Below are 57,671 nucleotides of genomic sequence, written 5' to 3'. Positions count from 1 at the left end.
GCTGGGTCTATGACGTGCAGTACAAGCCCATCCACATCGCCGACTATCTCATCCTCAACGGCCGCATGCCGCGTTCCCTGCGCTTCGCCTGCGGCCGCGTGGTCACCAGCCTGCAGCACCTGGCCGACGACTACGGCCTCACGCACGCTTGTCATGAAACGGCTGCCAGGATCCAGCGCACGCTGGCCGACAGCACCGTCGAACGGATCTTCAAGAGCGGCCTGCATGAATTCCTGACGGACTTCATCCACCGCAACAACAGCCTCGGCATCGAGATCGCCAACGCGTACAACTTCGACTGAGATCCCATCATGCGCCTTGCCATCCGCCATATCTCGCGCTTCCAGCTCGACGACCACGCAGCCTACGCGCTGCAACGCCTGCACCTGCGGCCGCAGAGCGGCCCGGGCCAGACGGTGCGAGCGTGGCAGGTCACCATCGACGGCATCGAGCCGATGCTGACCTATGCGGACGGGCTGGGCAACCAGACCGACCTGGTGCGGCACGAAGGCGACAAGCCCGAGGTCGTGATCGTCGCCGCCGGCGTGGTCGAGACCCACGACTGCGCCGGCGTGCTGGGGCAGGGCGATTCCTATGCCCCGCCCTGGCTGTTCGAGCGCGAGACCGAGCTGACCCGTGCCGGCGACGCGGTCGCCGCGCTGGCCGCCGAGGTGCCGGGCGAAACGCCGGGCCTCGAAGTGCTGCACTGGCTGATGACGGCCATCCACGGCCGCGTTGCCTACACGCCGGAGCGTGCCGCCGAGGCGCCGGCCGATGCCGAGGCGGCGCTGGCCAGCGGCGAAGGCTCGAGCCGCGACTACGCGCACGTGTTCATCGCCGCGGCGCGCGCGCTCAAGATCCCGGCCCGTTTCATCTCGGGCTACCTGATGACCGACAGCCCGGCGCGCCGCCTGGCGGAATCCCTGCGGCTGCCCGCCGGTGCGCTGGAAGCAGCCGCCGAGGCCGGCCGGCGGCAGCCGGCGGAGCAGGACGGCGAGGTCGCGGTCGAGGATGAGGACGAGGCGGAAACGGGCGGCACGCCGCCCGCCACGCGGGATGCCGCCGGCGAGGCGCCCGCACGGCAGCGGCCGGCGGCGGCGGTGGCGCAGCCGCCCTCGGCCCACGCCTGGGCGGAAGCCTTTGTCGAAGGACTGGGCTGGGTCGGCTTCGACCCCTTCCTGAACCGTTGTCCCGACGAGCGCTATGTGCGCATCGCGGCCGGGCTCGACTACCGCGATGCCATGCCGGTGATGGGGCCGGGCGCGCGGGCGGTCGGTGTCGAGATCAGTGTGATCCCGGCGCCCGAACTGGTCTGAGCCGCCGGCGCTCCGCTGCCCGCTCCGGCGGACGGCGGAGGGACCGGCCCCTTGCCTGGCCGCTTGCCCCCAACGACCCTTTACCTGCGTACCCGCTTACCTGTTTGCCAGTTTGAACGTTTGACCGTCCGCCTTTCCGATCTTCCGTAACGCACGGCCACGCTATGCCCATTCACGTCGCGCTCCACCACGTCACCCGCTACCGCTACGACCGCTCCGTCCGCCTCGGGCCTCAGGTCGTGCGCCTGCGGCCCGCCCCGCACTGCCGCACGCCGATCCTGTCGTACTCGCTGCGCGTCGAGCCGGCGCAGCATTTCGTCAACTGGCAGCAGGACCCCTTCGCCAACTACATGGCCCGGCTGGTGTTCCCGGAGCCGACACGCAGCCTGGAGATCACCGTCGACCTGGTGGCGGAGATGTCCGTCTACAACCCCTTCGACTTCTTCCTCGAAGAGAGCGCGCAGACCTTCCCGTTCCGCTACGACGAGGCCCAGCGGCAGGAGCTGGCACCGTACCTGGCCTGCGATTCCGCGACGGGGGGGGCGCCAGCGTTCCGTGCCTACCTCGACAGCATCGACCGCGAGCCCGCCCGCACCATCGATTTCCTGGTGGCGCTGAACCAGCGGCTGCAGCACGACATCCGCTACCTGGTGCGGATGGAGCCGGGCGTGCAGACGCCGGAGCAGACGCTGCAGCTCGCCTCCGGCTCCTGCCGGGACAGCGGCTGGCTGCTGGTGCAGTTGTGCCGCCACCTCGGGCTGGCGGCCCGCTTCGTCTCCGGCTACCTGATCCAGCTCACGCCGGACGTGAAGTCGCTCGACGGTCCCAGCGGCACCGAGGTCGACTTCACCGACCTGCATGCCTGGTGCGAGGTCTACCTGCCGGGCGCCGGCTGGATCGGGCTCGACCCCACCTCGGGCCTGCTGGCGGGCGAGGGGCATATTCCGCTTGCCTGTACGCCGCATCCCAGCAGCGCGGCGCCGGTGGACGGGCTGATCGATGAATGCGAGGTGGAGTTCGAGCACGAGATGCGCGTCACCCGCATCTACGAGTCGCCGCGCGTCACCAAGCCCTATACCGAGGAACAATGGCAGCAGGTGCTGGAGCTCGGTGGCCAGGTCGACGAGGCGCTGGTGAGCGGCGACGTGCGCCTGACCCAGGGCGGCGAGCCGACCTTCGTCTCGATCGACGACCGCGAAGGCGCCGAGTGGAACACCGACGCCCTCGGGCCCACCAAGCGCGGCTATGCCACCGCGCTGGTGCAGAAGCTGCGCGCCGAGTACGGCGACGGCGGCTTCCTGCATTTCGGCCAGGGCAAGTGGTATCCGGGTGAACAGCTGCCACGCTGGGCGCTGTCGGTGTTCTGGCGTGCCGACGGCGAGCCGGCCTGGCTCGACCCCGCGCGCTTCGCCGACGAGCGCGAGCCGGGCACCTGCACCAGCGCCGACGGCGAGCGCTTCCTGCGCGCGCTGGCGCAGCGCCTCGGCCTGGCCACCGATTACATCCAGGCCGGCTACGAGGATGTCTGGTACTACCTGTGGCGGGAACGCCGCCTGCCGGTCAATGTCGACCCGTTCGACGCGCGCCTCGACGACGAAATGGAGCGCGCGCGGCTGCGCAAGGTGTTCGGGCAGAAGCTCGACACGGTGGTCGGGCACGTGCTGCCGATCAAGGTCAGCGAGGGGGGCGCGGCGCTGGCCGGCAGCCGCTGGGAGACCGGGCCCTGGTTCTTCCGCGACGAGCGCATGTACCTGATGCCGGGCGACTCGCCGATGGGCTACCGCCTGCCGCTCGACTCGCTGCCGTGGGTCAGCCGGGCCGACTACCCCTACCTGGTCGAGCGCGATCCCTTTGCGCCGGCGGAGCCGCTGCCGAGCGCGGCCGCGCTGCGTGCACGCCATGCCGGTGCCGGCGTGGCCGCGCAGGCCGGCTATCCATTCCCCGCCTATGCCTTTGCGGCGGCGGCCGGTGGTCCGGCGCCGCTGGCGCTGCAGCCGCCGCGGCTGCGCGCGGCCCCCGGCCGCGACGGCAGCGGCGGGGCGGGCGCCTCGGCGCCGCCGTCGCACGCGGCCGCCGACCGCTTCCCCGACCGCTTCGAGTCGGCCGCCTGGATCACCCGCACAGCCTTGTGCGTGGAGGCGCGCCAAGGCGTGCTCTATGTCTTCATGCCGCCGCTGGCGCTGCTGGACGACTACCTCGACCTGCTCTGCGCGATCGAGCAGACCGCCGCGGCGCAGGGTGTCAAGCTGGTGCTGGAAGGTTACCCGCCGCCGCGCGACGCGCGCCTGAAGATGCTGCAGGTCACCCCCGACCCGGGCGTGATCGAGGTCAACATCCATCCGGCGCACGACTTCGCCGAGCTGGTGCAGCACACCGAGTTCCTCTACGACGCCGCCTGGCTGTCGCGCCTGTCGAGCGAGAAGTTCATGGTCGACGGCCGCCATGTCGGCACCGGCGGCGGCAACCACTTCGTGCTGGGCGGCGCCACGCCGGCCGACAGCCCCTTCCTGCGCCGGCCCGACCTGCTGGCCAGCCTGATCGGCTACTGGCACAACCATCCCTCGCTGTCCTACCTGTTCTCCGGGCTCTTCATCGGCCCGACCAGCCAGGCGCCGCGGGTGGACGAGGCGCGCAACGACCAGGTCTACGAGCTCGACGTGGCCTTCGCCGAAATCCACCGCAACAAGCTGCTGTACGGCCAGGACATGCCACCGTGGCTGGTCGACCGGGTACTGCGCAACATCCTGATCGACGTCACCGGCAACACCCACCGCAGCGAGTTCTGCATCGACAAGCTCTACTCGCCGGATTCCGCCACCGGCCGCCTGGGGCTGCTGGAACTGCGGGCCTTCGAGATGCCCCCGCATGCGCGCATGAGCATCGTGCAGCAGTTGCTGCTGCGCGCGCTGGTGGCGCGTTTCTGGCACGCCCCCTACACCACGCCGCTGACGCGCTGGGGCACGGAGCTGCATGACCGCTTCATGCTGCCCACCTTCCTGCGCATGGATTTCGACGACGTGCTGGAGGAAATGGGCGAGGCCGGCTTCGCTTTCGACCCGGCCTGGTTCGGCCCGCATTTCGAGTTCCGCTTCCCGCGCTATGGCGAGGTGTCGGCACGCGGCATGCAACTGACCCTGCGCGGCGCGCTGGAGCCGTGGCACGTGATGGGCGAGGAGGGGGCGGCCGGCGGCACGGTGCGCTATGTCGATTCCTCGCTGGAGCGGCTGGAGGTCCACGTCACCGGTCTCAACGACAACCGCCACGTGGTCACGGTGAACGGCGCGCCGCTGCCGCTGCAGCCGACCGGCACGGTCGGCGAATACGTGGCCGGGGTGCGCTACAAGGCATGGTCGCCGGCCTCGGCGCTGCATCCGACCATCGGCGTGCATGCCCCGCTGACCTTCGACATCGTCGATACCTGGATGGAGCGCTCGCTGGCCGGCTGCCGCTACTACGTCGCGCATCCGGGCGGGCGCAACTACGACACCTTCCCGGTCAATGCCTATGAAGCGGAGAGCCGCCGGCTGGCGCGCTTCGCCGCGCTCGGGCACACGCCGGGCCGGATGCGCGTGGCGCGCGCCCAGCCGAGCCGGGAGTTCCCCTTCACCCTGGACCTGCGGCGGACCTGATGGCGGCCACCACCGGCACCGCGGCGTGGGCGGGCGCACCCGGCGCGGCGCCGGTGCGGCCGCCCGATGATAGGATGCGCGAGGGGCGGCGCGGGCCGGGCGCAGATCCGCGCGCCTGCCGGCCGCCCCGGGCAGAAGCGATATCGTGATTCCTATTTCCCAAGACTCCCCGGCCATGGGTGACGCCGCACAGACGCCGCCTTCGCCACAGACACCGCCGACGCTGTTCGACAGCGGTGCCGACGCCGCCGAACTGGGCGCCGCGCTGGCGGCGCCCGCGGTGGCGGGCCGCTACGACGAGATGCGCGGCGCCGCCGCCGTGCTGCAATCGGCCGCGCTCGCGCCTGCCTGGCGCGAGTTCTTCAACTGGCTGGGCAGTGTCGGCTTCGCCGACCTCGACCGCCGCGCCGACGCGCTGCAGCGGCGCATGCGCGAGAACGCGCTGGCCTACCAGCTCCATGACACGCAGAAGCAGGGCGCGGCCACGCCGCCGTGGTCGCTCGACCTGCTGCCGCTGATCCTCGGCGCGCAGGACTGGAGCGTGATCGAGCGCGGCGTGCTGCAGCGCATGCGCCTGCTCAACGCCGTCCTGCGTGACGTCTACGGCCCGCAGGAGGTGCTGCGCCGCGGCCTGCTGCCGCCGGCGCTGGTCACCGGCCATCCGGGCTACCTGCGGCCCATGTGCGGCGCCCGCGTCGCCGGCGACACCTGGCTGCACGTGGCGGCCTTCGACCTGGCGCGCGGCCCCGACGGCCAGTGGTGCCTGCTGGCCCAGCACACCCAGGGCCCGTCCGGCCTCGGCTACCTGCTCGAGAACCGCGTGATCGTCTCGCGGCTGTTCCCGCGCGCCTTCCGCGGCCTGCGCGTGCAGCGCCTTGCCGCCAGCTACCGCGCGCTGCTGGAAAGCCTGCAGGAGATGTCCCCGGCGGGGCGCAACGCGCGCATCGTGCTGCTCACGCCCGGCCCCTACGCCGCCACCTATTTCGAGCATGCCTACCTGGCGCGCTACCTGGGCCTGACGCTGGTCGAGGGCGGCGACCTGACCGCGCGCGACAACCACGTCTACCTGAAGACGCTGCGCGGCCTGGAGCCGGTGCACGGCATCCTGCGCCGCGTCGACGACGACTGGCTGGATCCGCTCGAGCTGCGCTCCGATTCCGTGCTGGGCGTGCCCGGCCTGCTGCAGGCGGTGCGCGCCGGCAATGTACTGCTGGCCAACGTGCCCGGTTCCGGCTTCCTGGAGTCGCCCGGCGTGCTGGGCTTCCTGCCCGGACTGGCGCAGGCGCTGCTGGGCGAGACGCTGGCGCTGCCGGCGGTGCATTCCTGGTGGTGCGGCGAGCAGGCCGCCTGCAACGAGGCGCTGCCCCTGCTCGGGCGCAGCATCATCCGGCCGACCTATCCGGCCAGCGTGCAGGCCGGTGGCAGCTTCGACCCGGTCATCGGCGCGCGGTTGACGCCACAGCAGCTCGCCGACTGGCGCGCCCGCATCGCCGCGCAGCCGGCGCACTACACCATCCAGGCCGACCTGCCGCTGTCGCAGGCGCCGACCTGGGCCGGCCGCGCCCAGGGCGGGGACGGCGGCGCGCGCATCGTGCCGCGCCCGCTGCTGCTGCGCGTGTTCGCCCTGGTCGACGGCGCCGGCTCCTGGCGCGTGCTGCCGGGCGGGCTGGCCCGCGTCGGCAGCCGCGAGGCGCTGTTCAACGCGCCGATGCCGCGCGGCGGCAGCACCGTCGACGCCTGGGTCATGACCGACGGCGTGGTCGATCCGACCACGCTGCTGCAGACCCATCTGGGCCCCGAGGACCTGGTCGAGCGGCAGCGCACGATTTCCAGCCGCGCCGCCGAGAACCTGTTCTGGCTGGGCCGCTACACCGAACGCGCGGCCAACCTGACGCGCCTGGGGCTGGCCGCGCTCGAGCGGCTGCGTGGCGAGGACGACGTCGAAAGCCCGGCCCACCTGCACCTGATCGACGCGCTGTGCCGCGACAGCGGCCTGGTGCCGCCCGAGACTCCGCATGCCGCCGAGGCGCCGAACGCCTTCGAGCAGGCCATGTCCGACGCGCTGACGCTGGGCACCGGCAGCGGCGTCGGCATCGCCACCTGCCTGTCCGGCATGCGCAGCGCGGCGGCGGCGATCCGCGAGCGGCTCTCACGCGAACAGTGGCGCCTGATCGACGACGCCGCGCAACTGCTGGAAGCCCACGCCACCGCCGGGGAATCCGCCGAGGAGCGCGACGCCGATGCGCTGCAGATGCTGGAGCGGCTCAACCTGCTGCTGTCTTCCATCACCGGCGCGCAGGTCGACAACATGACGCGCGACGACGGCTGGCGGCTGCTGTCGATCGGGCGGCAGATCGACCGCATCGAGTTCCTCAGCCGCGTGCTGCTGTTCGCCTTCGAGGACGGCGCCATCGAAAAGCCGGATGCCTTCGAACTGGTGCTGGAGCTGTTCGACAGCGCGATCACCTTCCGCTCGCGCTTCCAGCGCTGTTTCGACGTCGCGCCGCTGCTGTCGCTGGTGCTGCTGGACAAGGACAACCCGCGTTCGCTGGCCTGGGTCGAGCAGACCCTGCGCGGGCGCCTGTCGAAGGTCGACCGCAACGAGCGCGACGCGCTGTCGGAACTGGCCGACGGCATTCCGGAAATCGGCGGCTGGCCGCTGCAGGCGCTGTGCGAGACCGACGCGCAGGGACGCCACGCCTTCCTGCTGGCGCGCCTGCGCGAAAGCAGCGAGGCGGCCTGGGAGCTGTCGAACCGGATCGGGGAGCGCTATTTCAGTCATGTCAGGGAGGCGGGCAGGGCACTATGGGGGTGAACGGCAGCACGGCGGGCAAGACGCCACGGCGGGGCAGACGGCAAGGGGGAGCGCGCACGCAGGGGGTGGCGCCAGCGCAGGAGCCGGCGGGCGCGGCGGCGCCGCGCCTGCTGCGCGTGACTCACGACACCCGCTACCAATACGCCGCCCGCGTCGAATCGGCCCAGCACCAGGCGCGCCTGCAGCCGCTGGACACGGCGCGCCAGCACACCGAATCGTTCTCGCTGGAGGTCGAGCCGAAGCCGGAGGGACTGCGCACGGAACGTGACGGCTTCGGCAACCAGCGCATCTCGTTCGCGCTCAACCAGCCGCACGACGTGCTGTTCGTGCGCAGCCGCAGCGTGGTGCGTGTGACCCCGTCGCGGCTGGCGGCCGGCAAGCGCGGCGCGCCGCCGCCGGCCGTGGCGGCGCCGGCGGCCGGGCAGGCGAGCACCTGGGAGCAGGTGCGCGAGCGCTTCCGCTATCGCGCCGGGCAGCCCTACGACCCGGCCAGCGAGTTCGTCTTCGCCTCGCCCCATGTGGCTTGCCATGCGGAACTGGCGCGCTATGCGGCGGCGAGCTTCAGCCCGGGGCGGCCGCTGGTGCAGGCGGCATGGGAACTGATGCGGCGTATCCACGCCGACTTCGCCTACAAACCCGACAGCACCAACGTCAACACGACGGCGCTCGATGCCCTCGCGCTGCGCCAGGGGGTATGCCAGGACTTCGCCCATGTGATGATCGGCGCGATGCGCTCGCTGGGCCTGGCCGCACGCTATGTCAGCGGCTACCTGCTGACCCAGCCGCCGCCCGGCCAGCCGCGCCTGATCGGCGCCGACGCCTCGCATGCCTGGGTCGAGGTCTACGACCCGGCCTGGCCCGAAGACGGCGGATGGCTGCAGCTCGATCCCACCAACGACCGCGCCCCCGGCGACGACTACGTGATGCTGTCGGTGGGCCGCGACTATGCCGACGTCGCTCCGCTGCGGGGGGTGGTGCTGGGCGGCGGCGCGGACCAGCAACTGACGGTGGGGGTCACGGTGGAACCGGTCGATGCGGCAGCGGGCGGGGAAACAACGGCCGGCGCGGCCGGTGCAGCGCCGTCCACGGGCGGCACCCCGGAGCCGGGCGAAGCAATGAGAATGAACGAAAAAGCCGTCTGAACCATTTAATTTCAGAGAAATTGACTGAAGATGACGGCGCCGACTCCGGGGCGGCGCCCGCCCGGCCAGGCATCTGGCACGGCGTGCCTCCGGCTGTCACATTGCCGGCGTAGGGTATCGGCGGCCGGATTGCGCTGCCATTGCGGCAGAACCGGCATCTGCCGTGTTAGGCTGCTGGCGTCCGTAATTCAGACAAGTCCTCGTCAGATGTCAGCCATTTGCCGCGAACGCGCGTTGTCAGGTTCCGGATGCTTTTGCCGTTACCCTGGGTGTCCCTCCCGCCGAGCGCGCAGCGGCAATGAAGCGCCAGAACTCAAAGCGAACTCTCTCCGATGAAGAAGATCCTGGTCGCCAGGCTCGATTTCCTGGGCGACATGGTGTGCACCACGCCTCTGCTGCGCGCCCTCAAGCAGAAATGGCCGCAGGCCGAGATCCACGTGCTGGCCAACCGCTACAACCGCCAGGTCCTGGACCGCAATCCGGACATCAGCCGTGTCCACACCTATGTCTTCAGCCGCCAGCGCAGCCAGAACGAGCGCAGCGGCCGCTTCGCCTCCATCGTCGACCGGCTGGCGCTGATCCATCGCCTCCGGCGCCAGCGCTTCGACCTGGCCATCGTGCCGAACGGCGCCCAGCACACCAGCACCATCAAGTTCATCCGGCTGCTGGGCATCCGCGACTGCCGCTGGCACACCAAGGAAACGGGCTTCGATGACCGCCGCCCCGGCGACCTGGCCAAGGTCCGCCTGCAGCACGAAGCCCTGTCCGGCTTCGCCCTGCTGCCGGAACTGGGACCGGTGGCGGCTGGTGAACTGCGGCCCGTGGTCTATCCGGATCCGGCCCAGGTCGAGGCCATGCGGGCCCGGCTGCCCGCAGGGCAGAAGCCGAAGGCCGGCATGTTCGTCTCCAACAAGGCGCAGGAGCGGCGCTGGCCGCTGCAGCGCTGGCAGGAACTGGCGGACCGCCTGCAGCCGCACTACGACGTAACCTTGTTCCGCGACCGGGCCGACCCGCACAGCGCCGAACCGGCCGCGTCCGCGCACTGCTGGCTGGCGCCGGCCGGCGTCGATGAACTGATCGGTGCCATGCGCCACCTCGACCTGGTCATCTCGGCCGACTCGGCGCCCGTCCACCTCGCTTCGGCACTGCGCATCCCGACCGTGGCCATGTTCGAGGCGCGTCCCGAGAAGTACCAGCGCTGGCATCCGCTGGGGGTGCCGCATGCCATCGTGCATGCGGGGCCGTCCATCGACACGATCGGTGTCGAGCAGATGCACGCGGCGGTGCGCTCGCTGCTGGACGCGGGCGCCGCAGCGGGGAATCCGCTCCACGCCGGCGCGCCGGCCGCCGCGCTGGCCTGATCCGGATGGCATGCCGGGCGGCCAATCGCCCGGTCAGCGTGGTTTCCTGCCGCCAATTCGGGCCGTAGAACGGCCGTCTCCGGCCGTACAATCGGCGCCGACCCGACTCCCGACCCGACTCCCGACCTGGCCCGCACACGCTGCGCGGCCGGCGGCGCCACGCAGCCCAGCCATATGACAGCCACTTCGATCCCCGCCAGCACCGACCAGGGACTGCCCGCCCGCGGCCTGGCCGTCGGCGTCTTCGACCTGTTCCACGTCGGCCACCTGCGCTACCTGCAGTTCGCGCGGGCGCGCTGCCGTTCGCTGACCGCACTGGTCACGCGCGATGCCACCGTGCTGGCCAAGAAGGGCCGGCCGGCGGCGATGCCGGAACTGGAGCGGATGGAGATCCTGCGCGGGCTTGGCTGGCTGGACGAGGTGTCGCTGCAGCCGGGCAGCCTCGACGAGACCGAAGACGCGGTGCAGTGGCTGACCGCGCTGCGCGTCGACCATGTCTTCATCGGCGAGGACTGGCGCGACTCGGCGCGCTGGCAGCGGCTGGCGCCGCGCCTGGCCGCGCTGGGCATCGGCCTGACCTGGACCCCGCGCACGGAAACCGTCTCCACCACCGTGCTGCGCGAGCGCATCCGCGCAAGCTCGCATTCCTAGGCGGAGCGCAGGGTGCTGGCCAGGACTTCCTCGCCCCCCGTGTCGGCGGTGCTGCACGGACTCGGCCGCTTCGGCCTGCATCTGCTGCGCGCCTGGCTCGACCGGCCGGATGGCGGCATCGACATCGTCGCCATCCAGGACGCCCACCACAGCCTGGCGTCCGCCGCGGCCCTGCTGCGGCAGGACGCCAAGGTCTCCTTCGCCGATTGCCGCATCGCTGCCGAGGACGGGGCCTTGCGCCTCGACCTGCCCGGCCGCCAGCCGCTGCGCCTGGCCTACTGGCATGGCCCGGCCGCCGGCTCGCCCTGGCTGGGCCGGGCCGACTGGTGGCTGGAATGCTCCGGCGATCTCGCCAGCGGCGAGGCGGCGCGCGCCTTCCTGCGCGGCCGGACGCGCCGCGTGATCGTCTCGGCCACCTGCCCGGGGGCCGACCAGACGCTGGTGTTCGGCTACAACCACGAGCACTTCGATCGCCGCGCCGCCGTCCTCTCCTATGGCTCCTGCACCGTCAACGCCTTCGTGCCGCTGGCCGCCTGGCTGCATGCCCGCTACGGCGTGGCGGAGGCCGAGGTCGGCGTCATCCACAATGTGCCGCCGCACCGGCTGGCGGGCCACCCGCACCCGGTGCGGCGGCCCTGCACCTTGCAGACCGAGGGGCCGCGGCTGTTGCCTTTCCTGGCGGCAGAGCGCTTTCACGTGGACTATGTGCTGATCCCGTACACCGGACCATCGTTGATCGACTTCCGCTTCGAACTCGCGCGCCCGGCCGCGGCGGCGGCACTGCTGGATGCCTTGCAGGCGGCCTGCAGCACCGGCCCGCTGCGCGGCCTGTACGCGCTCGAAGCCGGCACGCCGTCGACAGCGGCGCTGGCGCTGCGGCCGGAGTCCGCCGTGCTGTCGCGCCCGCTGGCGCGCCTGCACGGACGGCGCCTGGTGCTGCCGGCGGGCTTCGATAACGAGAATTCGGCGGTGCGCTACCTGGACCTGCTCGAGGCCGTCGCGCAACGCGGCGGCTAGCCGCCGCCGGCAATCTGCAAATCGCAGGTTCGTGGTTCGCGGTTCGCGGTTCGCGGCGGGCAGCCCGCAGGCTCAGGCGCGCGCGGGCAGGGCCGCCAGCGCCGTCCGCAGGTGACCGGCGATGTGCAGCAGCAGGCCGTCTTCCGGGGTATGGCGCTCCAGCACCAGCCGGGTCAGGCGCAAGGCCTTCTCCCAATAGCCATTGAGCCAGGCGCCGGTGATGCGCGCGTAGGCGTACCACTGCGTCAGGGCCGAGAAGCCGAGCAGGTTGTGCGCGCCGATGATGGTGTCGAAGTCGGGGTCCGGCGTGCGCCAATCCTTGCCATAGAACGCCGCCAGCCAGGACTCCGCATGCGACAGGCGCCACACCGGGCCGGCCGGACCCTTGTGCGGCACGAGGTGGAGCGGTCCGGGGAAGCGCGTGACGCGCTGCCGGGCGGGCGGCGATCCGCCCGCGGTCCAGAAGCCGCCCAGCAGGCCGTTGCCGTCCGGCGCATCGCACAGGCCGCACAGGTCCAGCACCACCTCCAGCCGCGGGTGGGCGTAGCTGGCCAGGTTGTCGATGGCGAAACGCTGCGGCACCGGCTGCCAGCCGTGGCGCAGCAGGATCGCGCGCGCGGCCGGCAACTCCTGCACCGGCAGGCCCAGGTCGAGATCCTTGTCGAAAGGCAGCAGGCGGCCTTCGCGCACCAGCCCGAGCAGGGTGCCGGCGTGGGCAAAGGCGTGCACGCCGCCCGCCGCGAGTTGCGCCAGGGCCTCCCACAGCACGCCCTCGACGCGCGGATCCTCCAGCCGTCGTGCCGCCGGCGGCGGGTTGTAGACCAGGGGCGCCACGCACAGCGCATCGAGCGCCAGCCGTTGCGCCTGGGCGCCGGCCTCGATCTGCTGCTGGTGCAGCAGGGCGGTGCCGAGGAAATGGAGCCAGTACGGGCGCAGGGCAGGGTGGACCGCCGGTGCCGCCAGCAGGCTTTCGCAGGCGTGCCGTACCTCGGCCGCGTGGCCGAGTTCGAGGCCGAGCTGGCACCAGAGGCGGATATCGTCGGGCGCGATCGGTCCGTTTTGCCGCAAGCGTGCGGACAGGGTGGCGAAGCGCGCCGCGCCGGGATCGGTGCCCGCCGGCGCCGCGCTGTCGGGAGTTGCAGCCATGGGTGGAATTGTCGGTGGATTGCTCTGGCCAAGGCCAGCATCGCTCGCCGGCACGCGCGCGGCGGTGGCAGGAAACCGGGCGGTCCTGCGCTTGCCCCGCGCGTGCCGGCGCGACGTCATGGCATCGTCGTCATGGCGTCATCCGCTTCGCATCAGAACGGCATGCGCAGCTTGAGCGAGGCGGTCTGGTTGGTGAAGCGGTCGCGAACCTCGGCATCGTAGCGGACACTGAACTCCATGGCCTTGCTGTTGACCAGCAGGAAGCCCACGCCGCCCCGCATCAGCCAGCGTGCCGGCGGCAGGCCGGGCGTGACGAACTGTCCGCCGCCGCCGACGAAGGCCGCCGTGACCGACGACCGGCTGGCGAGCGCATCGTAGCCGAGGCCCAGGTTCGCGGTGAACGAGGCCTTGTCGGTGATGGCCTGGTTCAGGCGGAAGTCGGTGGACAGGATCAGCTCGCGCGCCGAGTTCCTGCCGACCGCCAGGTTCAGCGCGTCGGCACCCGATTCGGTGTAGGCGGCGTCCTGGAAGAAGGTGTAGTCGGCACGCAGCGAGGGCGTCAGGGTGGTCTTCGAGGCCAGGTCGATGATGCGGCCGATGCCGATGCCGAAGTGGGTGTTCCAGCTGTCGTAGCTGGACGAGGCACGGTTGTTCAGGCCGCCGAAGGCGATGCTGCGCTGGCCCTGGTTGTGTCCGGTGCCGACGTCCGCCTGCACGCTGACGTCGGTGCGGGCATCGAGGCTGTAGCTGCCGTAGCCGATCAGGCGGTAGCCGTCGACACTGGCGCTCTGGCTGGCCGCCGCCGAATTGCCGTCGATGCGGCTGTGCATGTAGGAGAAGGCGGCGCCCACGCGGGTCTTGTCGCCGAGCGAGCGGTCGGCGCCGAGCAGCATGCCGTAGGTGCTGGCGCTGTAGCCCGATACGCCGTCGCGGTCGCCCTGCTTGGCCCAGGAACCCACCGGCTTGAACCAGAGCTGCTTGTCGGTGACGAAGTCATCGCCGGAGGAGAGGCCGCGGTTGGCTTCCTGGCGCGACTGGATCACCCGGTTGGTGGCGTGCATGGCCGCCGTATTGACGCTGGCCATGCCGCCGGTCAGCAGGGGCAGAGTCTGCTTGACGGCGTCGGACACGGCCTGCTCGGTCGGCAGCGTGCCCAGCGCGGTGATCACCGAGGCCATCGCCGCGGGCGCCGCGGCGCCCTGGGCGATCAGGGCGTCGAACACGCGCGCGGCCCCGAGCGCCGGCGTGTTCTGGTTGCTGAGCACACTGCTCACCACCGTGATGGCGTGGCCGGGCGCGGCCGGCGTGTCCGGGGTGGCATCGCCGCCGCCCGCCGGCGCGTCGGTGCACGAGGTGGCGCCGGAGCGCACGACGCACAGGTCGACCGCATTGCCGTTACGGGTGGCAAGGAAGTCGAACAGGGCGCTGTTGTCGGACACCGTCAGGGCGGGACCGGCGACCAGGCTGCCGGCCGAGAGCACGCTGCGCTGCACCGTGGTGCCGGCGACCAGGCTCGGCGCGCCGGCCACGTTGACCTGGAGCTTGTTGCTGGCCGACAGGTCCGCGGTGCCGGTCACCACCAGCTTGCCGTAGGAGCCGTCGTTGCCGATGCCGGTCTGGAACACGCCGCTGGCGGCCTGCACATAGTTGCCGTTGATGGTCGCCGTGGTGCCGGGCGCAACCGCGAGCGTGCCCGCGTTGGTGAGGCCGGCGGACACCGTGACCGGGTTGGCCATGTTGAACGTCGCGCCACCGGCGACGTTGAAACTGCCGACGTCGAAGCTGTTGGCCGAGGTGAAGGTGCCCTGGACGTTGACCACCGAGGCGCTGGCGCCATGCACCGCGCCGCTGATGGCGGCGCTGCTGCCTTGCAGGTTCAGGGTGGCATTGTTGAGTTCGACGGCGCCGTTCAGGGTGCCGCCGAGGTTGATGCCGTGGGTGACGGTGCTGGCCGGATCGATGTAGATGGCGGTGGCAGCATTGATGGTGCCGCCGGCCGGGATCGAGATCGCGTCCACGGTGCTGCCGACCAGGTTGATGCCGACCGCGCGGCCGTTGGCCGACGAGGCGGAGATCGTGCCGTTGTTGGTGATGGCGCCCGTGACCGTGCTGTTCTCGATATCGATGCCGTAGGCCGTGCCGCTGGTCGGCGGGAAAGGGACGATTGCCGCGCCGGCCCCGCCGGTCGCGGTGATGCTGCCGTCGTTCTGGATCGAGCCGACGGTACTGCCGGAGCCGACACGGATACCGGCGGCAAGGCCGCCCGGGGCAGGCACCATCGCCGGGGCGGCGGCGCCGCCACTTGCCGAGATGGCGCTGGCGGCACCCTGGTTGCTCAGGCTGTCGACGCTGGCGGACTGGATATCGATGCCGATGCCTTGCCCGCCCGCTCCGCCCCCGGTGATGCCGGCCGCGCCGGCGCCGCCGGTGGCGGAGATCGAGCCACCGTTGGTCATGGTTCCCACGTGCCCGTTGCTCAGCGCGATGCCGGTAGCGTTGCCGCCGGCGTACCCGATCGGCATCGGTGCGGGCAAAGCCGCGCCGCCGGTCGCGCTGATCACGCCGCCGGCTTCGTTGGTCAGGGTGGTCACCACGGGCATGCTCGCGCTTTGCCCGCTGAGGCTGATGCCCACCGCGGCGCCGCCGGGACCGCCGACAACCGCGCTGCCGGTGCTCTGGATCGTGCCCTGGTTGTCGATCAGGGTCACGGCCGGGCCCAGCGACAGGCTGGCCACCACGGCGGGGCCGCCCGCGACGCTGATCAGGCCGCCGGGAGCCAGCACGCTGAGGCTGCTGCCGGAATAGACGTAGCAGGTACTGTTGTACGTGCCCGACAGGGTCGGGACGCAACTGATGGTGGCCGATGCCGGCGCCGCGGCGAGCGCGCCGAATGCACCGGCGGCCAGCAGGACGGCGGTGGTCGTGGCGCGCGGCACGGAAGGCGGCAGGTGGGAGGCGGCCTTCCGTGCGGAGAGGGGGCGGGCGCCAGTTTGCGGGTTGTGGTGCAGGTTCAGAATTCGATGGCGATGGGATCGCATGCTTGCGGGTCCTGTAGGATGCGCGTGCCGCGCCTGGCTCGGCGCAAGGTCGGTGCGCTACACTGCGGCCGCGTCCCGCGGGCTGCCGCCACGGACGCGGGTCTTGTGGTTCGTTCTTGTGGTTTGTTCTTGTTTGTTGTTCCTGGTCGTTTTTCAGCAGTCGGGCTGGTCCCCTGTCACCATCCGCTCCGGCGCGGAATCCTCACGATGCATGGCACTCTTCGCGGCCTGGCCGCCTGCACCTGCGCGGCGGCGTCTCGCTTCCGGATACGGTTCCTTGTCCTGCTGGCTGCGCTCCCCCTGCTGGCTTGTACGAATTTCTCTCCCGACGCCCGCCGCGCCAGCGCCGACGCCATGGCGCTGGCGCACGGCTGGCGCCCGCTGCGGCTGGCCACGCGCGAGTTCGTGCTGGCGGCCTATGCCCCGTCTCCGGCCCGGCCGGGCGAGACCCTGGCCGTCTATATCGAAGGGGACGGCCTGGCCTGGCTCAGCCCCTCCCGTCCTTCCGACGACCCGACCCCGCTGCGTCCGCTCGCGCTCGAACTGGCGCTGCGGCACGACCGCGGCACGGCCGTCTACCTGGCGCGGCCGTGCCAGTACGTCGAGGCAGCGGAGCGCCGAGGCTGCGAACCCGCCTTCTGGACGGACCGGCGTTTCGCCGACGCCGTGGTCGCCGCTACCAGCGAGGCTATCGATGCCTTGATGCAACGCTTCCAGGCGCGCCGTCTCGTGCTGGTCGGCTATTCCGGCGGCGGCGCCGTGGCTGCGCTGGTGGCCGCCCGCCGCCACGACGTCGTGCGCCTGGTGACCGTTGCCGGCAACCTCGCGCCACGCCAGTGGGCGCAGCAGCACGAACTGGCACCGCTGACGGGATCGCTCGATCCCGGCGACGCCTGGCGCGCGCTGCAGGACATCCCGCAATACCACCTGGTTGGCGCTGAGGACAGCAACGTCACGCCCGAGCTCGCGGCCGCCTTCGCGGCGCGCTTCCCGGCCGGCAAGCGGCCGCCGGTCGAGGTCGTGGAAGGCGCTACGCACACCTGCTGCTGGGCCGACAAATGGCCCGCGCTGCTGCCGCAGGCCGTGCCCTGACGCGGCCGCCGCCCTGGCCCCAGGTCTTCTTTCCCATACATTGCTGACAGGAGCGATTTACGGCCGGCCGGCGCCTTTCTTGAGAGGCGCTGCGGGAGGGCGTCGGCGCTCAGCCGATGCCGGTATGCGGCCCGCTGCCGAGTGTGCGCAAGAGATGTGATGGGAAAGGAGCCCGGCGTGAGGCGCCGGGCCAGCCTTCAGCAGCCGTGAGCGTGGGGTATGGAGTGAGGGGCCGATTGCTGCGGCATGCGGTCCGGGATCAGGGACTTCCCACTTCCGCCAGTGCCTTGGCAAGCAAGGTGACGGCCGGGGATGCCGCCGGATCCCGGTGGGTGATGAACACCATGCGGCCGGAGGCGAATGGTGTGCGCAGGCGTACCTTGCACACCAGCGACATCGCGCTGTAGTGCGACACGGCGCTGTCCGGCGCCACGGCCAGGAAGCCGCTCGCGGCCACCATCGACAGGCTGCTGTGGAATGAAATCGATTCGATATGCGGCACCGGCGGCAACTGTCCGCTGTCGAGAAACGGCTGTTCGAATATTTCCCGCGTATGGGTGCCGCGCGGCGGCAGTATCCATGGACTGTCACGCAGCGCCGGCAGGCTCACGTCGCGGCGCCTGGCCAGCGGATGGTCCGGGGCACAGGCGATCGCCAGGTGCTCGTCCCACAGTGGCATGATGCGCAGCCGCTCCAGGGACTGCCCGGCATGGCCGGCTTCCAGCCGCCCCACCACGCAGTCGAGCTCGCCCCCGGCGAGCATGCCGAGCAGTCCGCTGACGGTGTGTTCCCGCAGCTGCAGCCGCGGCAGGATGCCTTGCCGGCTCAGCGAAGCGACCAGCTTCGGGAGGACATTGACCCCGACCAGCGGCAGTACGCCCATCCTGACCAGCGGGACTTCCGGCCGCTCCGCCAGCGCTTCCCTGGCGATATCCAGCGCGCCCAGCGCGATGCGCAGGCGCTCGAGGGCGCGCTCGCCAGCCGGGCTCAGGCGGCCGCCGCGGGTGGTGCGTTCGATCAGCGTGCAAGCGAAGGCCTGTTCCAGCTCCTGGAGCATCTTGGTCACCGCCGGCTGGCTGATGTGCATCCGCTCGGCGGCCGCGGTCAGCGAACCCGTGTGCGCCACCAGGTCCAGCAGCCGCAGATGGCGGATGCGCAGGCGGTCGAGCCGTTGAGGCAGGGCGGTGGGCGAAGTCTTTGCCATAACCAGCTGTGATGGATTCATCAGAACTGGATAATTGTCCAGAATATCCGGGCGACGCGACAATCGGGCGAAACCATAGAGGAGACCTGAGATGCCTGCATCGACCCGCCGTGCGCGTCGCCGGATGCTGAGGACCCTGCTGATGCTGCCCGTCGCGGCAGCGTCAGGCCTGCCGGCCTTTGCCCTGGCCGCGCAGGACTATCCCACCCGCCCGATCCGGCTGGTGGTTCCCTACGCCCCCGGCGGCGGTCCCGATATCCAGGCGCGCAAGCTCGCCGAGGTGCTGGGCAGGGAACTGGGCCAGCCTGTCGTCGTCGAGAACAAGGTCGGCGCGGGAGGGATCCTTGCCGCCGAATCCGTGGCGCAGCAGCCGGCGGACGGCTATACCTTGCTGCTGGGCGCCTCGACCCACGTCGCGCAGAAGCTGTTGCAGCCGGGGGTCAAGTTCGATCCCGCCGCATTCACCCATGTGACGCGCATCGGTATCGCCCCGGCCGTGCTCGTGGTCAGCAGCCATTCGCCATATCGCAAGGTGGCCGACCTGGTGGCCGCCGCGCGGCGCTCCCCCGGCACGCTCAACTACGCGTCGGGCGGCATCGGCTCGGCTGCGCATATCTCGGGCGCGGCGTTCGCGTCGGCGTGCAGCATCGACGTGGTGCACATCCCTTACAAGGGCTCGGTGGAAATCGTCCCGTCGCTGATCAAGGGCGATACCCAGTTCGGCTTTCCCGTGGCGACCACCGCGCTGCCGCAGATCGCCAATGGCAAGGTGCGGGCGCTCGCCGTGACCTCGGCGCAGCGGCTGGCCACGCTGCCCCAGGTCCCCACGCTGAATGAAGCGCTCGGCCGCACCGGCCTGGCGCTCGACGCATGGAGCGGCATCTGGGCTCCGCCGAACCTGCCCAGGCCTCTGGTGGCGCGCCTGCATGCCGCCTTGCTCAAGGCGCTCGCGGATCCCGGGCTGCGACGCTTCTATGCCGAGACGGGGTCGCTCGTCGAGCCGAGCCCGACCCCGGAGGACTTCTCCCGCCTGGTCACCGAGGAAACCGCCAGGATGCGGCAGGTGATCGACAAGAACCACATCACGATCGAATGAGGCTGCCATGCGAAACACCTGCGCTACCCCGTCCACCGAAGCCTCGGCATTCGCGCCGCTCGCCGGCCTGCGCGTCGTCGATTTCTCGCACGTCATCGCCGGCCCTTTTGCCACCTTCCTGCTGTCCCGGCTCGGCGCCGATGTCACCAAGATCGAAAACGCCAATGGCGGCGACGTCATGCGCCGCGCCGGTGGCAGCCGCGACGGCTTCGTCGCGCTGAACGCCGGCAAGTCCTCGCTGGCCCTCGATCTCTCCAGCGAAGACGGACGGCGCCGGGCGCGCGAGCTGGCCGCCTCCTGCCACGTCTTTGTCGACAACCTGAGGCCGGGCGTGCTCGAACGCTTCGGCCTGGGCTTCGAGGCGGTGCGCGAACTCAACCCGCGCGTGGTCTACTGCAGCATCTCCGGCTTCGGGCGCGGCGCGAAGGCATGGCAGAAGCGCCCCGCCTACGATCATGTGGTGCAGGCCGCCACCGGCATGGCCTTCATGGCGGGCAACGAGGGCGATCCGCCGATCAAGACCGGCTTCCCGGTGATCGATTCCGCCACCGGCCTGCTGGCCGCCTTTGCCATCCTCGCCGGCGTGCGCGAAAGCGAGCGCACCGGGCGCGGCATGCTGCTCGATATCTCCATGGCCGGCGCCGGCATGCAATTGATGTACCCCATGACCTGCGCTGCGCTCACGCACGGCACCACGCCACCCCGGCAGGGAAACCAGGGCTACTCGGGCAGCCCCTCCGCCGACTTCTTCCGCACGCGCGATGGCTGGCTCGCCATCGGCGCGAACACGCCACGGCAGCTGCTGGCCTTGCTGGAGGCACTGGGCCTGGCTCATCTGGCAAAGGATCCGGCCTTGTTCAACCCGCCGCTGGACGGCGGCGCCTTGCCTGCCTTCGTGCGCTCGCTGGACCCGGCGGCGCTGAAGGCCGCGCTGTCGGCGGTGCTCGCCGATGCCGATGCCGCGGAACTGGAAGCGCGGCTCAGCGCCAGCGGCGTCCCCGCCTCGCGCTTGCGCGATATTGCCGAGTTCGCGGCCGAATCGATGGCGAACGGCAGCCTCGAAACGGTCGCGCTGCAAGACGGCGACACCACGGTGGTATCGCCGGGGCTCGGCTTCCGGGTGCGCACCGGCGAGTAGTCGATTGCCCCGGCGCAAGCGCAGCCGGGCGCCGGGGCGTTTCGAATGACGCGGCGGACAGCGTCTCCCCCGCGCCAGCATGTGGCGCGAGGCCCGTCCAGGCGGGGCGGGCAGCCCTGGCCGGCGTTCAGCCGGCCGGCAGGAACCTGGAAGGCGGCATGCCGAACTGCTTGCGGAAAGCGAGCGTGAAGGCGCTATGGCTCTCGTAGCCGCAGCGCAGCGCGACCGGCAGGATCGGCTCGCCGCGCAGCAGGTGATCGAGCGCGAGCAGCAGCCGGGCCTGCTGCCGCCAGCGGCCGAAGCTCAGCCCGGTGTGCTTGTGGAAATGGCGGTGGAAGGTCTTCTCGCTCATCGCCAGCGAGGCGGCCCAGTCGGCGGCGTGGAAAGGGTGCGCCGGATTGCCGCTCAGCTCGGCGCAGATCGCGGCGATGCGCGCATCGGCCGGCCACGGCAGGTGGAAGGGCAGCGCCTGCGGGCGCCGCAGTTCCTCCCGCAGCAGGGCCGCCAGCAACCTGCCGCGCCGCGTGGCGCAGACCTCCAGGCCGAGGTGGGCAATCTCCGAGATCAGTTCCCGCAGCAAGGGCGAGACGTGGATCACGCATTCCGCCGCGGGCAGGCCGCCGGCGGCATCGGCGGCCACGAAGACGCTGCGCACCCGGACCGGGCCGCGCATCAGCAAGCGGTGTTCGACGTCCGGTCCCAGCCAGACCGCCGTGGTGGGCGGCACCACCCAGCGGCCGGTCGCGGCCTCCACCACCATCACGCCTTCCACCGCGTAGACCAGCTGGCAGCGGGCGTGGCGGTGGAAGGGCGTCTCGGCGCCCGCCGGATAGTCGGCCGCGACCCCGGTGAGCGGGGAGGGGGCCGCATCGTACAGGGCCGGATCGAACGATACGGCGGCGAGGTTCGGGGCGGCTGCGGTCATGCCGTCGCGTCGGTCCGTTCAGGACTGTCCATTTTCATACAGCAATTGTCGCTCTCGATGGAGAAAGTCAGCGGCGGCCATCGTACACTTGCCGTATCCGCTTTTCCAGAACCCTGCCTTTTCCGTCATGCGCGCTTTCCGGCTACTACGCAATGTGCTGCCGCACCTGCCCCTACATCGGGGTCTGGGCGCGCACGTGCGCGCCATGACCGGTCCTGATTCCCCCTGACCCCGATCTCGAACAGCTTGCTGCAAGCAGGGGAATCAGGACAGACCCGTCCAACCTGCATTCCCTGCATTTCCTGTTCGAGATCCCCATGCTTGCTCAACCGCATACCAAGTACCGTCCGTTCCCGGCCGTCGACCTGAGCGACCGCCAGTGGCCGTCGCGCACCATCACCCGGGCCCCCGCCTGGCTCTCCACCGACCTGCGCGATGGCAACCAGGCCCTGTTCGAACCGATGAACCGCGAACGCAAGCTGCGCCTGTTCGAGGAACTGGTGCGCATCGGCTTCAAGGAGATCGAGCTCGGCTTCCCCGCGGCCTCGCAGACCGACTTCGACATCGTGCGCGGCCTGGTCGACGGCGGGCGCATTCCGGCCGACGTCACGCCGATGGTGATCACGCAACTGCGCGAGGACCTGATCCGCGAGACGGTGCGCAGCGTGGCCGGCGCGCGCCGGGCCATCGTGCATTTCTACAACGCCATCGCGCCGGCCTGGCGCGAGATCGTGTTCGGCATGAGCGTGCCGCAGATCGTCGCCATGGTGGAGCACCACGTGCGCCTGTTCAAGGCGTTGACCGCCGCGCACCCGGAAACCGAGTGGGTGCTGCAGTACTCGCCGGAAACGTTCTGCATGGCCGAGCTGGAGGTCTCGCTGGAGGTCTGCAATGCGGCCATCGCCGCCTGGGACGCCGGTCCCGGCCGGCCGATGATCATCAACCTGCCGACCACGGTCGAGGTGTCCACGCCGAACGTCTTCGCCGACCAGATCGAGTGGATGCACCGGCGCCTGGACCGGCGCGAGCATCTCGTGCTGTCGGTCCACCCCCATAACGACCGCGGCACCGGCGTGGCCTGCGCGGAGCTGGCACTGATGGCCGGCGCCGACCGCGTCGAGGGCTGCCTGTTCGGCAACGGTGAGCGCAGCGGCAACCTGGATCTCGTCACCCTGGCCCTCAACCTGTACACCCAGGGCGTCCCGCCCGGGCTCGACTTCTCGGATATCGCCGGGGTGGCGCGCATCGTCGAGGCCTGCACCGCGCTGCCGATCCATCCGCGCCACCCCTATGTCGGCGACCTGGTCTTCACCGCCTTCTCCGGCTCGCACCAGGATGCCATCGCCAAGGGCTTCGCCGCGCAGGATCCGCACGGCATCTGGCGCGTGCCCTACCTGCCGATCGATCCCAAGGACCTGGGCCGCACCTACGACAGCATCGTGCGCGTCAACAGCCAGTCGGGCAAGGGCGGCATCGCCTACCTGCTGGAGCGCGACCGCGGCATCGCCATGCCGCGCCGCATGCAGGTGGAGTTCAGCGCCGTGGTGCAGCGCCACGCGGACGCCAGCGAGACCGAGCTGAGCAGCGAGGACATCTGGAAGCTGTTCGTGGCCACCTACCAGGCGCCGCTGGAGCAGGGCGCCTACCGCTATCTCTCGCACGCGCTGCACGCCGCGCCGGCGGGCAACCGCATCGAACTGCGGCTCGCCGAGGGCGGAGATGGCCCGGCGCTGGCCCTGTCCGGCGAGGGCAACGGCCCCATCGACGCCGCCGTGGCCGCGCTGCCGGCGCCGGTGCGCATCGACCACTACGAGCAGCATGCGCTCGGCTCGGGCGCCGATGCCCGCGCGATCGCCATCGTGGAGATGGCGAGCCCCGACGTGGCCGGCAGCCGCTTCGGCGTCGGCATCCACGAGAGCACCACCACGGCGTCGGTGCTGGCCACGCTGTGCGCCTTCAACCGCCTGCACAACCGGCTGCACAACCGGCTGCAGCCAGGGCAGGACTGACGCCGGCCTGGCCGGGACGTAGCGGTGGCCTGACGGCGGCACCCAGGCCGTACCACGGCTGCACCATGGCAGGGGAGGGCGGGGCGGCGCCCTCCCGGCCTTCGCGAAACTGCTGCCACCACCGCAACTCAGCAAGCCCGGCTAAGTCCGGTGCGGGCCGCCGTGCCATACTCGGCGCCATGAATCCAGCCCGCCCGGAAGACGTCTATCGCGAGCGCATCGCCCGCGTGCTCGCCGCGATCGTGCGCGCGCCGATGGACCCGCATCGGCTCGAAGACCTCGCTGCACTGGCGCATTTCTCGCCGTTCCATTTCCACCGCATCTACCGCAGCGTGACCGGCGAAACCGTCGCCGCCACCATCCGCCGCCTGCGCCTGGCGTGCGCCTCCCGCGAGCTCGGCCTGGGACGGCGCCCGGTCACGGCGGTGGCGCTGGAGGCAGGCTACGACAGCCCGCAGGCATTCTCGCGGGCTTTCCGCAGCTATGCCGGCACCTCACCGCGGGCCTTCCGCGACAAGCTGGCCGGCTATGGCGGCACGGTGCCGTCGGTGCGCCTGGAGACGGTGGCGCCGCAGGACCTGTGCGCGCTGCCGCACCACGGCCCGCCCGCCACCATCCCCCACACGCACCGCCGCCTGCGCCGGCTGCTCGGCGCGCGCGAGGCGGGTGCCTGGCTGGGCCTGTCCTATGGCGACGCCGAGGCGCCGCCCGGTTTCCGCTACTACGTCGCCGCGGGCGGACTCGCCGGACCGCCGCCGGCACCGACCGAGGCGCTGGTGCTGCCGGGCGGCCTCTATGCGGTGCACCGGCTGGTGGGCCCCTACACGCAGATCGACGCCACCATCACCGCGCTGTACGGGCTCTGGCTGCCCGGCAGCGGCTACCAGCCCGACCACCGGCCGACGCTGGAGCGCTACCTGTCGAGGCCGCAGGACACCCCGCCGCAGGCGCGCGTGACGGAGCTGATGATCCCGCTGCGTGCGCTGGCATGACGCCTGGCACCTGACGCAGCGCCGCGGCGCCGATCCCGCTGATGCCTTTGCCTTTGCTTCTTCTTGTCTTCTCCGACCGTGAGTTCCGCTTCGACTGCCATGTCCATGCCTATGCCCATGTCCCCGATCCGCCGGCATCTTCTCCGCCTCTGCCTCGGCCTTGCCGTGCTGTGCGTCCTCGCGTCACCGGCGCGCGCCGCCGGCCTACGCTGGTTCGAGGTGCCCGCCGATGCCGCCGGCCCGGCCTTGCAGGGTGCCCTGTGGTATCCCTGCGCGCAGCCCGCCGCGCCGCTGACGCTGGCGCCGCTGGTCATCCAGGCGGTCAAGGACTGTCCGCTGCGCGGCGAGCACCTGCCCTGGATCGTCATCTCGCACGGCACCGGTGGCTCCCGCCTCGGCCACCACGACACCGCCGCGGCGCTGGCCGACGCCGGCTTCGTGGTGGCGGCCATCGATCATCCGGGCGACAACTACCGGGATACCAGCGCGCAGCTCCACCTGTCTTCCTTCCTCACGCGTCCGCAGGACCTGCGGCGGCTGATCGATTACCTGAGCGGACAGTGGGAGGAGCGCGGCCGCCTCGATGTGCCGGCGCTCGGCCTGTTCGGTTTTTCGCGCGGCGGCTACACCGGCCTGGTGGCGCTGGGTGCGGTGCCGGACTTCCGGCTCGGCCAGGCGTTCTGTGCCGAGCGCCCCGGCCTGCCGTTCTGCCGGGAGATGGAGCGCCCCGTGCCGGCGCCGCCCGATGCCGGCGGGCGTATCCGTGCCGCGGTGATCGTCGATCCGGTCGCGCTGTTCACGCCGGCCGGGCTGCGCGGCGTCACGGTGCCGATCCAGCTGTGGTCCTCGGCCCTGGGCGGCGACGGCGTGACGCCGGCCGGCGTGGCCGGCATCCGCGATGGCCTGCCGACCGCGCCCGAGTTCCATCTCGCCGCCGGTTCCGGGCACTTCAGCTTCCTCGCCCCGTGCGCCCCTGCCCAGGCCGGGGCCATGCCGGAACTCTGCCGCGACGGCGCCGGTTTCGACCGCGCGGCCTTCCACCGCGCCTTCAACGCCGAGGTGGTGCGCTTCTTCCGCACGCAGCTGATGCCGGCCGGCAAGCGAGGCGCGACGGACAAGTCCGCCGGAGGTGGAGGAAGCGCGGGCGAATAGCGGTAGACGAGGGGTAGACGAGGGGTACGAGCGGGGCCGGGGGGTGAGGGCAGGCGCTGGCTGACCGTGGCGGGTGGATTCACACCATCGGCTTCGTCTCTGTGCTCGCGTGCTGGACTACACCGTTGGCTTCGCTTGGGTGTGGCGCCTTGCTGAACCACCCCTCTCCCCAACCCACTCCCCGTGCGGGGAGAGGGAGCCAAGACCGTGTGCCTGGCGATTGGTGTTGGCGCATCCCGTCGGCTTCGGCAAGCGCGTTGGGCTTCGGGCCGGCTCAGGCGGCGCGCGCCGCCGGGGCGGCGCCGGCGCGCCGCGCCACCAGTTCGCGCACGCGCGGAATCAGTTCGCGCCCGTAGTCGACGGCATCTTCCAGCGGATCGAAGCCGCGGATCAGGAAGGTGGTGACGCCGAGGTCGTAGTAGGCCAGCAGCGCCTCGGCCACCTGTTCGGGCGTGCCGACCAGGCCGGTGGAGTTGGAGCGGCCGCCGGTCTCCCGCGCGACCGCGGTCCACAGGCGCTGGTCGACACGGTCACCCCGCTCGGCGGCCGCCAGCAGGCGGCACGCGCCTTCGCTCTGCAGCGGGCCGCCGCGGCCCTGGCCCAGTTGCGCGCGCAGCGCGCGGGTGCGTTCGAGAATGCTGTCGGCACGCGCCCAGGCCTTGGCCTCGGTCGCCGCCAGCACGGGCCGCAAGGACACCGAGAAACGCACCGTGCGGCCATGCTGCGCGGCCGCCTGGCGCACGCGCGTGGTCAGCTCGCGCACCTGTTCCAGCGATTCGCCCCACAGGGCATAGACGTCGGCGTGCTTGCCGGCGACCGCGATGGCTGCCTCCGAGGCGCCGCCGAAATAGACCGGAACGTGTGGCGCCTGGGCCGGCTTGACTTCCGAGAAGCCCTGGCGGAAGCGGTAGTAGCGGCCTTCATGGTCGAAGGGCCGGTCCTCGGTCCAGACGCGGCGCAGGATGCCGAGGTATTCGTCGGTGCGGGCATAGCGTTCGTCATGCCCGAGATAGTCGCCATCGCGCTGCTGCTCGTCGTCGGAGCCGCCGGAGATGAAGTGGACGCCGAGCCGGCCGCCGCTGAACTGGTCGAGCGTGGCGATCTGCCGCGCCGCGAGCGTGGGGGCGGTGAAGCCGGGCCGGTGCGCCAGCATGAAATGGATGCGCTCGGTGACCGCGGCCGCATACGAGACCGTCAGGGTGGCGGACGGGCCGGTGGAATGATGGGGAACGAGGATGCGGTCGAAGCCGGCCTGCTCATGGGCCCGGGCGAAGGCCCGCACATAATCGCGGTCCACCGCCGCGCCGGCGGCAGGGTGGATCTCGGACTGCTTGCGGCTCTGGATCATGCCGATGAAATCGACGCTCATGGGGTTCTCCGCAGGGAAGGGCGTCAGCCACCGCCGCTGCGGAGGCATGGCCAGGATGTCACTGCGGGGAGCGTACGCGAGCCCCGGCGCGGCGGGAACGAAGCAATCCGAGGCTCGATATGCGGCGGCCGGGCGGCTCGCCGGCGGAGGCGCGCAGTTGCGCCGTGGCCGGCGCATGCCCCAGGGGGAGCCGACAGCGGCTCAGGCCGTCTCCTTGAGCCCCACCGAGCGGGACGCCGAGGGCGGAAGGAACTGCGGAATGGCGGTGCCGATCATGCTGAAGATATCGCCGCGCAGCCCGCCATAGACGGTCTGGCCCGCCGGGCCGGCATAGGTCGCCGTGCCGTCCCGCATGGTGTGGGCACCTTGCATGAAGGCCAGGAAGCCGTTGGCGCTGCCGGGATCCCGCGACAGGTCGAGGCGGCTGCCGTCCGGCTGCATATAGGAAACCTGCGCCAGCAGCGTCGCGTGGGCCTGTCGGCCCAGCTTCTTGAACAGGTCCATGAAGCTCACCAGGCCGTCGGCCTGCTGGCTGACGGCGTCGAGCTGGGCAGCGGACAGCGGCTTGCCGTCGGCCTCGGCCCAGTTCGCATAGCCGGCCACCGCATCGTCGTGGAACGCCTGGGCGGCCTGCAAGAGCTCCTTGTTGCCATTGAGGAAGTCCTGCAGCCAGGCGCGATCGGCGTCGTCCAGGGTGTCCGACTTGACGACCAGGGAGCCGCGGCTGAGGGCGAAATCGAAGTGCGCATTGCCAAGATCCGGCCGCTGCTGCAGCAGCGACTGCATGGCGGGCACCAGGGCCTCGGCCATCTGCTCCGCGTCGCCGCCCATCTTCAAAGGCGCACCGAGGGCGCTCAGGTATCGATCGAGGCGAGAGTGGTCGTTGGGGTCGACCGCGCTCACGATGAGCGGCGACGCGGCATGCGCCGCCGATGACGGATCGGCCTGCGCGGCCGCGTTCGCTGCCTGGGCCAGGCTGGCGCCCGCATCGGATGCGGGCCACGCCGCGACGCCCGCGGCCTGGATGCTGAGGTTCATGTCTTCCCTGGGATTGTTCTTTCTGACTTTGCCTGTCGGTACTACGGCACTTCTTCGCGCGACTTGAGATCAGCACGCACCCGCCGGGCACCGTAACGCGCACAGGACCGGCCCCCGCCCCGCCGAACGCCGTCTGCGGCAAATCGTCGCGATTCCCCCCATGCCGCGGGATAAAGGCTTTTTCTCTTGATTCGCATCAAGAGAGCGTTCGCCAGGCGGCCCATAGAATCCATGCGCCTGCCGACCGAGCCCATTCCCGCGGCGTCCGTGCGACCGGCGATGATTCGATCCGACCCCTTCCTTTCATGTCTTCTGGTAATCAACAATTGGTGCGCCATCTCGCCATCGCTGTCGCGGTGAAGCTGATGGCGCTGGCACTGCTTTGGTGGTGCTTCATCGACGGCCATCGTGTCGCCGTGGATGCGTCGCACGCCGCGGCGCACCTGGGAATGGCCTCGGCCGCGCAAGGGGGACAGCCATGATCTCCACGCACCTGGTCGACCTGTCCCGGTTGCAGTTCGCCGCCACCGCCATGTACCACTTCCTGTTCGTGCCGCTCACCCTGGGCATGGTCTGGCTGCTGGTCATCATGGAGAGCGTCTATGTGATGACCGGGAAGGTCATCTGGAAGGACATGACGCGCTTCTGGGGCAAGCTGTTCGGCATCAACTTCGCGCTCGGCGTCACCACCGGCATCACGCTCGAGTTCCAGTTCGGCACCAACTGGGCCTATTACTCCCACTACGTCGGCGACATCTTCGGCGCTCCGCTGGCCATCGAGGGCCTGATGGCCTTCTTCCTCGAATCCACCTTCATCGGCCTGTTCTTCTTCGGCTGGGACCGCCTCTCGCGCACCCAGCACCTGCTGGTCACCACCCTGATGGCGGTCGGCACCAACCTCTCCGCCCTGTGGATCCTGATCGCCAACGGCTGGATGCAGAATCCGGTCGGCGCCGCCTTCAACTGGCAGACCATGCGCATGGAGATGACCGACTTCTGGGCCGTGGTGTTCAACCCCGTGGCCCAGGCCAAGTTCGTGCACACGGTCTCGGCCGGCTACGTCACCGGCGCCATGTTCGTGCTGTCGGTCTCCAGCTGGTACCTGCTGCGCGGGCGCGACCTCGAGTTCGCCCGGCGCAGCTTCCGCGTGGCGGCAGCCTTCGGCCTGGCCAGCGTGTGCTCGGTGATCGTGCTCGGCGACGAGTCCGGCTACACCGTGGGCGAAGCCCAGCAGACCAAGATGGCCGCCATCGAGGCCATGTGGGAGACCGAGCCGGCGCCGGCCAGCTTCAACCTGGTGGCCGGCATCAACGAGGCCGCGCAGAAGAACGACTGGGCCATCGAGATCCCCTGGGTGATGGGCCTGATCGGCACGCGCTCGGTGACCAAGGAGATCCCGGGCATCCATGACATCAAGGTGCGCAACCGCGAGCGCATCCGCAACGGCATCCCGGCCGTGCTGGCGCTGGAGGCGCTGCGCGCCAACCCGGACGACGCCAGCGCGCGCCAGACCCTGGCAAGCCACCAGCAGGACCTGGGCTTCGGCCTGCTGCTGCGGAAATACACCACCGACGTGCGCCAGGCCACCCCGGCCATGATCGAGCAGGCGGTCAACGACACCGTGCCGCGCGTGTGGCCGATGTTCTGGGGCTTCCGCATCATGGTGGGCCTGGGCTTCCTGATGCTGGCGCTGTTCGGCCTGGCCTTCTGGACCACGCTGCGCCCGCAGCGGCTGGCGCCGCGCTGGCTGCTGCGCTGGGCGCTGTGCATGCTGCCCGCGCCCTGGATCGCCATCGAGCTGGGCTGGATCGTGGCCGAGTACGGGCGCCAGCCGTGGACCATCTACGGCGTGCTGCCCACCCACCTGAGCGTGTCCACGCTGAGCGTGCAGAGCCTGTACGGCTCGCTGGCCGGCTTCCTCGGCTTCTACACGCTGCTGCTGGTCGTCGAGGTCTACCTGATGGTCAGGTTCGCCCGCCAGGGCCCGGGCAGCCTCGGCACCGGCCGCTACCAGTTCGAGCCGAGCCACGCCTGAGGAGACTGCCATGCTTGACTATCCAACCCTGAAAATCATCTGGTGGCTGCTGGTGGGCGTGCTGTTGATCGGCTTCGCCATCATGGACGGCCACGACATGGGCGTGGGCACGCTGCTGCCCTTCGTCGGCCGCAGCGACGACGAGCGCCGCGTCATCATCAACACCGTGGGCCCGCACTGGGACGGCAACCAGGTCTGGTTCATCACCGGCGGCGGCGCCATCTTCGCCGCCTGGCCGCTGGTCTACGCCACCGCCTTCAGCGGCTTCTACTGGGCCATGCTGGCAGTGCTGTGGGCGCTGTTCTTCCGCCCGGTGGGCTTCGACTACCGCAGCAAGATCCACCATCCCACCTGGCGCAGCGCCTGGGACTGGGGCCTGTTCGTGGGCGGCGCGGTGCCCCCGCTGATCTTCGGCGTGGCCTTCGGCAACCTGCTGCAGGGCGTGCCCTTCCAGTTCGATGCCTTCATGGTCTCCACCTACACCGGCACCTTCTGGCAGCTGCTCAACCCCTTCGCGCTGCTGTGCGGGGTGCTGTCCAGCGCCATGATCACCATGCACGGCGGCATCTACCTGGCGCACCGCACCGAGGGCGAGGTGCAGCGCCGCGCCCGGCGCGCCGCCGCCTGGGCCGCGCTGGTGGCGGTGCTGGCCTTCCTGGCCGCCGGCGCCTGGCTGCGCTGGGGCGGCATCGACGGCTACGCCATCACCTCGGCCATCGATCCGGCCGCGCCGTCCAACCCGATGGCCAAGACCGTGGCGCGCAGCGCCGGGGCCTGGTGGGCCAACTACGGCAAGGTGCCGGCGCTGTGGCTGCTGCCCGCGCTGGGCGTGGCCGGCGCACTGGCCGGGGCCGCGCTGTCCGGGGCAGGGCGCACGCTGCTGGCCTTCGTCGCCTCGGCGCTGTCGCTGGCGGGCATCATCGGCACCGCCGGAGCGGCCATGTTCCCCTTCGTGATGCCGTCCTCCAGCCTGCCGCAGGCCAGCCTGACGATCTGGGACTGCGTGTCCAGCCACTTCACGCTGGGCCTGATGTTCTGGGTGGCGCTGATCTTCGTGCCCATCGTGGTCAGCTACACCGGCTGGGCCTACCGCGTGATGCGCGGCAAGGTCACCGCCGAGCATATCCGCGCCAACGAGCATTCGGCCTACTGATACGGACAGAGACAGCCAGACCCCTTCGCCCCGCGGACGCCACGACGGCGCCCGCGGGGCGTGGCCCGGTGCCAGGCACCGGAACCATTGACATAGACAAGACGTAGACAAGAGGAAACGACGATGTGGTACTTCAGCTGGGTTCTAGGTGTCGGCTTCGCCGTGCTGCTCCCCGTACTCAATGCCATGTGGGGTGAAGCCAGCGACGCGCGCACACAGCGCGCCGAAGAGCGGTGAACGGCGCCGCCCGCGGCGGGCAGGGCGCCCGGCCGGTGCGGCTGCACCTGGCCTGCCTGGCCACGGCGCTGCTGCTGATGGTGGGCGGCACGCTCTATCCGCCCGCGCTATCGAACGCGGCCGGCCAGGCCGACCACGGCTTCGCCTCGCTGATGTTCTGGGCCATGAGCGCGGGCTTCGTGCGCGGCGTCGGTTTCGTGCCGCGCTTCTGGCCGTGGCGCTGGCTGTTCTCGGGCTGGGCCTGCGCGCTGGCGCTGGTACTGGCCGTGGCGGCAAGGCTGGCCTGAGCAGACGCGGTGCGGCGCCTGCCGCGGCGGCGCTCACGCCGACCGCCCGCGGCGCCGGGGAGGGCAGTCATGGGCTGCCGTCGAAGGCGTCCTGCAGCAAGCGCTCCAGTTCGCGCTGTTCGAGCAATTCGATGGAGAAATGCCCGAAGCGCTCGGGCAGCCAGAGGATGCGCGGTCGCGTCGGGCGAGCGCAGGTTCCCTCGCGCCGACCGAGGCCGGCATGACGAATGCACCTCGGCGCGTCATTCTCCGGTCCACGCCGCCGCCGGCAGCGCGGGGATCCTGCCGCTGAGCGCATCGCCCAGGTAATCGACGAACGAGGCGATCCGCGCGGAAATCGCCGTGTTGCGGTAGTAGACCGCCTGGATCGGCTGCCGCATGTCCAGCGTATGGCGCGCCAGGATCTGCACGAGGCGTCCGGACTCGCGATCCTGCGCGGTCATGAAATCCGACAGGCAGGCGATGCCTGAGCCCTCCAGCGCGAGCTGCCGGAGCGTCTCTCCGCTCGACGACCAGATGGCCGGGGCGATCCGGTAGGGCTCGCCATCGGGGCCGGCCAGCGGCCACAGGTTCAGCGACTCCGGCTGGGTGAAGCCCAGCAGCGCATGCTTGCCGAGATCCTCGACCTTGCGCGGCAGCCCGTGCGCGGCGAGGTAGGCAGGGCTGGCGAGGATGCGCAGCCGGCTCTTGCCGACCAGCCGGCTGTGCAGGGTCGAATCCTTCAGGCGGCCGATCCGGATCGCCACATCGGTGCGCCGTTCGAGCAGGTCGATGATCCCTTCGTTGCTGTTCAGCTCCAGTTCGACCTGCGGGAAGCGCTCCCGGTAGCCGCGCACGAGCGGCACGATGACGTGCAGCATGAAGGGCGACGCAGCATCGACCCGCAGGCGCCCCGACGGCTTCTCGCGGCGGGCGAGCATCTGCTCCTCCGCGCTTTCCACCGAATCGATGATCGCCCGCGCACTCTGCAGGAAGGCCCGTCCTTCCTCGGTCAGCTCGAGCCGGCGCGTGGTCCGGCGCAGCAGCGTGGTCTTCAGCTTTTCCTCCAGCCGCGCGAGCGTGCGGCTGGTTGCCGACACGGTCAGGTCGAGCTGCTGGGCGGCCGCGGTGATCGAGCCGGTGTCGACCACCGAGGCGAACGCCTGGAGCTCATCGAGCGTGACTTTCATTATTGATCTGAAATCAAAATAATTTCGTTTATAGACCGGTTTTTCCGCAAAAGTAAAGTGGGCAAACTGCGCTCCAGCCCAATCGGGCCGTCGGTTCCATCGGTTCCATCGGTTCCATCGGTTCCATCGGTTCCATCGGTTCCATCGGTTCCATCGGTTCCATCGGTTCCATCGGTTCCACCGATCCGGCTCCGCCGATTTCCAGCAGGAGAGCACCCCTATGCACGCACCGAACTCTCATCCGCCGTTCGCCGGCAAGTCCTTCGAAGTCCGCTACCCGGGACTCACCGCGATCAACGCGTACGCCGGCGATGGCGTCCACATGCGCTACGAAATCACCGAAGGCGCGTTCGCGGGGGCGGCAGGCGAGGTCGCCTACACATGGAAGCATGTCGCCGGGGAGCTCTACGCGATCTCGTGGCAGGAAGCCGATCGCGCCACGGTGGTCCATCTCGACGATTTCACCGCCGGCATCTCGCGCTCGTTCTTCACCGCCGCGTCGCTCGAGTTCCATCGCCTCGAGGGCAGCCTGCGGGCGCTTTGAACCGATGCCGGCCATGTCCACCCCCCTCGCAACGCTGAGGCGCGGCGGCCTCAGCATCGGCGTCGAGCTGCCGCTCGACAACGACTGGTCGCCAGCCGGCGACGCCGAGCGCCAGCGCGACGGACGCCGCCCCGGCGTGCCCGACCTCGAACACCATGCGGTACTCGCGCGGCTCACTGACACACTGGGCTTTCGCGCGCTCTGGGTACGCGACGTGCCGGTGTACGACCCTTCGTTCGGCGACGCGGCGCAGGTGTTCGAGACATTTTCCTATCTCGGCTACCTGGCCGGTGTCACGCGAGACATCCTGCTCGGCACCGCGGCGGTCGTACTGCCGCTGCGCGAACCGCTGCTGACGCTGAAATCGGCAGCGACCATACAGGAGTTGAGCGGCGGCCGCCTGCTGCTTGGCGTCGCCAGCGGCGACCGGCCGGTCGAGTATCCGCTGTTCGGGCGTGACTTCGAGTCGCGCGGGGCGAGTTTCCGCGAACAGGTGGCGCTGCTGCGCGACGGCGCGCGCGGCCATTTGCCGGCAGGCCTCGACGTGCTCCCGGCCGCGCGCACGCCGACACCGTTGTTCGTCGCGGGCCTCGCGCAACAGACGCCCGCCTGGATCGGCGCGCACATGGACGGCTGCCTCGCCTATCCGGGCACGCCCGACGATCACGCGCGGCGCGCCGGCGCGTGGCGCGCGGTCGCTGGCGACAAGCCCTACGTGACCTTCTTTCATCTCGACCTCGCCGCCGATCCGCACGAACCGTTGCAGCGCCACCGCTTCGGCGCACGCACGGGACGTCACGCGCTGATCGCGGAACTGGCGGCCCTGCGCGCCGCCGGCGTGGCGCACATCGGCCTGCATTTCCGCCGCAACCGACGCCCGCTCGATGAGACGCTGGCCGAGATCGCCAGTGAAGTCCTTCCGCATTTCCATCGAGGCGAGGCCGCGGCCACGATCGCGCCCGACGCGGAAACCGCCGCGTGAATCCGACCATCCCGCCGAGGCGGCTCGCCCGCGTCGTGCCTGGGCCTGGCCGTCGCTGCCGGCGCGCCTCCAGATCGCCATGAAGCGCCAGGGACCGGGGACCACAGCCACGGCGGCAACTGCGCTCGCAGAGTCCGCCAACTCTTGATTTCAGTTCAATTTTCATTCGCCATTAGCGACGTTTATCGCAATGGTTCGGCAGCGCAGAATGCGGCTGTCGAACTTTGCCTCCTCCCTGATCGGAGCACACCATGAACAAGATTCCTCCCTTCGGCCTCGGCACCTTCCGCCTGCAGGGCCAGGTTGTCATCGACTCGGTCCGCAACGGCCTGGAACTCGGCTACCGCGCGATCGACACCGCGCAGATCTACGGCAACGAAGTCGAAGTGGGCGAAGCGATCGCCGCTTCCGGCGTGCGGCGCGAAGACCTTTTCCTGACGACCAAGATCTGGGTCGACAACTATGCGCCCGACAAGCTCGTGCCGAGCCTGCGGGAGAGCCTGGCGAAGCTGCGCACCGACCATGTCGACCTGACGCTGATCCACTGGCCGGCACCGGGCAACGGCGTGCCGCTCGACACCTTCATGGGCGCGCTGGCCGAGGCCAGGGCGCAGGGCCTGACGCGCCGGATCGGCATCTCGAACTTCAACATCGAGCTGGCGCGGCAGGCGATCGCGGCAGTCGGCAGGGACGCCATCGCGACCAACCAGATCGAGCTGAGCCCCTACCTGCAGAACCGCAAGCTGGTCGGATTCCTGCAAGGCGAGGGCATCCACGTGACTTCCTACATGACGCTCGCCTACGGCAAGGTGCTCGGCGATCCGGTGATCGGCGCCATCGCGCAGCGGCACCAGGCCACGCCGGCCCAGGTCGTGCTCGCCTGGGCGCTGCGGCTCGGCTACTCGGTGATCCCGTCGTCCACCCGTCGCGAGCATCTCGCCAGCAACCTGCTCGCGCAGTCGCTGTGCCTGAGCGACGACGACATGGCGCACATCGCCGCGCTCGAACGCAACGGCCGCGAAGTCGACCCGGACGGCCTGGCGCCGCAATGGGACTGACGCCGGCGCGCCCTTATTGCAACCGTACGCAACCGTACTCAACCGTGCGCGGCCCGCCGGCCGCGCCACCGAAAGGATACCCACCATGATGACCCAGGACCCTCTGTTCGAACCGCTGCGGCTGGGCGCGCTGACGCTGCCGAACCGCATCGTGATGCCGCCGATGACGCGTTCGCGCGCCAGCCAGCCGGGCGACGTCGCCAATGACCTGATGGCCACCTACTACGCGCAGCGCGCCAGCGCCGGCCTCATCGTCAGCGAAGGCACTTATATCGCGCCGCTCGGCAAGGGCTACGCCTGGACGCCGGGCATCCATACCGCCGCGCAGGTTGCCGGCTGGCGCAAGGTGACCGACGCCGTGCACGCTGCCGGCGGCCGCATCTTCGCCCAGCTCTGGCACGTCGGGCGACTGAGCCACACGAGCCTGCTCGACGGCCGCCAGCCGGTGTCGTCATCGCCGCTCCAGGCGCAGGGCGTGAACGTGTTCATCGCCGGGGAGGACGGCAGCACGCCTGGCTTCGTCCAGTCATCCGCGCCGCGTGCGCTGAGCATCGAAGAGATCCACGAAACCGTCGACCAGTACCGCACTGCCGCCCGCCACGCGCTCGCGGCCGGCTTCGACGGCGTCGAGCTGCACGGCGCCAATGGTTACCTCGTCAACCAGTTCATCGACTCGAACGCCAACACGCGCAGCGATGCCTATGGCGGTTCGCTCGACAAGCGCCTGCGCTTCCTGCGCGAAGTCACGCAGGCGCTGATCGAGGGCACCGGCGATGCCGCGCGCGTCGGCATCCGCCTCGCGCCGTTGACCACGCTGAACGGCTGCGTCGACGATGATCCCGAGACGACCTACCTCGCCGCCGCCGGACTGCTGGCCGAACTGGGCGTCGGCTACCTCCACATCGCGGAGGCGGACTGGGACGATGCCCCGCTGATGCCGGTCGGGTTCAAGCAGAAGCTGCGCGCGGCCTACCCCGGCGTGCTGATCTACGCGGGCAAGTACACCGCCGAGCGCGCGCGCGAAGCGATCGCCGCAGGCTGGGCCGACCTGGTCGCGTTCGGCCGCCCCTTCGTCGCGAACCCTGACCTGCCGGCGCGCCTGCGCACCGGGGCGCCGCTCACGCCGCACGATCGCGGCACGCTGTTCGGCGGCGGCGCGCGGGGCCTGACCGACTATCCGGCGCTCGCACAGGCGGCGGCCTGAGCGCTGGGGGGCGACGCGCAATGAAAGCCAGGCGCGCCAGGCTTCCGTCCGCCGTGACCCATTCTTACCTTCGAGATATCGCATGAGAATCACGCTCCCGTCGCCGCTCGGCTTCGGCACCGCGCCGCTCGGCAATATGTACCGGGACATTCCGCACGAAGAGGCGCTGGCCACGGTCGACACCACGTGGCAAAGCGGCATCCGCTATTTCGACGCCGCACCGCTGTATGGCGCCGGCCTGGCGGAACTGCGGCTCGGTGAAGCGCTCGCCGGGCGGCCGCGCGATGCCTACTCGCTCGGCACGAAAGTCGGCCGCCTGATCCTCGACGAACAGGAAGACGCCTCGCAGCGCGACCTCGGCGAGAAAGGGGGCCTGTTCCGTCACGGGCTGCCGAACAAGATCGTCTACGACTACACGGCGGACGGTACCCTGCGCTCGATCGAGGCTAGCCTGCGGCGGCTGCGCACCGACCGGCTCGACTACGTATGGATCCACGATCCGGCGGTCGACTTCCACGGCGACCGTTGGCGCGAGGTATTCGACATCGCGATGTCGGGCGCGGCCAAGGCGCTGACGCGGCTGCGCGAGGAAAAGGTCATCAGGGGCTGGGGGCTGGGCGTGAACCGTATCGAGCCCTGCGCACTGGCGCTGGAGCGTGCCGACCCCGACGGCTTCCTGCTGGCCGGGCGCTATACGCTGCTCGATCACGCCGGCGCGCTCGCGCGCCTGATGCCGGCCAGCGCAGCGCGCGGACTCGGCATCGTCGTCGGCGGCCCCTACAACTCCGGCGTGCTGGCCGGCGGCCAGCACTTCGAGTATCAGCCCGCGCCACCGGAGATGCTCGGACGCGTCGCGCGCGTCCGGCGCATCTGCGACCGCTTCGGCGTGGATGTGAAGGCGGTCGCGCTGCAGTTCCCGCTCGCCCATCCGGCCGTCGCGGGCGTCATTCCCGGCGCGAGCCGGCCAGGCCGCATCGATGAGAACCTCCGGCTGGCGGCAGCACCGATTCCCGCGGAATTGTGGGAAACGCTCAAGGCCGAGCGGCTGATCGACGTCAATGCACCCACGCCGGCCGGCAACGCATGACGCTAGGCAAAGCGCTGCCGCCTTGACTCCGGGCGCGGCAGCAACGGGGCGTACTCGTGCAATTCCCGTGGGGCGATGTCGAAGGCACGCCGAAAGGCGCGGGTAAAGCTCGAGGCGTCCTTGAAGCCCAGGCCCGAGGCGATGTCCTGGACTTCCAGGTGCGGAAAGCGCACCAGCTCATCGGCCGCCATGCGCAGCCTGCGGTTGCGGATATAGGCCGCCAGGCCACCTTCATGCTCGAACATGCGGTACACGCTGGCACGTGAGAGCTGCAGCGAGGCCAGCACGCTTTCGGGCGACAGATCCGGATCGTGCAGCCGCGCCTCGACATGCCGCCGTACCTGCCCGTAGGCCGCGGCGCGCACCGCTGCGCGGGCGCTGCCGGCAAGGCCCGCCTGGTGACTGAAGGCGGCAACGAGCAGCTCCACCGCGGTGACGAAGGCGCGCTGCGCGTCCGCCTTGCTCAGTCCGGCGATCTGCCGTTTCAGCGCCACCAGATGGTCGATCAGCAGCCGCATCAGGGGAGTGGTGGCGTGAATCCAGCGGCCATGCAGGGAAGCAGCGTCCGGGAAGGACTTTTCCACCAGCGCGCGCGGCACGAAGAGGAGAAGAATCCGGCCTTGGAAACTCCGGATGGTGCAAGGCTGATCCATGTCCAGCGCGAGGATGCTCGGCCCCTGCGCTGGATGCGATGCTTGCGATGCGTGCGCCGCATCAGGGCCCGACCGGCCGCCCAGGAACTGCGCCGGCGGCCCCTCGAGGAATACGCTGAAGGTGATGTCGCGCACGCTCTCGGTCGACACCCGGCCTAATGAGCGCACGGCCAGGTTCGGTCCGGTGAGGAAGTCGAAGAGGCTCAGGTCGTCGATGGTATAGCGGGACAGCGACGCCTTGAAAGTATCCTCGGGCCGCTTCGAAGGAGGATGTATGTCATAGACAGGACTCATGCGCTCCTGCCAGGCCAGGAAACTCCGGCGGGCGTCCCCCTGGACGCTGAAGCTGCTGCGCACGATGCCCGGCGCGAGTGCCGGCGGCTCCGGCGGCTGCGGCGGCAGCCACAACCGGCTTCGTTCTACTACGTCGTCATGCAGTGCGGCGCCCATGGCTGTGTTCGTCCGGTCTTGACCCGTCCCACGCGGCCGGACCGTGACTGTCTATCGACGAGCCGATGTCCCGCATGGAATCCGTTGATGCAGAAGGCGAGCTTACCAGTAGGGGCAGGGCGGCAGTACGCAACGGACAGCCACGACTTGCCCGGGGCTCGGCCCGGGGGCTGCCGGCAGTGGGTGCCGGAAATGCCGCAGGCCGCCGCGCGCGGACGCGCCGGCGGCCTCGAGGCAAGCGCCGGCGGCCCGGCGCGTCCTCCGCTGTCAGGCGAGCATGCCGCTGTCAGGCCACCGCCGGGTAGTCGATATAGCCGTGCGCGCCATTCCCGCCATAGAGCGAGGCGTCCTCGAACGGCTTGTTCAGCGGCCTGTTCTCGCGGAAGCGGCGCGGCAGGTCGGGGTTGGTGATCATCTTGCGACCGAACGACACCATGTCGGCGCGGCCGCTGCGAATGGCTTCCTCGGCCATCTCCTGCGTATAGCCGTTATTCACCATCCACACGCCGCTGTACAGGCGATGCAGCGCCTCGTAGTCGAACGCGACGTTGTCGCGCGGGCCGCCGGTGTGGCCTTCGACGACGTGGATATACACGGGATGCAGCGTCTCCAGTTCGCGCACGACGTGCTCGAACAAGGGCTGCGGGTTGCTCTCCAGCGCGTCGTTGACCGGCGAGACCGGCGCCAGGCGGACGCCGACCCGGTCGGCGCCGATCTCCGCGATCACAGCGGCCATGACCTCCAGCAGGAAGCGGGCGCGGTTCTCGATGCTGCCGCCATAGGCATCGGTGCGCTTGTTGGTGCCGTCGCGCAGGAAGGCGTCGAGCAGGTAGCCATGCGCGCCGTGGACTTCGACGCCGTCGAAGCCTGCCCGGATGGCATTGGCCGCGGCCGTGCGGAAGTCATCGACGATGCCTGCGATCTCGGCCGTCTCGAGCGCGCGCGGCAGCGAGCATTCGACGAAGCCCTGGCCATTGATGAAGGTCTTGGCATTGGCGGCGATGGCCGACGGCGCTACCGGGGACTGGTTGTCCGGCTGGAAGTGCGTGTGCGACATGCGGCCCGTGTGCCAGATCTGCAGGAAGATCCGGCCGCCCTTCGCGTGCACCGCGTCGGTCACCTTCTTCCAGGCCGCGATCTGTTCCGGGGTGTAGATGCCCGGCGTATTGGTATAGCCCTGGGCCGTGGTGGAAACCTGGGTGGCTTCCGCGATGATCAGGCCGACGCTGGCACGCTGGCTGTAGTACTCGACCACCATGTCGGTCGGCACCAGGTCGTCGTCGGCGCGGCTGCGCGTGAGCGGCGCCATGGCCATGCGGTTGGCGAGCTCGAGCTTGCCCAGCTGGATCGGCTGGAACAGGGCATCGGTGAGGAAGGCTTCGGTCTGTGCACCCATGAGTGGCTTACTCCGTGATGGGACGATGGCTTGCGGCGGCCGGGGCCGCCGGTTGGAACAGGTGGTCGAACATCAGGTCGACGCTGCGCCGCAGCGGCTCGGTCGAGCGCTCGATCTTCATGCGCAGCAGCGCGCCCTCCCAGACATCCCAGGCCAGGCCGGAAAGATCGGAAGGGGAGATATCGGTGCGGATGGCATGGCACGCCTGGGCCTGGCCGATCATGCCGGCAAGCCGTTCGCGCCAGGCCAGCTGCGCCGCTTGCAGGGCGGCACGGCAGGCTTCGCTGGACAAGGCGATCTCCGCCGCGAAGTTGCCGATCAGGCAGCCGGCCTGCAGCGCCCTCGACTGGTGGTAGGCGATCATGCGGCTGAACACATAGCGGATCGCCTCCATCGGCTCCGGTGGCGCCATCTCGATCATGGCCTCCCACGACCGATGCAGGTAGTCCGCGTACTGCGCGATGATGGCCGCGGCGAACGCTTCCTTGCTTTCGAAGTGGTTGTAGAACGAACCCTTCGGCACGCCGGCATGATCGGTGATCTGCTGGATGCCGGTGGCGTTGTAGCCGAGGCGCGAGAACAACTCGCGCCCGGCCTTGGTCAGGCGGTTGGGGATGTCGGTCTTGTCTGCGGTGCGGGCCATGGCGGGAATAATATGACCAGTCGTCTTAAAAAGCAACAAAGCCCTGCCGCATTCCAGCGGGAGGCCGAAGGCTTTCGACTAATCCATTGATTTAATGAGGAAATACTCAGCTTGACGCGCCGTAGTGGTCGGATACGGCTGACACCGCCGGCGTGCCCCCCGGCTCATTCACCGATGACTCGCCCGGACATTATCGAGATTTCCACGCGGCGTACTCCACGGGCATGCAGACCGCACACGGCCGATAGCCGGCAGCGATGGCCGTCATCTCGTCCAGGAAGAACACGCGATGCTTCTCATAGCCACCACGGGCAATCGCTCGCAGCGCCGCACGGCAATCCAGCCGGCCGTATAGCTTGCCACCCCGATGGCCGCCGAGAGTGCCGGGCATGGCGCTGGCGTATGGCCTGCCGTCAGGCCCGATCAAAGTAAACGTTCGATCCAGGGTGGGCATGGGCGGTGTCATGTCACGTCACTGTGACGTGGCGGGAAGCCGCCACAAGTACCACGCCGCGATCGTGCGCCAGGGACTCCAGGTCTCGCCGAGCGCGCGCATCTGGCGGGGCGTGGGCGCCTGCGCCAGCCGCTTCAGGCGGCGGTACCCCTCCCGCACGCCGAAGTCGTCGACCGGCAGGATGTCGGAACGCTCCAGCGAGTAGATCAGGAACATTTCGACGGTCCAGCGTCCTACGCCGCGCAAGGGGATCAGGCGCTCGATCAGCGCGGCATCGGGGAGACGCCGCGCCTCCTCCAGGCTGGGCACGATGCCGTCGACGGCCGCCTGGGCGATGCCGCGTATGGTGGCCAGCTTGGCGGCGGAGAAGCCGCACGCGCGCTGCAACCCGGGATCGGTTGCCAGCAGTTGGCCGGGCGTTGGGAAGGAAACCTCCGGGTAAAGGGCCAGCAGTCTCGCGAGAATCGCATCGCCGGCCTTGGCATGCAGTTGCTGGTAGGCAATGGCCCGCACCAGGGCCTCGTAGGGTTCGCGGCCAGGCTTGGCCTGAAGCTTGCACGGGCCGGTCGCGGCGATATGGCGAGCCCAGTCGGCATCGAGGCCGGACAAGAACTGCGCAGCGCGCCGGTATGCGCGCGGAGACAGGTCGGCGGCGATGCTATCGGTCAAGATCACATCCCCGGCAGCATGGCGGTCCGCGCTTCGGTGCGCGCTGGCTTGATCGCCCCTTCGTGTTCCAAGAGCCAGCGCTTGCGGTGCAAGCCCCAGGCATAGCCCTTGAGATCACCATTGCTGGCGATGACCCGATGGCACGGAACGACGATGGCGATCGGGTTGGCACCATTGGCGGCACCGATGTCGATGGCCGCCCGGGGATCGTCGAAACCCAGTTCCCTGGCCAGCTTGCCATAGCTCGTGGTCGCTCCCGCGGGTATGCGGCGCAGCGCGGCCCACACCCGGCGCTGGAGCACCGAGCCCGCCGTCGATGTGCGCAGGACGCCGAGCGCCTCCAGGTCGCCCGCGAAGTAGCGTGCGATTGCCTGGGCGATCTCGGCGGGCGGCGGAATCTCGGTGAGGTCGACGATGCCATAGTGCGCGCGCAGGCCTCGCTGCAGGCGCGCTCGATGATCGGCGAAGTCGAGCGCGCGCACGTGCTGCGCCATATCCGTGACCAGGAGCAGGCCGCCCAGCGGCGACTCCAGGTGACTCTTGAACATCTGCATGATCGACTCCTTGTCGGCCAGGGATATCGCGTTCATGCGGAACCCTCGGCAATTGGCTCCACTCTAGCGACCGCATCGTAAGAAGAAACTCCGTCCCTTGCGCTCGAATTCGGAGGCCCATCACGGGTCAAGAGGATTCGCCCCTCGTCTCGAACCGCTCCCCACGCCATCCAGGCGCAGCTGTATCAGATCCAGCAAGGCCCGGACCCGCGTGGTCACGGAATGCCGGTGGCTGTACGCGCCCAGCAATTGCAGCGGCGCAGGGGACAAGTCCAGCGGCACTTCCCGCAACCGGCCCGCGGCAAGGTCTTCCTGGCATGGATAGGCCGCCACGATTGCGAAGCCGATACCTTGCCGCGCGCCCGCCAGTGCCAGCTCTCCGCTGTTGACGCGGTAGCGGCTGCGGACCGGCACCTTGACGATCTCGCCGTCAGCGTCCTGGAACTGCCAGGGCTGGCCCTTCAGCGCGCTCAGGGTGGTGATGCAGGGCAGGGACCTGAGTTCCCGCACCTGGCGCGGCATTCCGGTCTTGGCCAGCAGGGCGGGCGCCGCGACCACGATGCTGGGCAACGTAGCGAGTTCGCGGGTGATGAAGGTGCTGTCGTCCTGGCGGCCGCGATGGAAGAGGATGGAGAGATCCACGTCTTCCCGCAGCGCTTCCAGGCCGGTCAGGCGCGTGTCGCATTCCAGCTCCACGCCGGGATGGAGGCTGCAGAACTCGGCCAGGATGGGGGCCAGCAGCCTTGGCGCTTCGCCTGGCATGCACATTCGCAGGGGGCCGCGCAGTTCGCGCTGCGCCGCACCGAGTTCCTCTTCGGTGGAGAGCAAGGCGTCAAGCAGGGGCTTTGCGCGTTCGTAGAGCAACCTGCCGGCTTCCGTCATGCGCAGATGGCGGGTGCTGCGTTCCAGCAAGCGGACGCCCAGCCTGCGCTCCAGCGAGGCGACGTGGCGACTGACGTTGGACGAGGGCAGGGCCAGCAGGCGCGCCGCGCCGGCGAAGCTCTGTTCGTCGACGACCGCCGCGTAGACGCGGACGGTATTCAGGTCGAGTGAGTCACGCATGACTATCCCGTTTGGGGTATGAAAGCATCCCATTTTCACATGCTAGTTCCCAGGATTGGCGGAATCTAAGATGCCGTCTCGTCCGATGGACCGCCGCCGGCGGCTCGTCAGGACGGCCTGGACAGGAGAGATTCAACGTGGAAATCGGAATACTTGGCGGCGGCGTTGCGGGCCTCAGCGTGGCACTTGCCTTGCGCAAGCGGGGGTACCGTCCCCGCGTATATGAGCGCAGGGCAGGGCCGGCGTCCATGGGCGCTGGCGTGACACTCTGGCCCAATGCCGGCTTTGTGCTGGAGGAACTGGGGCTGCTGCAAGACATCGCGGCAGCGGGAGGGCGGCCGGTGGCGATGCGCCGCCAGGATGCCGCGGGCAACGCACTGGGGGGCCTCGATATTGCGCTGCTGGACCAGCTGATGGGATATCCGACCCATACGATCCTGCGCCGCGACCTGCAGGCTGTGCTGCTGGACCATGCGGCGCGGGCCGGGATCCCGGTGGCATACGGACATCGGACGGTGGCGATCGACCTGGATGCCGTCGGCAAGGCCGTGGCACGGTTCGAGAACGGGGTGAGCATCCGTCCGGACCTGCTCATCGGCGCCGACGGCCGCATGGATTCGGTGGCGCGCGGCTTCGTCGCGGGCCACAACACGCCGGTCTACCAGGGCTTCGTGAACTGGATAGGCGTGGCGCAGGGGCGGGGCGCGCTGGTGGACGATATCGCGATTCTGGACTTCTGGGGCTCGGGCGAGCGCTTTGGTTGCGTGGCGGTCAAGCCGGAGCTGGTCTACTGGGCGGCGGCGCAGGCGCGACCATTGCCTGCTGCGGAGCCCGCAGCGGACATGCGCAAGGAAGTCGAGGATCTGTTCGCGCCATGGCCGGAGCCTGTCGCCCGCATCCTCCGGGCGACGCCGGCGCACACCATCCGGCTGATTGCCGTGCACGACCTGGAGCCGCTGCATACATGGAGCCGGGCCAATGTGCTGCTGGTGGGTGACGCGGCGCACGCGCCGTTGCCGACAACGGGGCAGGGCGCTTGCCAGGCGCTGGAAGACGCCTGGCATCTGGCCCGCTGCCTGGACGAAGCGGACGGCGGCCTGGATCAGGCCTTCCTGCGCTTCGCGGAAATCCGCGGGCCGAAGACCGCGCGCCTGACCGAGCAAGGCCGGGTCTTCGCACGCGGGCTGTTCGCCACCGATCCCGAAACCTGCCGACTCCGCAACCAGCGCGCCAAGGCGAGCGATCCCTTGCGTGACGTGCAGGCCATCGCCGCAGGATGGGCGCAGGGCTTGCCCATGGCCGGCTGCGTGGACAGCACGCCGGCGGACGGCGCCGGCGCCGGCAGCCTGTACCGCGTCTGAAAGAGCGGGCCAGACTGGCCAGACCCGCCACGTCACGCCGCGACAATGTTGATCTTGCCGGGTCGGCCCATGGTCGCGCTCCTGGCTGGGCAAAGAAGGGGCCCACGCCGCCTTGGCAGCGCACAATCATGTTGCTCATGTCCCGTATGCGCGCACGCCTTGATCTCCTGCGCACTGAGGTAGGTAGCCACGATCAGCTATGGCTTTAAGCCTGGTCTTACCCATCGCATCGCGATGCGGCTCGAGCCATCGAGCTGAGTTGCGCCCGATCACTGCCGATATTGGTGACCTGATGAGCGACGATCAGTTAGTGCTTGGCATCAACGGCCATCTGTACGTTGAAGCCCACCATCCCAGAGCCCTTGTCACTTGTCGCCATCGAGCGCGCATCGGGATCCGTCATCGAGTTCTGTCCATCTGGCAGCGTCTTGATTTCTTCCTCCATCTGGTCAAGGCTATACATCTGCTGGCGCAGTGGCGCAAACTACCCGCGCAGTCGGGTTGTCTGGAACTCTATCTCCGCTGGCTGCGTGCGATCCGCAGTCTCCAGCGCGCTTAGATACCGCTGGATGCTTTCCTCGATCTGCTGCGGGCGCTTGTCGACCTTGCCAGCAATGAAATTGCAGTCCCTAGTGTTGACTGCCCTGAACTTGCTGCCGTCGATGGCGACCTGGGCCTGTGAGAACAGCTGACGCGCCATGTGCAACATCGCGGGGCTGCGGTCGCGGCGGCTCACCCTGCGGCGTTCGCGAAGACCGGCCTGATGCCAGTTGTCGCGCTGCGCCTGGACCTGCGCCGCAATGGCCGGCACGTGGCCCGGCCGCTTGTGCTCGACGGTCCCGCCCTGGTCGATCTCGGCCAGCCGGTCATAGGTGGTGCAGGGTAGGGCAGTGCCGTCGGCCCACGGTTCCGCGTGCCCGCCCCGAGAGTCGGCCACTTCGATGTGGCGATGGGCGGCGATGTTCGAGGCGTTCCCCCGGCAGATACATCAGCCGGAAGCTTGCGGCCCCGAATGCGGGCCAGGTGGTGCACGTGAAATTTTTATGACATGCGACAACTCCGGCCGTTGCGGTTCGTCCTGGTAGCACGACACCGCGGAGGCTCGCGGGCGTGCGTTCGCCATGACGAAGCACTGGAGTTTCGATGCATTCCTCTCTTGATCCCCACCCGCGCGCCGCCGTGGTGGGGCGCCAGCCTGCCGGGCCGCGCCGGTTCCGGGCGCGCCTGCTCCGCACCCTGGGCCTGCTGGGCCTCGGTGCGGCTTGCGCCGCGCCGGGGCAGTCATTGCCGCCGCACTGGGTCCACTATGCGCAACAGGCGGGCACGCAGTTCCAGGCCGGCCTGGGCCACGCCTCCGATCCGGCGGCGCTGCGCCTGCAGGCCTGGGCGCGCGAGCGGGTAGCGCGGCAGCCAGCCCCGCCGCTGGTCATGCGCGTGTGGCTGTCGCGCGGCGGCCGCGTCGAGCGCCTGGAATTCGGCTCGCTCGGTCATGCGCAGGCCGACGCAGACCTGCGCGCAGTGCTGATGGCGCAGGCATTGCCCGCGCCGCCGCCGGACCTGCGCCAGCCCCTGGTGCTGGAACTCACGCTCGACCGTCCGCCGCAGCCGGCAGCGGCGGGCTGACGTGGCGCACCCTTGCGCGCGCGGGGCGCAGCCGAGCCGAGCCGGGCGGGCGCGATGCGCCGCCCGCCGGGCACCGTGTCATGCCGGCCGGCATGGCGGCCATGCATTCATGGCAACGTCACATTGCCTGCCTACGATGCGGAGCGGCATGCGGCCGGGGGATGCGCTGCGCCGGACATGGACTTCTCAACGCACAGAGAATGGGATGGTGATGGCAAGCTGGGTCGCATCGTCCGGTGCACGGGTACTGGCCGGCTGCATGGCGGGCTATGTGGCGGGCTATATGGCAATCATGGCCTTGAGCCTGGCCTGCGTGCCGGCGCGGGCCCAGCAGCCTGGCGCCGAGCTGGCGTTCGACCTGCCCGCGCAACCACTGAAGCAGGCGCTGGCGCAATACGACGCGCTGACCAGCCTCTCCGTTTTCTACTCCTCCGAACTCGCCGACGGGCGGACCTCCAGTGCCGTGCAGGGCCGCTTCACTCCCGAGGCCGCCTTGCGCCGGATGCTGCAGGGCACCGGGCTGGACGTGCAGGCGGCGGCGGCCGGTGCCTTCGTGCTGGTACCTGCCATGCGCGGCCCGGAGCTCGCGGCGGAGCCGCCGGCGGCCGGCGCCCGCCGGCAGTACGAAGGCACCCTGCAGTCGCGTGTCCACCAGGCGCTGTGCGCACGCGCCGCGCTTTCGCTGGGGGACTATCGCCTGGCGCTGGCCGTGCAGATCGATGGGGCCGGCCACATGCAGCAGGTGCGCCTGCTGGACACCACCGGCGACCAGGCGCGCGATGCCGCCATCATCGAGACAGTGCGGCGGGTCGACCTCGGCCAGCCGCCAGGCGATCCCGCGCGGGCGTTCGTGCTGCTGGTCAAGCCCGTGCGCTGCGACGCCGCAGCGCTGCTGGCCGGATCGTGCCGACCCGCCTGCGGCCGGCAGGCAGGTTGAGCCATGAGCGAGACGAGCCGTGCCGGCCTGCGCGATCTCCTGGCCCATCGCTACGAGGACCTCAAGCGCCGCCTGACCTGGCGGCTCGGTTCGGCCGAACTGGCCAGCGACGCCCTGCACGACACGTGGGTGCAGCTGGAGGCGCGCAACGAGCAGGCAGAGCCGGTCAAGAGCCCGGCCGCTTACCTGATGCGCATGGCGACCAACCTGGCGCTGGACCGCCTGCAGCGCGATCGGCGCTACATGAGCGCGGAGGAAATGGAAACGCTGATGGCGGAGATCGTCGATCCGGCGCCCGGCCCCGCGCAGACCGTGGCCGCCCGCGGCGAGGTGGAGGCCCTGTCCCGCCTGATCGAGAGCATGCCGGCGCGGCGCCGCGCCATCTTTCTCGCAGTGCGCGTGCACGAGTTGTCGAACCAGGAAGCCGCAGTGCGCTTCGGCGTGTCACCGCGCCTGGTCGGGCAGGAACTCAAGCGGGCGCACGAGTACTGCATGGCCCATCTGCCGAGGCCGGATTGAAACAGCATGCCGATCGACCGCTTTCCGACCGTCTTGCCCGTATCGGCAAGCCACGCGCGCTGGCGGCTCGCTTGATGCCATGGTACGAACGATGAATGCTGCGCGACAACGGGAACGGGAGCTGGACACCGTCGAACTGCAGGCGCTCGCCTGGGTACGTCACATGGCGGCGGGCGCCATGACGCCGGCCGACGGTGCCGCGCTACGGCACTGGTGCCAGGCGGATCCCGCGCACCGGGCTGCCTTCGTGCTGGCGCGCCAGCGCTGGCAGCAACTGGGTGAGGCCGCGCGGCTGGCCGCGGCGCGCAACCCGGCCAGCCTTCACCTGGCCAAGCCGGCTCGCGCGCCGGACTGGCGGCGGCGCGCGTTGCTCGGTGGTGCCATGAGCCTGGGCGCGGCGGCGGCCACCGCTGCGGTGATCCACCCGCCGCTGGGACTGTGGCCATCGGTCGGCGAGATGCGCGCGGACTACCGCACCGCGACCGGCGAGCGGCGCCTGCTCGCACTCGCCGACGATGTGACGGTGGAGATGAACACGCGCACCAGCATCGCCGTGCGCACCGAGGCCGGCCGCGTGCAGGGCATCGACCTGATCGCGGGCGAGGCCGCCGTGGATACCATCGACGCGCCGCGCGCCTTTGCCGTCGTCGCGGGCGCGGGGCGCGCCAGCGCGCTAAGCGCGCGCTTCGAGGTGAAGTGCACTGCCGCGGGCGTGCGCGTGACTTGCATCGACGGCACGGTACAGGTGGCGCACACGGCCGGCACGGTGACGCTGGCCGGCAGGCAGCAGCTCAGCTACGACCAGGACACGCTCGGTCCCCTGGTACGGCTCGATGCCATCCCGCCGTCGGGCTGGCGCGACGGCTACCTGCGTTTCGCCGACACGCCGCTGCGCGAGGTGGTTGACGAGATCAATCGCTACCGGCCCGGGCGCGTGGTGCTGCTCAACCAGCGGATCGCCGAGCGGCACGTGACGGGACGCTTCCAGATCCACTCGCTCGACAAGGCCATCGTGCAGATCCAGCGCTCGCTGGGCCTGGAAGCGCGCACCTTGCCGGGCGGCATCGTGCTGCTCGGCTAGCACCTCGGCCCGCAGATCCGCCACGCGCTGCATCGTCACGAATGTCGGCCGTACTGCGGCCTTCAGGCTTGTCGCGCGCGGCTCCTGGCCTCGCGCGGCATCCCGGCGCGGCGGCTTTTCCATGCCTCGGGGCGCCGGGATCCAGGTCGCGCCGGCACCGTTTCCCTGTCACGAAATCTTCAAATAAAAGCGTGCCGATTCCACCTTGCCCAACAGTCTAGATGCCAGGAGCACCGACGGCTAGCCGCCGGTGGACAACAGGATCGCAGGACCGCTGCGCGGCGTGCCAGTGCGCGGGCGGGACTCGCCGGATCAGTTCGACGGGGATGGAAGCCAGAATGAAGACGCGCGTTCACCAAACGAAGATGCCCTCGCGGCAAACGGGGCGGTTCCGGTTGCCGGCCCTTACGCTGAGGCCCCAGGCTCAAGCGATCGCCTTGTTGCTGGCGGCCGGTGGCGCCATGCCGGATGCGCACGCGCAACGAGCATTCAGCAGCGCCTGGATGGCGCAGAAGAACATGGTGCAGGAAGTGGCCGCGACCACCGGCCGCCTGCCCAACGGCCAGCCGGTGGCGTCGCTGACCAATCCGCTGGCGCAGCAGCAGCGCGCCAACGAGCAATTGCAGCGCTCGCTGGATAACCTCAACGTGGCCGCGCGCGGCATTGCCGCCATGCAGGCGGCGCAGGCGGCGGCGCGCGAGGCGGCGATGCGCGACGCGTCGGTGCCGGATGGGCTGGCCGAAGGCGGCCTGAAGGTCGATACCAACAGCCTGACCGCGGGCTGGGTGAATGCCAGGAAGCTGGACAAGGAAAGCGGGCAGCAGGTCGTCGACGGCCGCACGCAGGTCACCATCCAGCAGACCGCGGACAAGGCCATCCTGAACTGGGAGACCTTCAACGTCGGCAAGAACACGACCGTGCAGTTCGACCAGCAGCCGAGCTGGTCGGTGCTCAACCGCGTCAACGATCCGCAGGCGCGGCCCAGCCAGATCCAGGGGCAGATCAAGGCCGACGGCACGGTGATGATCGTCAACCGCAACGGCATTGTGTTCACGGGCAGCAGCCAGGTCGACACGCGCAACCTGGTCGCGGCCGCCGCCGGCATGACGGATGCGCAGTTCCGCAAGGGCCTCTATAGCGATGTGCTGGGGGCCGGCCACGTGCCGACCTTCGCCAACGACCTGGTCGTCACCCCGAGCAGCGCATCGAACGGCAATGCCAGCGGCGACGTGATCGTGCAGGCCGGCGCGCGCATCGAAACGCGCAAGCCGCAGTCAGTGACCGAAGGCGGCGGCTATGTCCTGCTGCTGGGGCGCGAGGCGCACAACCGCGGCGCCATCTCCACGCCGGCCGGACAGGTCACGCTGGCGGCCGGCGACAGCTTCGTCATCCGCCGTGGCGCCGGCACCGATGCCAACCAGGATTCCAGCACGCGCGGCAATGAAGTCGGGGTGCTGCGCAACGCCGGCAGCCCGGCAGGCCGCGTGAGCAACAGCGGCCTGCTGCAGGCGGCGACCGGCGACATCACGCTGGTCGGCCGCAGCGTCGAGCAGGCCGGGGTGGCGCTGTCCAGCACCTCGGTCAACGCGCGCGGCACGCTGCACCTGAAAGCCGTGGGCGACACCGGCAGCCGGGTGGTGCTGGCGCCCGGCAGCGTCAGCGCCATCCTGCTCGACGAAAGCAACGCCACCGCGCTGGACGCGCAGCGCGACACCTTGATCAAGGATTCCGCCAGGATCAGCGATGGCGCCGGCTATAACCGCCGCGACCAGTCGCTGGTGAAGATCGATGCCGGCGGCGACGTGGACTTCCAGTCCGACTCGATGACGCTGGCCACCGGCGGCCAGGTGATGGTGGACGCCGCGCGCCGCGCGCGCGTGGCGGATCGCGCCGCGATCGACGTGGCCGGCGCGGTGGGCGTGAGCGTGGCGATGGAATCCAACAACGTCATGATCAACGTCCAGGGCAACGAGCAGCGCGACGCGCCGCGCAATCGCGACAGCAAACTGCTCAACAACACCAATATCTGGATCGACCGCCGTACCCTGGTGCGCGTCGCCGCGGGAACCAACGGCTACGCCACCGAGCGCTTGTATACGGGCGGCGGCCTGCTGGAGGTCAGCGGCTACCTGAGCACCGCCGGCCACGGCATCGGCGAGTGGGCCGCGCAGGGCGGCACCGTGCTGTTCAAGGGAGGCGAGCTGGTCACGCAGGCGGGCTCCGGCATCAATCTCTCCGGCGGCTCGCTGAACGTGCAGAGCGGCCGCATCCTGCAGACCTGGCTGAAGGGAAGCGACGGCTTCCTGTACAACCTGGCCAAGGCGCCGGCGGACATCCTCTACACCGGCTTGTACCGCGGCTTCGAGGACACGCATGCGCGCTGGGGCAAGAACGGCACCGACTACTACTACAGCCCGCTGATCGCGCCGAGCTCGCGCTTCGAGGACGGCTACACGGTGGGGCGCGATGCGGGCCGGCTGGTCGTGGCCACGCAGTCGGCGCTGCTCGAAGGCAGGGTCGACACCACGGTCTTCCAGGGCGATCGCCAGCACGAGCGGCGCGATGCCAGCCTGGATGGCTACAGGCAATCGCAGATCGCCGTGGCGCGTGCGGGCCAGCTGATCGTCGGGCAGCTTACGCCGATCTACGACAGCAAGACCGGCATGCTGCGCGACAGCCCGCAGGCAACGGTGAAGCAGGTGGAAATCGGCGCCGTGCCGGGCATCGCCGATGGCCTGGCCCTGGCCGACGCGCTGCCGGACGAGCGCCGGGGCAAGCTGCGCCTGGATGCCGGGTGGATCAGCGGGCTCGGCCTGGGCGCCCTGAAGATCTATGCCAGGGACGGCATCGAGGTGGGTGCGGCCGTGCAGGTCGCCGCGGGTGGCGATCTCGCGCTGCATGCCACGCAGGTGGACGTGCGGGCGGACCTGGCGGCGCACAGCGGCCGCATCGCGCTGGGCAATATGGTCAACCAGTACACCAGCAGCGGCGGTGGCAGCTGGCTGGACGTGCCGGTGGTGGCACTACCGGCCGCGGGCCAGGTACCCGGCGTGTCGGTGGCGCGGGGCGTCACGCTGGACGCCCGGGGCCAATGGTCCAACCTGGCACTGGACCCCGCGCGGATCGGCGGGCTGCCTTACGTCGACGGCGGCGCGATCACCCTCAGCAGCACCGGCGACGTCACACTCGGCCAGGGCAGCGTGCTCGATGTGTCGTCGGGTGCGGCATTGCTGGCCGGCAACAAGCTCCAGGGCGGGCGGGGCGGCAATATCACGCTGCTGTCCAACCAGAACGACGTCGCCGGCACCGGCTCCGGCGCCCTGCGCATGGAAGGGGAACTGCGCGCCTATGGCGTCAAGGGCGGGGGCACGCTCACCATCGACACCGGCGTGGGCATCGCCATCGGTGGCGGCCTGCTGGCCGACAGCGGCATCCTGCCGGCGGGCCAGTCGGTGGCGGTCAACCTGACGCTGGCGCAGCCGGTCACGCTGCCGGCCGGCACCGTGCTGGCCAGCGACTTCACCTACACGGCGGACACCGTGGCGCCGGGCCAGGCGATGCAAGGCAACCCGAGCTTCAGCACGGCGCGCAAGGTCACCTTGCAGGCGCCGTGGCTGGTGCCGCGCGGCACGACCTGGAACTTCTCGGTGCTCGACGACAAGGGCCGCTACTATACAAACGGCAACACCGTGCCTGCCGGGACCGTGCTGGTCGGGTCCTTCGGCGACCTGGCGCCGGGCTACGTGGTGCCGGCGGACGTCTTTCCGAACGGCATCCCGGTGCCGGCATTCCACAGCACGCTGCGGGCCGGCACGCCCTTGCCGAGGGACGTGGTGCTGGCCGAGGGCGCGCGCCTGCAGGCCGGCACGAAGCTGCCTGAGGCGGTGGCCGTCAAGCCGCTGCTGGTGATCGGCGGCGAGGTGTTCCAGAGCGGCTTCGCGCGCTACGCCGTGGCCGCCCAGCAGGGTGTGCAGGTGGCCCGCGACGCCCAGCTGGCGGTGGCGATGCCTGTGCTGCGCTTCGACGCCGTCAAGGGCCGCACAGTGGCGGGCGGCGCCGATCCGGCGCAGGTGCTGGAGCGCTGGCTGCCGCCGTTGTGGCAGGAAGACCCGCGCAAGGCCGTGCTGACCCAGCGTGGCGGCGCCGACCTGGCCTTGTCGGCCGGTTCGGTCTATACCCAGGCACCGCTGGTGGTCGGGCACGGCGCCAGCGTGACCGTGGATCCCGGCCGCGCGCTGACCCTGCAGGGGAATGGCCAGATCACCGTCGAAGGCGCGCTGAACGCCTGGGGCGGCAATATCGCCTTGCTGCCCGGCAAGCTGGGCACCGGCAACCTGGCGGACCGGCCCAACGGCATTGCCGATGCCATGTCGATCTGGATCGGCAACGACGCCGTGCTCGATGCCGGCGGCCGCGCGGTCACCGCCCTCGATGCGCGCGGGCATGTCTACGGCAAGGTGGACCAGGGCGGCACCATCGAGATCGGCGCGCGTCACGACCTCGACGCCACCAAGGTCGATGCGGCGGACGCCTTCGTCGTGGTTCGGCCGGGCGCGAGGATCGATGCCTCCGGCGCTTCCGCGCGGCTGGACCTGCCCGGACTCGGTGCCACGCTGGTGGCCGGCGACGGGGGCGTGATCGCGCTGAGCTCCTTCCGCGGCCTGTTCCTGGACGGCAGCCTGCGCGCAGCCGCCGGCGGCCCGGGCGCCGCCGGCGGCACGCTGGCGCTGAACCTGGAGACACCGGCCTACGGACCGGTCGACAACTACAGCCAGAAGAGCCCCAGCGTGGAGGACGCGGTGCGCGCCGCGCGTGAACTGGTGCTGGCGCAGACGCAGGGCGCCACCGCGCTGGCGGCCGGACTGCGGCCGGGCGACCGCGATGCCGCCCTGGTCTACGGCGCCGGGCGCGTCGGCGTGGACCGCATCGGGGCAGGCGGTTTCGACAACGTCGCGCTGCTGGCCAATGGCATGATCAGCTTCGACGGCAACGTCAACCTGGCCGTGGGCCAGAGCCTGCGCCTGACCAGCAGCGCGCTCGCGCTGGCGGAGCATGCCGCCGCGGGCACCCGGGTCAGCCTGGCCGCGCCCTATGTCCGCCTGGCCGGCACGACCCGCGTTCCGCCCGAGTTCTACTACATGCCCAACCCGGCCTTGAACTCCGCCGGCGTACCACTGGTGACGCCGGGCGCGAGGTTGCAGGTCGAGGCGGACCTGCTCGACCTGGCGGGGGCCATGCAGATCGGCGTGCGCGGCGTCATCAAGCGCAACGTCGACACCGCGCTGGCGGTGGAGCGCGGTGCCTTCGACATCACCATGCTGCGCAGCCGCGGCGACATGCGCATGTACCGCGCTGCCTCACTGAGCGTGCCCGGCGACCTGACGCTGGCGGCCGCGCAGATCTATCCGGGCATGGGCGACAGCGGTGCGGTGATCGTCGGGCAGCGCAGCTTTGTCGACCAGTACGGCACCATCCAGCGCGAATTCGACCCGGCGCGCCACCTCGATATCGAGCGCGTCGGCGAGGCGGAGCCGGCCATGCCCTATTCGGTCTTCGGCCGCCTGAGCTTCAGTGCCCCGACCATCAACCAGGGCGGCGTGGTGCGGGCGCCCCTGGGCAACCTGGAACTGGGTTCGAAGGGCTACGGCGCCGTCACGGAGCGCCTGAACCTGCTGCCGGGCAGCGTCAGCTCGATCAGCGCCGCCGGCCTGGTGATGCCCTTTGGCGGCTCGCTCGATGGCCTCAGCTATATGCACGACGGCAAGGATGTCGTGTTCAACGGCGTGGGCAACGGCCCGGCCATCACCCTGGCCGGGCGAGCGGTCGACGTGCGGCAGGACGCGGTGCTGGACCTGAGCGGCGGCGGCAGGCTCACCGGCGCGGCCTTCCTCGCCGGACGCGGCGGCTCGGTGGACGCGCGCATGAATCCGCTGGTGCAGGTCGGCGCCCAGGGCGGCTTCACCTTGCCGGGTCTGTCGACCAATCCGGTCTATGCGATCGTGCCGGGGGTGCAGCCGGGCTACGCGCCGGTGGTGGCGGAGAAAGGCGCCAGCGATCCGGCCGTCGGCCGCCAGATCACCATCGGCGCCGGCGTTCCCGGGCTGCCCGCCGGCACCTACACGCTCTTGCCATCCACCTTCGCCTTGCTGCCCGGGGCCTTCCGCGTCGAGCTCAACGGCCTTGCCCGCGGCATGCCGGCGGCCGGCAGCGCGATGGCCATGCGCAATGGCTCGTATGCGGCCCCGGCGCAACTGGGCGTGGCCAACACCGGCTTCCGCAATGCACTGCCGGCCCAGGTCTTCCTGACACCCGCCGACGTCCTGCGCAGCTATTCGCAATACAACGAGATGAGCTACGCGGAGTTCGCCCTGGCCCAGGCCGCGCGCGAGGGCGTGCCGCGCGTCCAGCTGGAGCAGGATGCCAAGGCGCTGCGCTTCTCCTTCGCGCCGGCCACGCCGGGCGTCGCCGGCAACGCGCCGGTGCTGCGCTTCGCGGGGCGGACCCTGTATGCGCCGGCCGCGGGCGGCTTCGGCGGCAGCGCCTTGATGATGGGCGATACCAACTACGAGATCCTGGGCGCCGGCGCCACGCCGACGCCGGGCTTCGACGGCATCTCGCTGTACGCGGCGGACCTCAATGCCATCGGCGCGCCGCGCCTGGGCATCGGCGGGCTGCCGTCGGTACGCTATGTCGACTACACCGGCAGCCGGCAACGCGCCAACATCGCCACGTTCGATAGCGGGGCGGGCAGCATCTTCCTGCGCGAAGGCGCCGTGCTCAAGGCCGCCGAGGTGTACCTGGTGACCCAGAGCAAGGCGGGCGGCATCTTCGTGGAGCAGGGCGGCGGCATCAGTACGCTGGGGCAGGGCAAGGCCGCCTGGGACTCCACCAACGGCTATGTCTACGATCCGGGCGCCAGCAGCGTGCTGGCGGTCTCCAACGGCTGGCTGGACATGCTGGCGCCGAGCTACAGCTCGGATCCCAGACAGGGCGCGGGCCGCATCGACATCGGCGCCTGCGGCGCGGGCAGTGCCTGCCATGGCACCACGCTGCTCTATTCCGAGGGCACCATCGCCGCCTCGACCGACCAGGACTTCAACCTGCGCGATGCGGCGCGCTACGGCACGCGCAACCTGCTGCTGTCGGTGGGCGGCATCAACGCGGGCAGCCAGGCCGCGCTGGCGGACCTGGCCGCGCGCAACGCGCTGCCGCCGGGCCTGACGCTGAACCAGCAGGTGCTGGACCGGCTCCTGAAGGGCGATACCAGCACCGGCGCGCCGGCGCTGGAGAACCTGGTGCTGACCGCGCGTGACGCGCTGCGTTTCTATGATTCGGTGGAACTGTCCACCATCGACCCGGCCACCGGCAAGTCCTCGCTGGCGCGCCTGGTGCTGGGCACGCCCGCCATCCAGGGCTATGGCAACGCCGATGCGCTGGCCCGCATCCGCACCGACATCCTGGTATGGAACGGCGCGACCAATGCGCCGGGACTGGTGGCGAGCGGCGGTGCCGGCACCGGCAGCGGCCGCCTGCAGGTCGACGCCAGGCAGATCGAGTTCGGCTATGGCCCGAACAGCCGTCCCGATACGATCCACACGATGGACCGCATGGTGCTCGGCTTCGGGCAGGTCGACCTCAACGCCAGCGAGCGCATCACGGCCAACCAGAAGGGATCGCTCGCGGTCTACCAGTCACAGGGCCCGTGGGACGAGGCCACCAAGGGCTATGCCTACAGCGGCGGCAACCTGAACCTGAACACGCCGTTGCTGACCGGCCGGGCCGGCTCGGTCAACAAGATCAGCGCCGGCGGCGACCTCCGCCTGGCGGCGCCTGCCGGTGCCGCCTTGCCGGCCTTGACCGGCAAGGCGCTGGCCGAGGCCCTGGGCGCGGAGATCGCGCTCAACGGCGGCAGCGTGGCGCTGGACAGCGCCGTGGTGCTGCCCAGCGGCAAGCTCACCGTGTCCGCCGAGCGCGATGTGGTGCTGCGCGAAGGCGCGCGGCTCGACCTGGCCGGCCGCAAGCTCGATTTCTATGACGTCAGCAAGTACAGCTGGGGCGGCGACGTGGTGCTGGAAAGCCGCGCCGGCGATGTGCGGCAGGCCGCGGGCGCGCTGATCGACGTGTCCGCCAGGGAGAACCGCGCCGGCAAGCTCACCGTGCTGGCGCTGGGCGCGGGCGCCGGCACCGTCGACCTGCGCGGCACCTTGCTGGGTGGCAGCAGCGGCCACTACGATGCCGGCGGCACCCTGCTGCCGTTCGCCGCCGGCGGGGCGGATATCCGCGCGCAGCGACTCGCCGATTTCACCGGACTGAACCAGCGCCTCAACGACGGCAAGCTCGCGGGCATGCGCAGCTTCCAGCTCAAGCAGGGCGACCTGGCCAT

Annotated in this window: 43 protein-coding genes and 3 pseudogenes (2 of these 46 running past the window's edge); 31 read left to right on the top strand and 15 right to left on the bottom strand. The window is 70.2% G+C overall.

The window, feature by feature from the left end; translation table 11 throughout:
* The 9 genes and pseudogenes from BKK79_RS02470 to BKK79_RS02435 all read left to right on the top strand — a co-directional run.
* Nucleotides 1-302 carry the final stretch of an alpha-E domain-containing protein gene (locus tag BKK79_RS02470; RefSeq protein ID WP_071037016.1) on the top strand. The gene continues 640 nt to the left of window position 1, outside the view, so 302 of the gene's 942 nt are visible here — the last part of the coding sequence; its start codon lies beyond the left edge, outside the window; the stop codon is at nt 300-302.
* Nucleotides 303-311: 9 nt separating this feature from the next.
* Nucleotides 312-1,115: pseudogene (locus BKK79_RS02465) on the top strand (transglutaminase family protein); the annotation flags it as partial.
* Nucleotides 1,107-1,316, top strand: a pseudogene (locus BKK79_RS42260) (transglutaminase family protein); the annotation flags it as partial. The pseudogenes BKK79_RS02465 and BKK79_RS42260, both read left to right, overlap by 9 nt.
* A gap of 164 nt (nt 1,317-1,480) precedes the next feature.
* Nucleotides 1,481-4,945 carry a transglutaminase family protein gene (locus tag BKK79_RS02460; RefSeq protein WP_071037015.1) on the top strand — a complete coding sequence of 1,155 codons (3,465 nt, stop codon included), beginning with the start codon at nt 1,481-1,483 and terminating at the stop codon, nt 4,943-4,945.
* A gap of 175 nt (nt 4,946-5,120) precedes the next feature.
* Nucleotides 5,121-7,760, top strand: a complete 2,640-nt coding sequence (locus BKK79_RS02455) for a circularly permuted type 2 ATP-grasp protein (RefSeq protein WP_071037014.1) — start codon at nt 5,121-5,123, stop codon at nt 7,758-7,760.
* The gene (locus tag BKK79_RS02450; RefSeq protein ID WP_084084450.1) at nt 7,751-8,902 is read left to right on the top strand and encodes a transglutaminase-like domain-containing protein; all 1,152 of its coding nucleotides are present in this window, start codon (nt 7,751-7,753) and stop codon (nt 8,900-8,902) included. Before BKK79_RS02455 ends, BKK79_RS02450 begins: the two co-directional genes overlap by 10 nt.
* A gap of 332 nt (nt 8,903-9,234) precedes the next feature.
* Nucleotides 9,235-10,263, top strand: coding sequence for a glycosyltransferase family 9 protein (locus BKK79_RS02445; protein ID WP_071037013.1), 1,029 nt, complete (start codon nt 9,235-9,237; stop codon nt 10,261-10,263).
* Between the two features lie 174 nt (nt 10,264-10,437).
* Nucleotides 10,438-10,914, top strand: coding sequence for an adenylyltransferase/cytidyltransferase family protein (locus BKK79_RS02440; RefSeq protein ID WP_071037012.1), 477 nt, complete (start codon nt 10,438-10,440; stop codon nt 10,912-10,914).
* A gap of 12 nt (nt 10,915-10,926) precedes the next feature.
* Nucleotides 10,927-11,931: a hypothetical protein gene (locus BKK79_RS02435; RefSeq protein ID WP_157128374.1), complete on the top strand. Its 1,005-nt coding sequence runs from the start codon at nt 10,927-10,929 to the stop codon at nt 11,929-11,931.
* 72 nt (nt 11,932-12,003) lie between these two features.
* On the opposite strand, the gene BKK79_RS02430 is transcribed toward BKK79_RS02435, so the two are convergent.
* Nucleotides 12,004-13,077 (bottom strand): hypothetical protein, encoded by a 1,074-nt coding sequence (locus BKK79_RS02430; RefSeq protein WP_071037010.1) that lies wholly within the window; start codon nt 13,075-13,077, stop codon nt 12,004-12,006.
* Nucleotides 13,078-13,229: 152 nt separating this feature from the next.
* Nucleotides 13,230-16,115 carry an autotransporter outer membrane beta-barrel domain-containing protein gene (locus BKK79_RS02425; RefSeq protein WP_071037009.1) on the bottom strand — a complete coding sequence of 962 codons (2,886 nt, stop codon included), beginning with the start codon at nt 16,113-16,115 and terminating at the stop codon, nt 13,230-13,232.
* Between the two features lie 207 nt (nt 16,116-16,322).
* Here BKK79_RS02425 and BKK79_RS02420 point away from each other — a divergent pair, with 207 nt between their 5' ends.
* Complete coding sequence (locus BKK79_RS02420) at nt 16,323-17,207, top strand: alpha/beta hydrolase (RefSeq protein ID WP_232346260.1); 885 nt, start codon at nt 16,323-16,325, stop codon at nt 17,205-17,207.
* 259 nt (nt 17,208-17,466) lie between these two features.
* On the opposite strand, the gene BKK79_RS02415 is transcribed toward BKK79_RS02420, so the two are convergent.
* Complete coding sequence (locus BKK79_RS02415) at nt 17,467-18,411, bottom strand: LysR family transcriptional regulator (protein ID WP_231907897.1); 945 nt, start codon at nt 18,409-18,411, stop codon at nt 17,467-17,469.
* 91 nt (nt 18,412-18,502) lie between these two features.
* Between BKK79_RS02415 and BKK79_RS02410 the strand changes: the two genes are divergently transcribed.
* Both BKK79_RS02410 and BKK79_RS02405 read left to right on the top strand, forming a co-directional pair.
* On the top strand, nt 18,503-19,507 hold the full coding sequence (locus BKK79_RS02410) for a Bug family tripartite tricarboxylate transporter substrate binding protein (RefSeq protein WP_071037008.1): 1,005 nt from the start codon (nt 18,503-18,505) through the stop codon (nt 19,505-19,507).
* 7 nt (nt 19,508-19,514) lie between these two features.
* Entirely contained in the window at nt 19,515-20,645 is a 1,131-nt protein-coding gene (locus BKK79_RS02405; RefSeq protein ID WP_071037007.1) for a CoA transferase, read from the top strand.
* 127 nt (nt 20,646-20,772) lie between these two features.
* Here the strand turns inward: BKK79_RS02405 and BKK79_RS02400 are convergent, their stop codons facing one another.
* Nucleotides 20,773-21,570: an AraC family transcriptional regulator gene (locus tag BKK79_RS02400; RefSeq protein ID WP_071037006.1), complete on the bottom strand. Its 798-nt coding sequence runs from the start codon at nt 21,568-21,570 to the stop codon at nt 20,773-20,775.
* A gap of 317 nt (nt 21,571-21,887) precedes the next feature.
* On the opposite strand from BKK79_RS02400, the gene BKK79_RS02395 reads away from it, so the two are divergent.
* The 3 genes from BKK79_RS02395 (at nt 21,888) to BKK79_RS02385 (ending at nt 25,723) form a co-directional block, all read left to right on the top strand.
* Nucleotides 21,888-23,579 (top strand): 2-isopropylmalate synthase, encoded by a 1,692-nt coding sequence (locus BKK79_RS02395; RefSeq protein WP_071037005.1) that lies wholly within the window; start codon nt 21,888-21,890, stop codon nt 23,577-23,579.
* A 179-nt stretch (nt 23,580-23,758) separates the two neighbouring features.
* Nucleotides 23,759-24,571, top strand: coding sequence for an AraC family transcriptional regulator (locus BKK79_RS02390; protein ID WP_071037004.1), 813 nt, complete (start codon nt 23,759-23,761; stop codon nt 24,569-24,571).
* Nucleotides 24,572-24,688: 117 nt separating this feature from the next.
* The gene (locus BKK79_RS02385; RefSeq protein WP_071037003.1) at nt 24,689-25,723 is read left to right on the top strand and encodes an alpha/beta hydrolase family protein; all 1,035 of its coding nucleotides are present in this window, start codon (nt 24,689-24,691) and stop codon (nt 25,721-25,723) included.
* 274 nt (nt 25,724-25,997) lie between these two features.
* Here BKK79_RS02385 and BKK79_RS02380 read toward each other — a convergent pair whose 3' ends face one another.
* Nucleotides 25,998-27,092: an LLM class flavin-dependent oxidoreductase gene (locus tag BKK79_RS02380; RefSeq protein WP_071037002.1), complete on the bottom strand. Its 1,095-nt coding sequence runs from the start codon at nt 27,090-27,092 to the stop codon at nt 25,998-26,000.
* Nucleotides 27,093-27,293: 201 nt separating this feature from the next.
* Nucleotides 27,294-28,130, bottom strand: a complete 837-nt coding sequence (locus BKK79_RS02375; RefSeq protein ID WP_071012619.1) for a hypothetical protein — start codon at nt 28,128-28,130, stop codon at nt 27,294-27,296.
* A 329-nt stretch (nt 28,131-28,459) separates the two neighbouring features.
* Here BKK79_RS02375 and cydP point away from each other — a divergent pair, with 329 nt between their 5' ends.
* The 5 genes from cydP to BKK79_RS02355 all read left to right on the top strand — a co-directional run bounded on the left by cydP (nt 28,460) and on the right by BKK79_RS02355 (nt 31,842).
* Nucleotides 28,460-28,612: a cytochrome oxidase putative small subunit CydP gene (cydP, locus tag BKK79_RS41055; protein ID WP_335582875.1), complete on the top strand. Its 153-nt coding sequence runs from the start codon at nt 28,460-28,462 to the stop codon at nt 28,610-28,612.
* Entirely contained in the window at nt 28,609-30,165 is a 1,557-nt protein-coding gene (locus BKK79_RS02370; RefSeq protein WP_071012620.1) for a cytochrome ubiquinol oxidase subunit I, read from the top strand. Before cydP ends, BKK79_RS02370 begins: the two co-directional genes overlap by 4 nt.
* A gap of 10 nt (nt 30,166-30,175) precedes the next feature.
* Nucleotides 30,176-31,318, top strand: a complete 1,143-nt coding sequence (gene cydB, locus BKK79_RS02365) for a cytochrome d ubiquinol oxidase subunit II (RefSeq protein WP_071012623.1) — start codon at nt 30,176-30,178, stop codon at nt 31,316-31,318.
* Between the two features lie 123 nt (nt 31,319-31,441).
* Nucleotides 31,442-31,555 carry a cytochrome bd-I oxidase subunit CydX gene (cydX, locus tag BKK79_RS02360; protein WP_071012625.1) on the top strand — a complete coding sequence of 38 codons (114 nt, stop codon included), beginning with the start codon at nt 31,442-31,444 and terminating at the stop codon, nt 31,553-31,555.
* Nucleotides 31,552-31,842 carry a cyd operon YbgE family protein gene (locus BKK79_RS02355; protein WP_071037001.1) on the top strand — a complete coding sequence of 97 codons (291 nt, stop codon included), beginning with the start codon at nt 31,552-31,554 and terminating at the stop codon, nt 31,840-31,842. Before cydX ends, BKK79_RS02355 begins: the two co-directional genes overlap by 4 nt.
* A 242-nt stretch (nt 31,843-32,084) precedes the next feature.
* On the opposite strand, the gene BKK79_RS02350 is transcribed toward BKK79_RS02355, so the two are convergent.
* A complete protein-coding gene (locus BKK79_RS02350; protein WP_071037000.1) occupies nt 32,085-33,011 on the bottom strand; it encodes a LysR family transcriptional regulator in 927 nt (308 codons plus the stop codon).
* Between the two features lie 220 nt (nt 33,012-33,231).
* On the opposite strand from BKK79_RS02350, the gene BKK79_RS02345 reads away from it, so the two are divergent.
* The 5 genes from BKK79_RS02345 (at nt 33,232) to BKK79_RS02325 (ending at nt 37,886) form a co-directional block, all read left to right on the top strand.
* A complete protein-coding gene (locus BKK79_RS02345) occupies nt 33,232-33,555 on the top strand; it encodes a MoaF-related domain-containing protein (RefSeq protein WP_071036999.1) in 324 nt (107 codons plus the stop codon).
* Nucleotides 33,556-33,568: 13 nt separating this feature from the next.
* Nucleotides 33,569-34,537 carry an LLM class oxidoreductase gene (locus tag BKK79_RS02340; RefSeq protein WP_071016312.1) on the top strand — a complete coding sequence of 323 codons (969 nt, stop codon included), beginning with the start codon at nt 33,569-33,571 and terminating at the stop codon, nt 34,535-34,537.
* Nucleotides 34,538-34,788: 251 nt separating this feature from the next.
* Nucleotides 34,789-35,595, top strand: a complete 807-nt coding sequence (gene dkgB / locus BKK79_RS02335; RefSeq protein ID WP_071036998.1) for a 2,5-didehydrogluconate reductase DkgB — start codon at nt 34,789-34,791, stop codon at nt 35,593-35,595.
* Nucleotides 35,596-35,683: 88 nt separating this feature from the next.
* A complete protein-coding gene (locus BKK79_RS02330) occupies nt 35,684-36,799 on the top strand; it encodes an alkene reductase (protein ID WP_071038400.1) in 1,116 nt (371 codons plus the stop codon).
* An 82-nt stretch (nt 36,800-36,881) separates the two neighbouring features.
* Nucleotides 36,882-37,886, top strand: coding sequence for an aldo/keto reductase (locus BKK79_RS02325; protein ID WP_071012633.1), 1,005 nt, complete (start codon nt 36,882-36,884; stop codon nt 37,884-37,886).
* A 2-nt stretch (nt 37,887-37,888) separates the two neighbouring features.
* Here BKK79_RS02325 and BKK79_RS02320 read toward each other — a convergent pair whose 3' ends face one another.
* From BKK79_RS02320 to BKK79_RS02290, 7 genes are all read right to left on the bottom strand, one after another.
* Entirely contained in the window at nt 37,889-38,989 is a 1,101-nt protein-coding gene (locus tag BKK79_RS02320) for a helix-turn-helix domain-containing protein (RefSeq protein WP_084084446.1), read from the bottom strand.
* 286 nt (nt 38,990-39,275) lie between these two features.
* A complete protein-coding gene (locus tag BKK79_RS02315; protein WP_071036996.1) occupies nt 39,276-40,385 on the bottom strand; it encodes an alkene reductase in 1,110 nt (369 codons plus the stop codon).
* Between the two features lie 7 nt (nt 40,386-40,392).
* Nucleotides 40,393-41,028: a TetR/AcrR family transcriptional regulator gene (locus BKK79_RS02310; protein WP_071012637.1), complete on the bottom strand. Its 636-nt coding sequence runs from the start codon at nt 41,026-41,028 to the stop codon at nt 40,393-40,395.
* A gap of 190 nt (nt 41,029-41,218) precedes the next feature.
* Entirely contained in the window at nt 41,219-41,482 is a 264-nt protein-coding gene (locus BKK79_RS02305) for an Ada metal-binding domain-containing protein (protein WP_071036995.1), read from the bottom strand.
* 18 nt (nt 41,483-41,500) lie between these two features.
* Complete coding sequence (locus BKK79_RS02300) at nt 41,501-42,151, bottom strand: DNA-3-methyladenine glycosylase family protein (RefSeq protein ID WP_071038399.1); 651 nt, start codon at nt 42,149-42,151, stop codon at nt 41,501-41,503.
* A 2-nt stretch (nt 42,152-42,153) separates the two neighbouring features.
* Nucleotides 42,154-42,705, bottom strand: a complete 552-nt coding sequence (locus BKK79_RS02295; protein ID WP_071038398.1) for a methylated-DNA--[protein]-cysteine S-methyltransferase — start codon at nt 42,703-42,705, stop codon at nt 42,154-42,156.
* A 120-nt stretch (nt 42,706-42,825) separates the two neighbouring features.
* Entirely contained in the window at nt 42,826-43,767 is a 942-nt protein-coding gene (locus BKK79_RS02290; protein ID WP_071012648.1) for a LysR family transcriptional regulator, read from the bottom strand.
* 137 nt (nt 43,768-43,904) lie between these two features.
* Between BKK79_RS02290 and BKK79_RS02285 the strand changes: the two genes are divergently transcribed.
* Nucleotides 43,905-45,128, top strand: a complete 1,224-nt coding sequence (locus BKK79_RS02285; RefSeq protein ID WP_071036994.1) for an FAD-dependent monooxygenase — start codon at nt 43,905-43,907, stop codon at nt 45,126-45,128.
* Between the two features lie 183 nt (nt 45,129-45,311).
* Here the strand turns inward: BKK79_RS02285 and BKK79_RS02280 are convergent.
* A pseudogene (locus BKK79_RS02280) lies at nt 45,312-45,816 on the bottom strand (IS5/IS1182 family transposase); the annotation flags it as partial.
* A gap of 455 nt (nt 45,817-46,271) precedes the next feature.
* On the opposite strand from BKK79_RS02280, the gene BKK79_RS02275 reads away from it, so the two are divergent.
* The 5 genes from BKK79_RS02275 to BKK79_RS02255 form a co-directional block, all read left to right on the top strand.
* A complete protein-coding gene (locus BKK79_RS02275) occupies nt 46,272-46,751 on the top strand; it encodes a hypothetical protein (RefSeq protein ID WP_071036993.1) in 480 nt (159 codons plus the stop codon).
* Between the two features lie 211 nt (nt 46,752-46,962).
* Entirely contained in the window at nt 46,963-47,688 is a 726-nt protein-coding gene (locus BKK79_RS02270; RefSeq protein ID WP_071038397.1) for an STN domain-containing protein, read from the top strand.
* Nucleotides 47,689-47,691: 3 nt separating this feature from the next.
* Entirely contained in the window at nt 47,692-48,207 is a 516-nt protein-coding gene (locus BKK79_RS02265; protein WP_071036992.1) for an RNA polymerase sigma factor, read from the top strand.
* 91 nt (nt 48,208-48,298) lie between these two features.
* Nucleotides 48,299-49,288, top strand: coding sequence for a FecR family protein (locus BKK79_RS02260; RefSeq protein ID WP_071036991.1), 990 nt, complete (start codon nt 48,299-48,301; stop codon nt 49,286-49,288).
* Between the two features lie 503 nt (nt 49,289-49,791).
* Nucleotides 49,792-57,671, top strand: partial view of a filamentous haemagglutinin family protein gene (locus BKK79_RS02255; RefSeq protein WP_198173308.1) — the 5' portion only. 5,557 nt of this gene lie beyond the right edge of the window; the window shows 7,880 of its 13,437 coding nt (coding positions 1-7,880); it begins with the start codon at nt 49,792-49,794; its stop codon lies off the right edge, out of view.

The sequence above is a fragment of the Cupriavidus sp. USMAA2-4 genome, assembly GCF_001854305.1.
Taxonomy (GTDB): Bacteria; Pseudomonadota; Gammaproteobacteria; order Burkholderiales; family Burkholderiaceae; genus Cupriavidus; species Cupriavidus malaysiensis.
This window is presented reverse-complemented; position numbering and strand designations above follow the sequence as displayed.

Bases quoted from the DNA above. Each gene is read 5' to 3' on its own strand.
- BKK79_RS02425 (WP_071037009.1), bottom strand. From the start codon at position 16,115: ATGCGATCCCATCGCCATCGAATTCTGAACCTGCACCACAACCCGCAA.
- BKK79_RS02405 (WP_071037007.1), top strand. From the start codon at position 19,515: ATGCGAAACACCTGCGCTACCCCGTCCACCGAAGCCTCGGCATTCGCG.
- BKK79_RS02340 (WP_071016312.1), top strand. From the start codon at position 33,569: ATGTCCACCCCCCTCGCAACGCTGAGGCGCGGCGGCCTCAGCATCGGC.
- BKK79_RS02385 (WP_071037003.1), top strand. From the start codon at position 24,689: ATGTCCCCGATCCGCCGGCATCTTCTCCGCCTCTGCCTCGGCCTTGCC.
- BKK79_RS02330 (WP_071038400.1), top strand. From the start codon at position 35,684: ATGACCCAGGACCCTCTGTTCGAACCGCTGCGGCTGGGCGCGCTGACG.
- cydX (WP_071012625.1), top strand. From the start codon at position 31,442: ATGTGGTACTTCAGCTGGGTTCTAGGTGTCGGCTTCGCCGTGCTGCTC.
- BKK79_RS02410 (WP_071037008.1), top strand. From the start codon at position 18,503: ATGCCTGCATCGACCCGCCGTGCGCGTCGCCGGATGCTGAGGACCCTG.
- BKK79_RS02315 (WP_071036996.1), bottom strand. From the start codon at position 40,385: ATGGGTGCACAGACCGAAGCCTTCCTCACCGATGCCCTGTTCCAGCCG.
- BKK79_RS02350 (WP_071037000.1), bottom strand. From the start codon at position 33,011: ATGAAAGTCACGCTCGATGAGCTCCAGGCGTTCGCCTCGGTGGTCGAC.
- BKK79_RS02320 (WP_084084446.1), bottom strand. From the start codon at position 38,989: ATGGGCGCCGCACTGCATGACGACGTAGTAGAACGAAGCCGGTTGTGG.
- BKK79_RS02310 (WP_071012637.1), bottom strand. From the start codon at position 41,028: ATGGCCCGCACCGCAGACAAGACCGACATCCCCAACCGCCTGACCAAG.
- BKK79_RS02445 (WP_071037013.1), top strand. From the start codon at position 9,235: ATGAAGAAGATCCTGGTCGCCAGGCTCGATTTCCTGGGCGACATGGTG.
- BKK79_RS02395 (WP_071037005.1), top strand. From the start codon at position 21,888: ATGCTTGCTCAACCGCATACCAAGTACCGTCCGTTCCCGGCCGTCGAC.
- BKK79_RS02430 (WP_071037010.1), bottom strand. From the start codon at position 13,077: ATGGCTGCAACTCCCGACAGCGCGGCGCCGGCGGGCACCGATCCCGGC.
- BKK79_RS02275 (WP_071036993.1), top strand. From the start codon at position 46,272: ATGCATTCCTCTCTTGATCCCCACCCGCGCGCCGCCGTGGTGGGGCGC.
- BKK79_RS02290 (WP_071012648.1), bottom strand. From the start codon at position 43,767: ATGCGTGACTCACTCGACCTGAATACCGTCCGCGTCTACGCGGCGGTC.
- BKK79_RS02450 (WP_084084450.1), top strand. From the start codon at position 7,751: ATGGGGGTGAACGGCAGCACGGCGGGCAAGACGCCACGGCGGGGCAGA.
- BKK79_RS02455 (WP_071037014.1), top strand. From the start codon at position 5,121: ATGGGTGACGCCGCACAGACGCCGCCTTCGCCACAGACACCGCCGACG.
- BKK79_RS02295 (WP_071038398.1), bottom strand. From the start codon at position 42,705: ATGCAGATGTTCAAGAGTCACCTGGAGTCGCCGCTGGGCGGCCTGCTC.
- BKK79_RS02345 (WP_071036999.1), top strand. From the start codon at position 33,232: ATGCACGCACCGAACTCTCATCCGCCGTTCGCCGGCAAGTCCTTCGAA.
- BKK79_RS02400 (WP_071037006.1), bottom strand. From the start codon at position 21,570: ATGACCGCAGCCGCCCCGAACCTCGCCGCCGTATCGTTCGATCCGGCC.
- BKK79_RS02305 (WP_071036995.1), bottom strand. From the start codon at position 41,482: ATGCCCACCCTGGATCGAACGTTTACTTTGATCGGGCCTGACGGCAGG.
- BKK79_RS02390 (WP_071037004.1), top strand. From the start codon at position 23,759: ATGAATCCAGCCCGCCCGGAAGACGTCTATCGCGAGCGCATCGCCCGC.
- BKK79_RS02265 (WP_071036992.1), top strand. From the start codon at position 47,692: ATGAGCGAGACGAGCCGTGCCGGCCTGCGCGATCTCCTGGCCCATCGC.
- BKK79_RS02325 (WP_071012633.1), top strand. From the start codon at position 36,882: ATGAGAATCACGCTCCCGTCGCCGCTCGGCTTCGGCACCGCGCCGCTC.
- BKK79_RS02260 (WP_071036991.1), top strand. From the start codon at position 48,299: ATGAATGCTGCGCGACAACGGGAACGGGAGCTGGACACCGTCGAACTG.
- BKK79_RS02420 (WP_232346260.1), top strand. From the start codon at position 16,323: ATGCATGGCACTCTTCGCGGCCTGGCCGCCTGCACCTGCGCGGCGGCG.
- BKK79_RS02440 (WP_071037012.1), top strand. From the start codon at position 10,438: ATGACAGCCACTTCGATCCCCGCCAGCACCGACCAGGGACTGCCCGCC.
- dkgB (WP_071036998.1), top strand. From the start codon at position 34,789: ATGAACAAGATTCCTCCCTTCGGCCTCGGCACCTTCCGCCTGCAGGGC.
- BKK79_RS02370 (WP_071012620.1), top strand. From the start codon at position 28,609: ATGATCTCCACGCACCTGGTCGACCTGTCCCGGTTGCAGTTCGCCGCC.
- BKK79_RS02415 (WP_231907897.1), bottom strand. From the start codon at position 18,411: ATGGCAAAGACTTCGCCCACCGCCCTGCCTCAACGGCTCGACCGCCTG.
- BKK79_RS02380 (WP_071037002.1), bottom strand. From the start codon at position 27,092: ATGAGCGTCGATTTCATCGGCATGATCCAGAGCCGCAAGCAGTCCGAG.
- cydB (WP_071012623.1), top strand. From the start codon at position 30,176: ATGCTTGACTATCCAACCCTGAAAATCATCTGGTGGCTGCTGGTGGGC.
- BKK79_RS02460 (WP_071037015.1), top strand. From the start codon at position 1,481: ATGCCCATTCACGTCGCGCTCCACCACGTCACCCGCTACCGCTACGAC.
- BKK79_RS02375 (WP_071012619.1), bottom strand. From the start codon at position 28,130: ATGAACCTCAGCATCCAGGCCGCGGGCGTCGCGGCGTGGCCCGCATCC.
- BKK79_RS02270 (WP_071038397.1), top strand. From the start codon at position 46,963: ATGGCAAGCTGGGTCGCATCGTCCGGTGCACGGGTACTGGCCGGCTGC.